The organism is Algoriphagus oliviformis, assembly GCF_017254915.1.
GTDB classification, from domain to species: Bacteria; Bacteroidota; Bacteroidia; order Cytophagales; family Cyclobacteriaceae; genus Algoriphagus; species Algoriphagus oliviformis.
Window position 1 is genome coordinate 172,542 of record NZ_JAFKCT010000005.1, and the last position, 57,389, is coordinate 229,930.

The following is a 57,389-nucleotide window of genomic DNA, read 5'->3' on the forward strand; positions in this document are numbered from 1 at the left end:
ATGAGCAGGGCTGGCATGCCAACCCCTACATTGGCCGGGAGTTTTACGGCATTTGGGGGGATTTTGACGTGAAGATCACCATCGACAAGTCCTATGTGCTAGGCGGTACCGGCTATGTGAAAAATGGCGCAGAAGTCGGCTATGGCTATGAGGGAGAAGGGGACAAGGTCGCCTCGCCAAAGGGAAATACGCTCACTTGGCATTTTGTAGCCCCCAAAGTCCATGACTTCATGTGGGCTGCCGATCCCAAGTACAAGCATGACAAGATCGAGATGGCCAATGGCATCACGGTTCATCATCTCTACATTCCCGGAGAGAAGACTTCGGAAAACTGGGAGAAGCTGAAGGCGATCACGCCCAAGGCGATCGAATACCTTTCCAAGCATTTCGGCCAATATCCCTACAAGCAGTTTTCTGTGATCCAAGGAGGTGACGGCGGCATGGAGTACGCGATGTCCACCCTGATTACCGGCGAGCGCTCCCTTCCGAGCTTGGCAGGTGTGATGGTGCACGAGTTGGCCCACAGCTGGTTTCACGGCGTGCTGGCAAGCAATGAGTCGCTTTACTCCTGGATGGATGAAGGCTTCACCAGCTACGCGAGCAGCCTGGCGATGTCCGAGATTTTCCAGCCAAGTGCCAACCCCCTCCGTTCATCCTACGGCGGCTATTACAAGCTTGCCAAGTCCGGTGCGGAAGAGCCGCTTTCCACACACGCCGACCACTACAACCTCAACTCCGCGTACAGCACTTCCGCCTATTCCAAAGGGGCGGTATTCCTGGAGCAGCTGGGGTATGTGATCGGAGCCGAGACCAGAGATAGGGGCATGTTGCGCTATTTTGACACCTGGAAGTTTCGCCATCCCAATGTCAACGATCTGATCCGTGTCATGGAAAAAGAGAGCGGACTGGAACTGGATTGGTACAAAGAGTACTTTGTGTACACGACCAAAACGATCAATTACGGAATCAAGGAAGTGAGACCAAGCGCCGACAACACGGAAATCACGCTGGAAAGAATCGGACTGATGCCAATGCCTATCGACCTGGTAATCACCTACAAGGATGGTACTTCGGAGATGATCTACCTGCCGCTGGCAATCATGAGAGGAGAAAAGGAAGCGGAAAAAGGAATGCCAGAGCGCATTCATACCGAGGCTTGGCCTTGGACCAACACCACCAAGACGCTGGTGCTGACCAGGGACTTCAGGACGATCAAGTCTGTGGAGATAGACCCGAGCAAAAGGCTGGCTGACCTAGAGCAGGAAAATAATAAAGTGGAGTTTTAGGCTCCACTTTATTATATAATATCAAAAGAAAAAAGGTGGCAAAAGCCACCTTTTAATTTTTTATTGGATCAACCGGCGTTCTTCTTGTCCTGAACTTCGGTGCGGATTTCCTGCGCAAGGTTTTTCAATTCCTGCATACCCTTTCTCACTCTGGTACCAGCTGCCTGATTCCCCTTGTCATAGAACTTTTCGAAATCACCCTCAAGGCTCAATACAAGATTTTTTACTTCACTAAATCTGCTCATAGTAAAAGTTTATTTTATAGGTTGATGATAAGTTTATTTTGGTTCAATATAGCCCAAATACTTACCAATTCAATCCAGAGGCCTTTTTTTTTACCTTTTTTTTTATTCGCCAAATGAAAGAGCTAGTTCGGAATTTTTATAAACTCCGGAGACCAATTTGTCCTTTACAGCGGCGAAAGCGGTGACCGTTTCTTCCACGTCTTCGAGGCTGTGAACAGCCGTCGGAATTAATCTCAAGATAATCATTCCCTTAGGCACGACCGGATAGATGACCACGGAGCAGAAGATGCCATAGTTCTCTCTCAAGTCCATGGAAAGCGCCGCGGCCTCGCCCACGGTGCCGTTCAATACCACTGGAGTCACTGGCGAGTTGGACTTGCCTGTGCTGAATCCGTTGTCATGAAGTCCTTTGCGCAGGGCGTTGACGATTTTCCAAAGGTTGTCCTTGAGCTCTGGCTGGGATCTGAGCAGCTCCAGTCTTTTCAGCGCGCCCTCTACGAGCAGCATCGGCAGTGACTTGGCAAAGATCTGGGACCTCATGTTGTATCTCAGGTAGAGGATCACGTCGGCATCGCCGGCGACAAATGCCCCAATAGAAGCCATGGATTTGGCGAAGGTGGAGAAGTAGAGGTCGATCTGGTCCTGCACGCCCTGCTCTTCGTCAGTTCCGGCGCCGGTCGGGCCCATAGTGCCAAAGCCATGCGCGTCGTCCACTAGGATTCTGAACTCAAATTTCTTCTTCAGCTCGACGATTTCCTTGAGCTTGCCCTGGTCACCGGTCATACCGAATACGCCTTCGGTTATGACCAGAATCCCGCCGCCGGTTTCGGCAGCAAGCTTGGTGGCCCTCTCCAGCTGCTTTTCGCAGTTTTCTATATCGTTATGCGGAAATACGTAGCGCTTGCCAATGTGCATTCTCAAGGCATCGATGATGCAGGCATGACACTCGGAATCATATACCACTACGTCCTTGCGATCCAGGATCGCGTCGATCACCGACATGATGCCTTGGTAGCCGTAGTTTAGCAGGTAGGATTTTTCTTTGCCAACGAATGCCGCAAGCTCGTCTTCCAGTTGCTCGTGGAGATTGGTCTGACCGGACATCATGCGCGCGCCCATGGGATAGGCGGCTCCCCACTTGGCAGCGGCGTCCGCATCGGCCTTCCGTACTTCGGGATGGTTTGCAAGCCCCAGGTAGTTGTTTAGACTCCAGGTCAAAACTTCCTTGCCCTTGAATTTCATCCTAGGGGCAATTTCACCTTCGAGTTTTGGGAATGACCAATAGCCGTCGGCAAACTCAGAGTGTTTGCCCAGAGGGCCCATATTCGTTTTTAGTTTTGCAAATAGATCCAAAGCAGTTTGAATTTAGTGTTTATGCGAATGTTGATTTTTCAGTAAAATCCGCCAAAAATAAGACTATTATGCCTCCGAAGCAAAAAACTGTTTTTATCAAAAAGCCATCCCAAAAAGTTCGGATTATTTTCCTTACTTCGCTTTAGCCCCTTGGACAGTCCCGGGAAAATGTATTGACGATGCCGAAAATCAAGAAGCTGCTGGTAGCAAATCGGGGAGAGATAGCCCTGAGAATCATGAGAACAGCCCGGGAAATGGGCATTGCTACCGTTGCGGTCTATTCGGAGGCCGACCGCCTTTCTCCCCATGTGAAGTTTGCCGACGAGGCCGTGTGTCTGGGCCCTCCGCCCTCCAAAGAGTCCTATTTGCTGGGCGAGAAGATTGTTAAGGTTTGTCAAAGGCTGGGAGTGGATGCCGTGCATCCGGGCTACGGCTTTTTGTCGGAAAACGCGGATTTTGCCAGACAGGTCACCGAGGCCGGTGTGCTTTTCGTCGGCCCCTCGCCCCAGTCTATCGAGGTCATGGGCTCCAAGCTGGCGGCCAAGCAGGCCGTGGCGGCTTATGATATTCCGCTCGTTCCGGGCACGGAGGAGGCCATATCCGACATTGCCGCGGCGAAGGCCCGGGCAGGGGAAATCGGCTATCCCATCCTGATCAAGGCCTCTGCAGGAGGCGGGGGCAAGGGCATGCGGATCGTGGACTCGGAGGCGGACTTTGAGGAGCAGATGAACCGCGCAGTGTCCGAGGCGCAGTCTGCTTTTGGCGACGGCGCGGTGTTTATAGAAAAGTACATCGGCTCGCCGAGACACATTGAGATACAGGTGCTGGGAGACCAGCATGGAAATACGGTTTACCTTTTTGAGCGGGAGTGCTCTATCCAACGTCGCCACCAGAAGGTGATCGAGGAGGCTCCCTCCGCGGTAGTCTCTCCGGAGATGCGCAGGGCCATGGGAGAGGCTGCCGTAGGCGTGGCCAAAGCCTGCAACTACTACGGGGCAGGGACGGTGGAGTTCATCGTGGATGAAAACCTTGACTTTTACTTCCTGGAGATGAACACACGCCTGCAGGTGGAGCACCCGGTGACCGAGATGATCACGGGCAAAGACCTGGTGCGGGAGCAGCTCCTCATCGCCGAGGGCGAACCTTTGTCTTTTGCCCAAGAGGACTTGAGGATCAATGGCCACGCGATCGAAATCCGGGTGTATGCCGAGGATCCCAAAAACAATTTCCTGCCGGATATAGGCAGGCTGGAAACCTATAGAAGACCTCAGGGACCGGGAGTCCGTGTGGATGACGGCTTTGAGGAAGGGATGGACATCCCCATCTACTATGACCCCATGATTGCCAAGCTCATCACCCACGGGGAAAGCCGCCAGGACGCCATTGACAGGATGGTCCGGGCTATAGACGATTACCGGATCACGGGCATACAGACGACTTTGGACTTTTGCCGGTTTGCGCTGAAGCATGCGGCTTTTGTCTCCGGTGACTTCAATACCAAGTTTGTGCAGCTGCATTTTTCCCCTGAGATGCTGGATCCGGTGTTTACGCCGGAGGAAGAGGAACTGCTTGCCGCCCTGGCGGTGGAGTTTTTTGAAAGGGAAGAAAAGCGTGCGAATCCCACCCGTCCGCTGAGCCCGATTCCCTCTACCAAATGGAAAAACCGCTTGCTCTGATGGCCGAGATTTTACCCCTCAAAGCCTGGAGATACAGCGAGCAATTGAGTGAAAAACTGGAAGACCTCACGGCGCCGCTTTTTGACGTTGTGTCCTCCAAGCAGCGGGAACTGCTCTACCAAAACCCGCTGAACAGCATCCATCTTTCCGTACCCCAGGGCGAACACCCAGCGCAGAAGGCCCAGCAACTGCTGGAGCGCTGGAAGGCGGAGGGTACCATTGTCCAAGACGAGGTGCCCGGTATCTACGTGTACTACCAGTATTTCCGGCTGCCAGGCGACCATGAGGAGCGCTGCCGGAAGGGATTTATCGCACACATCAAGGCCTACGACTGGGAAGAAGAGCAGATCCTCCGCCACGAGAGTACGATCGTCTCCTCGGTCAACGACCGCATAGCGCTGCTCCGCAACACCCAGATCCAGCCTAGTCCTACGCACGGCCTGTACGAGGACGAATCCGGTGAACTGGAGGCCTACATGGACGCGGCAATCGCTTCGCCCTTGTACGAGCTGGAAGACTACCAAGGGGTGAGGGAGGTGTTGGCCCTGATTCAAGAGCCCGGCAAGATCGCACGTTTTTTGGCGGTGATGGCGGACAAAAAAATAATCCTTGCGGATGGACACCATAGGCTGGAGGCTGCGATCGCGTACCGCAAGGAACAGGCAGACGCCTTTCCCGACTCGGTATGGAAGGGCTCGGACTACCACCTCATGTACCTGACCAATGTCCACGGCAACCACCTGAAGATCCTGCCGACCCATCGGCTCTTCTATGGGTCCGTGCTTTCCAGGGAGGAGCTGCTGGAGCGGCTGGGAGAGTGGTTTGACCTCAGGGTATTTGGCGACGCGGAGGAGCTGGCGACCTATACTTTCCAGAGACGATGGTCTTTTGGGTTGATTTTTAGGAACCAAGCCTACGTAGCCAAGTTCAAGCCGGAGCGCTTTGCCGAGGTGAGGCCGGAGCTGCCGGAGGCTTTGCGCAGTTTGGATTTGGTCGTGCTGCACGACGTACTGTTTGGGAAAATCCTCGGAATGGATCCCGAGCAGCAGCGCAAATCGGACCTCTTGGCTTTCGAGCGCAACTTCTCCCGATGCCTGCGCGAGGTACGCAGCGGAGAGGCCAGCTTTGCGGTGATCACCCGTGAGATCGAGCTGGAGCAAGTTTTGGAGGTTTGCAAAACGGGCGCTTTGATGCCCCAAAAATCTACTTACTTTTACCCCAAAGCACTCGGTGGGTTGCTTTTTGGCAGCATAAAACAAGATGAATTTGAATACGACTATGGAGCCTTTTTTGAGCAAATTAAAAGATAAACGCATCATTCTGGCTTCGAACTCCCCAAGACGGCAGGAGCTGCTGAGGGGATTGGAACTGGCCTTTGAAGTAAAGGTCAACTCGGTGGACGAGACGATCCCGCCGGATCTTCCAGCCGAGTACGCGGCGGCATTTCTTTCCCGGCTCAAGGCTGACAGTTTTCCGGATGCGCTCGCCGAGCAGGACCTCCTGATCACGGCCGATACCGTGGTCATCGTGAAAGGCAAGATCCTGGGCAAGCCCAATTCCGACATGGAGGCCTTTGAGATGATCAAGAGCCTGTCCGGCACCACCCACACCGTGATGACGGCCGTGACCATCAAAGACCACAAGAGAAGCGTAACCCTCGAAGATGAGGCCAAGGTGACCCTGCGCTTTTTGGATGAGGAGGAGATTTGGCACTACGTCCGCAACTATGCGCCTTTTGACAAAGCGGGAGCCTACGGCATTCAGGAGTGGATTGGCTTTACCGGCGTGACCAGCATCGAGGGATCTTACTTCACGGTGATGGGCTTTCCACAGCATCTGGTCTATCAGCAGCTGAAAAAGTGGCAGTAAGGAATCTACGACTGTAGAGGCACGATTGACGGCGTCTCGGCTCGCAATTCTCCGAGTCTGGACAGTCGGGCTCGGGGTTCCCCAATTGCGGTTTCGGAATTTCAAGTTCCAAGCAATTGCATCTCGTTCAGACCTTTCGACTTGCAAACTTCCCAACGATTTACAAGACTGGTCAGAGACTTCCGAAGTTCTGCACGACCATGAAGTAGGGCATGTTGTAGGCGCTTTTTTCGAGGTACAGTCTGGCTCCGCAACCCAAACTGTTAAACTGCGGGTTGAGGATGTTTTGGCGGTGTCCGGGGGAATCCATCCAGAGCTTCACCACCGACTTGGCAAAAGTGAGGTAGGTATGGGGCGGGATTACTTCCCGCTTTGAGGTGCGCGCGTAGGTGAATACACCGGAGGGATAGGGCGGATTGACCTTTCTTCCGGTTTGGTACTGGAGGCCGTAGGTAGAGCAGATGTTTTCCGCATAGTATTGGGGATTGAGCCCCTCTAGATGGAATCGATCCTGGACGGTCCGCTTGATTCGGATTCTGCTGGTGTGGGAGTAGAAGCCATACTTGACCATGTCCTGGGCATGTCCCGAGGCGACGTTCTCGATCTCCGACCGAAATTTGAAGGGAGCTAGCTTCGCTTTCTTCCGTTCCTCATTGGTTGCATAGAAGATGGCCGCCTGGAGCAGGGGAAAATTGACGCTATTGAAGTCAATGGCCTCATGCAGCGCCGCGATGTTGTGGTAGGTGCTCTCATTGTAATTGGCGTAGGATTGGACTGTCCAGTCTTGGGCGCTGGCGCACAGAGAGATCAGGATAAAACTCAGGGTTAGCAGGCTTCTCATTGCTTCGTTTACTCGTCAGATAGGACGAATCCCCAGGGGAATTATTTTGGAGCAGCCGACTTTTTTCCAAACAAAAAATCCCGCTTTTGGACGGGATTTTAAGTTATCAGATTTCACTTTTATTCTTGGTTTTTACTTTCTGATGGTAAAGGTAAACCGGGAACCTACCCCGATCTCGGATTGCAGACTGATCTCTCCGCCGAGAAACTCCACGGACTTTTTGACGATGGCTAGGCCTATTCCCGTGCCGTCGTACTCACGCTGGTTGTGGAGACGCTGGAAGAGGACAAAGACCTTGTTGAAGTATTCTTCCTTTATCCCTATGCCATTGTCCTCCACGGAGAACTCCCATGCTTCGGGGAGCTCCCTTCCCCGCACGTTGATGCTTGGAGCTTTGTCGGGCTTGGAGTATTTGATGCCGTTTCCGATGAGGTTTTGGAAAATCTGGAAAAGCGGCGTCTTGTAGGAATAGACCTTGGGGAGGTTTTCGTAGCTGATCAGGGCGTTTTTCTCCTTCAGCGTTTTTTTCATATAGCTTTTCAGCTCTTCGATCAGTTCGTCCACGTCCACCTCGGCTTTGGTTTCTCCCACCTTTCCGACTCGGGAGAGCTCCAGAAGGTCCAGAATGACCCTCCGCATCTGTTTGGCTCCGTTGGTGGCAAAGCTGATGTATTCCATGGCCCTCTCGTCCAGGACGTGGCTGTATTTCCGCTCCAGCAGCCCCATGAAGCTGGAGATCATCCGCAGCGGCTCCTGCAGGTCATGGGAAGCGACGAAGGCAAACTGCTGGAGTTCCTGGTTGGAAATGGCCAGGTCCCGGACGTTCTTCTCCAGCTTTTGGTTGAGGGTTTGGAGGGATTTCTCGGTTTCCTTTTGCCCGGAGATATCCTGCATGGCACCCACGACACGGGTGACTGCGCCTTTTTCGTTTCGGATGAAGATGGCCTTGTCGAGCACAAAGGCGTAATTTCCGTCACTTTTGAGAAAGCGGTACTCTTCCAGCCAGTGGCTTTTGCTGGAGCTGGGATCGAGATAGCTCTGGATCAGTCGGAAGATCCGCTCCCGGTCGTCGGGATGGATCAGGCTGAGGAGAAATTCGAAATGGACATCCGTCGTCTTGGGGTCATAGCCAAACAGCGTGAGGAAGCCCTCTCCCCAGTAGAGTTTGTTTTTCTCTATTTCAAAATCCCAAATCGCGTCGCTGGTGGCGCGGGTCACGATCTGGAAGCGCTCGATGTGCTGGGCGGTGGATCGACGGCTCTCCATCAACTCGCTGATATCCTGTCCTGTACCAAAGATGCAGGTTTTGTCATGGTAGGTCAGGGCAGAGGCGGAGAAGAGAAAAGGGATCCGCTTTCCAGATTTGGTCCTGAGTTTTAAGTCAAAGTCAATTTGGGTGCCTTGGAGTACCTTTTGGGCATAGTCGTCAAAAATCCCCTTGTCCGACCCAGTGAAAAACTCCTCTGGACTCATGGAGGAAATCTCCTCCGAAGAGTACTCGGACATGCTCTCAAGCTGGTGGTTCCAGAGCAGGAATTTCCTGTCCATGTCAAAGAGGAAGAATACGCTGGGGAGCTGCTGGATCAGGGACTGGTTGAGGCCTATTTCTTCCTGCAAGGCCTGTGCGATTTCCCTTTCCCGCGTGATGTTCACCATCATGCCGCGCAGGGTCTTGGGCTTGCCATCCTCTGCTACCACGTTCACGCGGTCGTTGAGCCAGATGACTTTGCCGTCTTTGGCCAAAAAGCGGTAGTCAAAATTGTGGTCCTGTAGCCGCTGGGTTTCGAAGTGGCAGGTTTGGATGGCGCGATCCCGGTCGTCTGGATGGATGTGGGCTTGCCAAAAACCCCTTTCCTCCATCCACTCTCTGGGCGTATAGCCGGTGATCTTCTCCGCTTGTGGACTGATGTAGGTAAACTCAAAGGTCTGGGCATCTGCCTCCCAGAAGATGCCGTCCAGATTTTCGATGAGCGCACGGTTCTTTTCTCGTTCGCTTCTGAGCCTCTCTTTGGTACGGACCGACTCGTCGATGTTTTGGAGGGCACCGACTACCTTCTTTGTGCCATTGAGTTCACCTATCAGCTTGGCTTTGGACATTACCCAGATGGCCTTTCCCTCCTTGGTGAGCAGGCGATGGGTGATGTCCAGTTGCGAGCCGCTTTCCAAAAAGCGATAAAAATCAGCTCTTACCCGCTCCAAGTCATCGGCGTGGACCAGCAATTTGGCCTGCTCGGGTTTCAGCTCCAGTTCTCCCGGCTGATAGCCCAGCATCTTGAAAATCCCATCCGAAAAGGTCAGCTTTTTGGTTTCCAGGTCCATTTCCCAGACTCCCGAGTTGGTCATCGTTTCCAAGTGCTCCAGCAAAATGTCTTTGTAGGCGTTTGGGCTGCTAGGAGAGGCTAAGTTGGTCGTAGATTCAGTCGTGCTCATGGTATGTCATTCTGAATCGCCGGAAAAGGTGAAAGCTGTGCTGAAAAAATCCCGGGAACTAAGGGGCAATCCGAAAGATTCCGCGATTCAGGCGCAAGGTGTAGTTTGACGGCCTTGTTCGGAAAGTTTTGTCTCGAAATGTAAACCAACGCGATCGGCGAGCCGCGGCATGCTGGATCATGCAAAAAATGCCCTGCCTTTCCCCGCTCTTTCCAAATGGGAGCCTGGCGGAAAAAGAAAAAAGTGAAGAATTCCTTCGCTTTTCCGGTCAGTTGTCCTGTGGGATTTCCAGCAGAAGCTCGATGATCTCCCGCGGGGTAGAAGCCCGAGCCAGTTTTTCCTCCTGGATGATCACCTGCAGCTGGAACTCCAGCTCGAAGATGAGTCCATTGACGAAAATCGGATCCATGTGGAGCTGCTGGATGAGGTGGGCGTTTTTGGCGGGGCCGATCAGGTCGATTCCGTAGGAATGGAAGACTTCCGCGGCCTTCTTGAGCAGGGAGTAGTGTTGGTTCATGAGTTCAGATTCTAGGTGGCAATAGTTTATACATCACCGGGGTGACGATTCTTGAAAGCAAGGTGGAACTGATCAGACCTCCGATCAAAACTATGGCCAAAGGCGAAATCAGCGGATTGGTACTCAGGGCAATCGGAATCAAACCGCCAATCGCCGTGATGGTGGTCAGGACGATGGGAAGAAAGCGGATTTCTCCTGCTTCACGTATTGCCGCCTCCAAGGGTTTCCCTTCCAGCCTCAGCTGGTTGGTGAAATCCACCAGCAGGATGGAAGTTTTCACCTCTATCCCCGCTAACGCAATCAAGCCAATGATCGCTACAAAGGACAGGGAATTTCCTGTAATCCAGAGTGCTACCAGCGCTCCGACCATGCCCAATGGAATGACCGAAAGGACGATGATGGTGCTCTTGAAGGTCTTGAAGAGCAAAATTAGAACCGCGACGAATAAGAATACCGTGATAATAATCACCGTATTGAACCCCGCAAAAGACTCCTGCCTAGTCTCGTATTCTCCCGCCATCTTGAAGGAGTAGCCGTCGGGTAGCCGTACCTGTTCCATTTTTTGGAGCACCTCGGATATCACCCGGTCGGTCAGGAAGTTTTGGTCCACAAAGGCCGACACGGACACCGAGCGGATCTTGTTGTAGTGGTCGATGGTCAGCGTGCTGCTCTCCAGCTCCAGGCTGGCGATCTGCGAAATCGGAATCCCGGCGCCCTGCTGGTTGTTGATGTACAGCCCATCAAAGCTCGCAAGTGTGGCCTTTTCGGGTCGGGGCGAGGTGAGGAGTATGGAGCGTTCGTCGCCCCGCTGGTCGGTGAAGGAGCCCAGGTTTAGTCCCGCCAGGGCCAGTCTGACCGTGCGGTCCACGTCGGCGATGTTGACGCCGAGCTGTCGGGCTTTCTCCTTTTGGATCGCTACCCGGATGTCGGTTTTGAGGTTGGCGACGGGATTGTTGATGTAGATGGTGCCCTGGGTTTCCTTCAGGAGCTGCTCCACCTGGGAGGCCAGGCCGCGGAGCGTGTCCAGGTTTTCTCCCGAGATCCTCACTTCCACCGGTGCGGTCACGGGCGGGCCCTGCTCGAAGTTTTTGACCTCGACCTTCGCGCCCGCAAAGTCCGAAAACTTGGCCTTCAGCGCTTCGATGACCTCCATTTTGCGCGGTGGGGCCGTATGGGGATCCAGCTGTACAAAGATCTGGGAGTAGTCCGTCCGCTCATTTTCGGGGATTTCGTTGTAGTAGATCCGTGGATTTCCCTTGCCTACGTTGGTGGCGAAGTTCATCAGCTCGGGGATCTGGCTGAGTTCAGCCTCTACCTTTTTGGCCACTTCGTCGGTGGTGGTCAGGTTGGATTGGAGCGGCGTGGTGATGTTGACGAGAAATTGGGGCTTTTCCGAAGGAGGAAAAAGACTGAAACCAATCACGGGAAACAGGCCCAGTGAGACTGCGAAGATCGCTCCAGCCAATACGAGCGTGGCCAGGGGCCTTTGCAGGGCGCGCTCCAGCAGGGGAGCGTAGGTCTTGTGGATGCCTTTTTGGAACAGGTCAAAAAACCAGTTGGAGTGCTCGGCACCCTTGTCCTTGAGAAACCAGGTGGAGAGGAAGGGAATGATAGTCAGCGAGACCAGCATGGAAGCCAGCACGCTCATGATGACTGCGATGGGCAAGCTGCGGATGAAATCCCCCGATCCCTCTGGTAGGAAAACCAGGGGCAAAAAGGCAATGATCAGCGTGACGGTGCAGCCTACGACGGAAAGCGAGATCTGTTTGGTGGCTTTGAGCGCGGCATCTTTTTTTGAAAAACCATCCCTGATCCAGCGCTCGATGTTCTCGACGACCACAATACTGTCGTCCACCAAGAGCCCCAGCGCCACCACCAGACCCACTATGCTCAGCTGATTGAGGCTGTAGCCGAGGGCATTCAGCAGCACCAGGCCGATGGCGAGGGAGAGGGGGATGGAGATCATCACGATGAGAGAGGCCCGGTTGCCGAGCGGCAGCAGGGTGATAAAGACCAAAGCAATCGCGATCAGGAAATCTATACCCAGCCCGCTCAGGCGCTGGTTGACATAGTTGGCCTGGTCAAAGGCCAGGACCAGATCGATGTTTTCCGGGAGTTCGGTTTTGACCTTTTCTATCGCGCTGAGGTACTTTTCCTGGACGTTGGAGATGTTGTGGCCTTCCTTCAGGGCTGCGGTGACGAATACAGACCGATAGCCGTTGAGCCGGGTGATGTGTTTGCTTTCCTCAAAGTCGTTGCTGATCTCAGCCACGTCCCTGAGCTGTATGCTGTGTCCCTGGACAGAATAGACGATGGTTTCGCCGATCTCTTCCGCGGAGCTGTAATTGCCGCTGGTCTTGACGTTGAAGCTTTTGCTGCCGGCTTCCACCTGTCCCCCGGGGATGTTGCTCAGTTCGCTTTGGATGCTGCCGATGATCGCAAAGAGGGGGATGTTCATCTCGGCGATTTTGTCCAGCTTCAGATCCACGCGCACGATCTGCTCGGGTAGGCCAAAAAGCTCTACCTTTTTCAGTTCGGTGATCTTTTCCAGCTCATCCTGCAGCCGCTCGCTGTAGTCTTTCAGGTTGTCGCGGGAGGCGTTTTCGCTGATGAGGGCGATCTGGAGGATGTTGACGTCGGAGGGGCGGACCTTGTTGATCTTGATGGAGAAAATGTCCTCCGGAAGCTCGGGACGAAGGGTGTTGACCTCACGCACGAGCTCCTGGTATTTCTCGTTGACGTCTTCTTCGTAGTTGTACTCCACGAAAAGCACCGCTACGCCATCTTGGATCTCCGTTTTGACGCGTTTGATGTTTTCCAGGCCATAGATCACTTCCTCCAGGGGATCCACCACCAGCTCCTCCATGTCCTCGGGGCTGGCTCCAGGATAGATCACGATCACGGGAAACTGTGGCGCTTCGATCACGGGATCTTCGCTGCGCGGCATGGTGAAAAAGGTCGTCAGTCCCACCGCCACGGTCATCAGGAAGATCACCAGCGTAAACTGGTAGTTTTTTACGGCAAATTCCGAGATCCTCATCAGTTCCTGATTTGAATGGTGGAACCATCAGCAAGGTATGCGCTGCCGGAGACGATCAGAGTCTGGTAGTTTTCCAATCCAGAGAGCACCTGAATGGATTGGGGAGAGATCTTTCCCAGCTTCACTTGGACTTTCTTGGCACTTTGTCCTCCCTCGGTGACAAATACATAGCCCTCGCTGCCGTTGGCATCCAAGAGGGCCTCGTAGGGAATCTCCCAGCCCTCGGTCTGCTCGGAAGGATGGATCAGCACCTTGCCAAACATCCCCGAGGCGAGCTTCAAGTCCGTCGATTCCTCCGGGGAGATTTCCACCCAATAAGCCCCTGTGACCGGGTCGGCAGCCTGGCTCTTGCGGATGACTTTGCCTGGCACGCTGTCCGAATCTGACGGAAGCAGGGTCGCGCTGTCCCCGAGGAGGATCAGGGCCCAGTTGCTGTCGCTCACACTCGCCTTCAGCACCCAGTGTCCGCGGCCCGCGCCGTTGATCTGGAGAATGGGCGTACCCGAGGCGACGAGCTGGCCAGGGTTGACGAATTTGCGGAGGACAAATCCGTCCTGTGTGGCCCGGATCTGGGAGTAGGAGAGGTTGAACTCCGCCGTTTTCAGCTGTTGCTCGGCGATGTCCAGGGCGGTCTTGCTGTTTTGGAACTGCTCCAGCGTAGCGACGCTGTCGCGGTAGAGTCTGCCGGCACGCTCATGATCGCGGAGGACTTTTTCGTAGGCCAGCTTGGCTTGGCTCAGGCCGGCCTGAACCTCGGTCAGGTCCAGCGTCGCGAGGACTTGCCCTTTTCGGACCGGATCGCCCTCCTGTACTTGGATCTGGGAGACGATGCCGCCGACCTTGAAGGAGAGGACCGTCTCGTCGTTGGTCGAGAAATTGCCGCTGGCGGCGATGGAGGAGGAAAAAGTGCCCTGCTGGAGGGGAATGACTTTCACCGGGATGGCCTCGCCCTTGGTGACGAGCTGCTCGGCGCTTTCTGTTTTGCCGCAGGCAAAAAGCAAAACCGCGGCCGAGATGAGGGAAAAGTGGGCTAAATGTCTCATTGCTTAGTAGGTTTGGATTAGAAGTTGGCGCTCGAGCTGGGCCATGGACTTGAGCAGGTTGTAGGAATTGATGGTCTTCTGGAGTGAGGCCTGGGTCAGCTGGCTGCGCGCGTCCATGAACTCGATCAGGGAATTGGCGCCCTCGCGAAATCCCCGGTCTATCAGCCGGAAGTAGGCGGCAGACGATTCCAGTTTTTTCTCCGCGGAGCGAAGGGCTGCTTGGTTGGCGCGAACTTCGTTTTTGGTAAGGTTGAGGTCGAGCTGCAGCTTGTCGGAAAGGAGGTCTTTTTGCGTTTGGACACTTCTGAGGCCCAGTTCACTCCGGTAGATCTGGTTTCTGTTTCTCCCGCCTTGAAAAATGGGGACGCTCAGGCTAAAGCCCCAGAGCGCATACCTCGACTCTTGGTCAAAAGCCCAGTCGAAACTCTGGGAACCCAAATCCGCGTAGGTGCTGAACTTGGGGATCCAGTAGCTTTTGCCGGCTTTGATGGCTGTCTCTTGGATGCTCTCGGCCGTCTGCATTTGCAGGATCTCGGGGCGTGTGCTCAGGTCATTTTCCCCCATGAGCTCAGCCAAGGCGGCGATGTCGGCCTGCTGCTCTTCAAAGCGCACGGGGGAATCCTGCGGCTTGTTCAGCAGAAAGTTCACGTAGTGGGCCGCGTTGCGCTTGCGGCTTTCCGCGTCGATCAGCAGCGCGTTGATGTTTTCCACCTCGCTCTCGGCACGAAGTACCGAGGAGGGCAGACCCTTGCCGTTTTCCAGCAGGGAGCGGTTGTCCCGCAGGTTTCGCTCCACCAGCTCCCTGCTGCTCAGGATCACCTCGATGGCAGTATGCGCGGTGCAAAAGTTGTAATAGGCCAGCTTGATGTCCTGGACTAGGTTTGCCTGGTAGATCTGTACCTCATATTCGGAAAGCATGACCTGCTTTTCGCGGATCTGCCGCTGGTAGATCAAGTCGGTGTTGACGATGGGCATGGAGGCTCGGAAGCGGGCATCGTAGAAATTGTCCGGAAGGAGCTGCTCCGATACATTCTCCAGCTGGGGAAAGGCGTTGCTGCCGGTCAGCTGGTTTAGCGTGGAATAGACCGGGTTGAGCAGATCGCCGACGGGAAAGCCTATCGTCCGTCCGCCATTGGCCAGGGTGTAGCTGGCGCCGAAATCCAAGGAGGGAAGGAAGTAGCTCTTCGCGTCCTTCAGCGCAAGCAGGCTTCGCTCCAGCTCGATGCTTTTCTCCTTCAAAACCAGGTTGTTTTCCAGCCCCTCTTGGATGTACTGCTCCAGCGCGGTCTGTGCTTTGGCTAGGGAAAGCGGGCTGAAAAACAGGTAGGCCAGAAAAATTGGTATCGCTTTTTTCATAACATTGTTCGGTGTTAATAAATAAAACAGTGTTCAATAGTTGGTTAAAATTTTTTAAAGCCTGTCGAGGATTTTGAAAAATTCCTCCAAGCCTTCCCTTACGATGGTATTTTGTCTTTCGGGCAGGACTACCTCGCATCGCTTTCTGATGTGGAGAGAGACCAGGCCGTGGACCGCAGACCAAATGAGGTAGGTGAGGGGCTCCAAGTCATGTCCAGTGAAGTGGCCAGCGTCCGCACACTCCTTGATGGTCATCCTTAGGTTTTCAAACGTGCCCCCGCCTTCCTTCCAGCAGTCGTGTTCGGAGTTATAGACGTGGTCTATGGGAGCCTCTTTGATAAACATAAGGTCATACATATCAGGGTTTTCAATGGCGAATGTTATATAGATACTTCCCATTGCCTTAAGCCTTTCCATGGGGTTTCGGACGGAGCGGAGCACCTGCATCTTTTCCATGAGTTGCATAAAGCCTCCCTGGTGTAGCGCATGAAAGATCTCGTTTTTGTCTCGGAAATAGTGATAGATAATCCCCGGGCTGTATTCGATCTGATCGGCGATGTTTCGGATCGAGGTTTTTTCCACTCCCTTTTCAAGGAAAAGCGCCTTGGCTGCCACCAAGATCTTTTCCCTCAACTCTTCCTTGTCTCTTTCCTTGCGATCTGCGATTCCCATGATACCTTTTTGTAAACATCCAAAAGTAATTAAACAGTGTTTAATAAAGCAAGAGGTTTTAAAATAAATATTGATTTTGATCTAGGCTCTTTGCCAGTTGCTATTCGGAGCCATGCAGACAAAGGGTAAATTCCAGCATCGCCGTTACTTCTGTCTTCGGTCATCGGTCTTCCGTCCCGTCAAAGCAGGTAAGTCTGTTTGAAAACAGCAAATTCGATCATTAGCACAATTACGCACATAGAAAAAAATTGACTTCACCCCTCTTGATCCTTCAATTGCTCGCTGTCCCAGGCCTGGTCGTTCATGGAAAATTTGCGGGAGAGCTCGCCGGAGAGGAGCGTCTCTTGGATTTCGATCTGCTTTTTGACCTTGGAAATGTACTCGGCTTGGTTGCCGCGATACTTGACCAGAATCTTGAGCGATTCCTCGTCATATTTTCGAAACTGTGCTGCCAGCCTGTGGACGGTATGCGCGCGAAACCCTAGCCTTTGCAAGGCTTCCTGCCCCATGCGGATGGAGGTGTCGAGGTGCTCGCGGTAGATGCTCTCCACGCCCATCTCCATGAGCTCAAAGGCCTCGTAGCGGTTTTTGGCTCGGATCATGATTTCCAAGCTTGGAAAATGCTCCCGGCAGAGTTCCACCAGCTTCTTGTTCGTTTCTGTGGAGTTGATGGCTGAGATCAGGATCTTGGCGTCTTCGGCTCCTGCGGCATGCAGGAGGTCCAGGCGGGTGGCATCGCCAAAGTACACCTTGAAGCCCATCTTTCGCAGGAAATCCACCTGATCGGGGTTGTAGTCCAGGACAGTTGCCTCCACGCCATTGGCTCGGAGGAAGCGGCCCAGCGTGGTGCCAAAGTGCGAGAACCCCACCAAAATGACCTTGTTCGTTTCCCCGATTTCGTCGGCATCCCGGCTCGGATTGGCACTTTTCCGCTCCAGCCTGGGCAGAATCATCTTTTCCAATACCAAGCTGAAAATCGGCGTGAAAGTCATGCTGAGGGCCGTGATGGCCATGAGGATGCCGGAAGTCGTCGTCGCCAGGATGCCCAGCTGCAGCGCGAAAGCATAGGTGACGAAGGAAAACTCCGAAACCTGCGCCAGACCGAAGGAAAAGCGAAGGTTTTCAGGAAGGCTTAGCTTTTTGGTTTTCCCGATGACGGCCAGCACGAGGGTTTTGATCAGGATGACGCCAAACGTGAGGGAGAAGACACCCAGCGCGTCGGAAAAGATCAGGTTGAAGTTGATCGTCGCTCCCACAGCCATGAAAAACAAGCCCAGCAGCAAGCCTTTGAAGGGATCCAAGTCCGACTCCAGCGCGTGCTTGTAGGGTGAATTGGCCAAAATCACGCCTGCGAGGAAGGTGCCCAAGGCGGGGCTCAGTCCTACCAGTTCCATGAGAAAGGCGATTCCTACCACGATCAGCAGCGCGGAGGCCGTGAAGAGCTCCCTGAGCTTGGTTTTGGAGACCCAGTTGAGCAAGGGTCCAAAGCCAAAACGACCCAACAGCACCACCAAGCCGATGGCCGCGAAGATCATCAAGGTCTGCACCCAGCCGGGCTGATGCTCCAAAAAGCCGCCGTGTCCGTCCCTCACTTCGGCTCCAGCCACGGCCAAAAGAGGCAGCACGGCGAGGATGGGAATGACCGCAATATCTTGCAGCAGCAGCACGCCAAAAGAAAACTTGCCCGTGGGGGTGTCCATCTGGTTTTTCTCCTTGAGCGATTGCAGAACGATGGCGGTGGACGACAGGGCCATGGACAGCGCGGCGGTCAAGCTGATTCTCCAGTCAACCCCCAGCGCCATGCCCAAGCCGAAGATCAGCGCAGATGTCGCCAAAACCTGGGAAAGTCCCACCTTCAGGATCATGTCGCGCATCTTCCAGAGGTTTTTGGGCTCCAGCTCCAGCCCGATCAGGAAGAGCATCATCACCACGCCAAACTCCGTGCTGTGCATGATGTCCTGTCCCTGGGATTCGTCCTGGATAAACTCGAAACCGTAAGGCCCGATCAGAATGCCGGCGATCAGATAGCCCAAAACCGAGCCCATGCCCAAGCGCTTGGCAATCGGGACGCAGATGACCGCGGCCAGGGTATAGATGATGGCGTTGAAAAGAAATCCTTCCATGGGTTTAGGTTTTTTGGATGTAGGGAAGCGTGATTTCCTCCGAATCCCGCAGGCTAAGGACCAGTTCTTGGTATTCCTTGGCTTTCTGCCGAAGCTCCACCTCCGTGATACTATGGGTGCCGCTCAGGTGAAAAGGCGGCAGGTAGCGCATGTGGCAGAGGTAGGCCGTCTGTTCAAAAGGGCGAAGATACTCCTCGACCGTGTAGCGATTGCGGCCCTGGGGAGAATAGACTTCCTTTGATCCGCCGGTGGTGAAGGCGTTGAAGACGTATTTGTTTTTTAGAAAAATGCCGCCCGTCCCGTAGGCCCAACCGTGCTCCAGCACCAGATCGATCCACTGCTTGAGCAGGGGAGGGCAGGAATACCAGTAGAAGGGATGCTGCCAGATGATGACCTCATGCTCAAAGAGCGCTTCCTGCTCGGCCTGTATGTTGACGTTGAAGTCCGGATAGAGCTCGTAGAGATCCCTGACCTGCACGTTTTCCAAGCCTTGGATGGAATCGACCAGGGCTTGGTTGGCGTCGGAATGCTCAAACTTCGGGTGGGCAAACAAAACCAGAATCTTACGCATGCTTCTTTTGACTCTGGGTTAGCGGCCTTCTTTTTCCAAAAAGTAGTACCCCAACGCAGCGGATGGGCAGGCCTTGACCTGGGCGACCAGCTGCTCGGAGCTGGCTTGCTCGATGGCTATCCAGGGCCTCTTTTTGGGGTTGAAGACTTGGGGAAGTCCCCGTACGCATCGGCCGGAATGCGTGCATTTCTCCGGCTGCCAAGTGACGACGACTTCGCCATTGCTGTATTCTTTGGGAGGGGTATCGCTCATGGGAAAGTGGATTTTGGAATAGCTAATAATACCAAAATCATCCCATTTGTTCCTTTTCTCCCTTGGAAAAAGCTTGTGCTTTCAGCGCTGGCATTGAGGTGGCGCATCGCGCAGTTCGGAGGGTCTTGTTTTTTTATACAAAAAAGTCTCCAGCGCTATCGGTTTGAAGCGCTGGAGACGGGGACTTGGGTTTAGATTCTGTTGCTATTTCTCTGGGTTGGGTTTTTTCAGCACCAGATAAAAGCAATAGGCGGTCGCGGCGAGGATCAGGATCTGTGTCGCGAGCGAAAGGATCAATGCGGACGTATTCATAGGGTTTGGGATTGGCGTTTTTGGTGGGAATACCAGACGATGCCTGCGATCATGACAAAGAGCAATACCAGCTGCATACGGGCCAGGGTGGAATAGAAGATTTTCTTTTCCACCAACTCACTTTCCGCAGGATTCGAAAGGAGCTGGGCCTTGAGATCCGCATGGGAGATTTTGGAGATCAGGGAAGCCGGATCCAGCTCGTAGCCCTGTCCAGCCATCAGGCTGTCTAGGGCGGCGTTCCAGTCGTTGCCCAAAGGGGTGAAAAGCGCGCCGACCAAGACCAGCAGCAGCAGCGCTGGAGTGACGTATTTCATGATGCCGCGGTAGAAGCGCGGGACGCGGATATCTGCACCCCGGGTGATTTCCTCCCAGCCTCGGTCCATCCCGAAGATCCAGGCAAAAAGGATGGTCTCCAGCAGCGCAAAGATCACCAAGCTGACCGTGCCTCCCCAATAGTCGTATTCCTCAAAATAGCCATATTGGTAAAACAAAACGGTGGGCAGTCCCATGGCGAGCGCGACGATGCCAAAAGAGATGGCGCCTTTCACCTTGCCCCAGCCAAACTCGTCCTGCATGAATCCCATCCAGGGTGTGCCCATCGCAAGGGAGGAGGTGATGCCAGCGAAGAAGAGCAAGCCAAACCAACACACCCCCGCGACCATGCTGAAGACAGGCCCCCACTGCTGAAAGAGGTAGGGCATAGTCTGGAAGGCCATGCCAAATCCGGCATTTTCCAGCACCCAGTCCAAGCCAAGGAATCCCGCTGCTATAGGGATCACGATCGCGCTGCCCAGTACGATCTCCACCATCTCGTTGGTAAAGCCTGCGGTGATGGAATTGAGCGCGATGTCCTCGTTTTCCCGCACATAGGAGGCATAGCACTGGATGGATCCCATGCCTACAGAGAGGGTGAAAAAGATCTGTCCCGCAGCCGCCAGCCAAACTTTGGGGTCTGCCAGCGAGGAGTACTGTGGAGTCCAGAGGAAGTTGATGCCGTCCCAGGCATTGGCATCGGGAAACTCCGCTGAAGCGTAGTCTGTGCCCATGGTCCATCCCCTAAAAGCCAGGATCGCCCCAAAGAGAATCAGCAGTGGCATCCCGATTTTGGCGACTTTTTCTATGCCTCCGAGCCCGGAGGAAAGGATATAGATGTTGAGCCCCATCACGAGGACATAGACCAGCACTGGCAGCATGGGAATGCCGAAATCCGACCCGCTGAGCCCCACATATTGGTCAAAGAAACCGCTGATCTCCTCTTTTCCCATGCCGGTAAAGGTGCCCACGATGCTGTGGAAGACATAGATGAAAGTCCAGGATTCGATGTAGGTGTAGTACGCCACCACGGCGATATTGGTGAAGATGCCAAATACCCCGATGTACTTCCATATCGGCTTTTTGCTCACGGAGTCCAGGATATAGGGCGTGCTGTGGTTGCCGAGCTTTCCGCCGAATCTCCCCAAGGACCACTCCACAAAAAGGAGGGGGATTCCCATCAGCACAAAGCAGATGAGATAGGGCAGGATGAAGGCCCCCCCGCCGTTTTGTACTGCCTGTACGGGAAAGCGGAGAAAGTTGCCGAGGCCGACGGCATTGCCAGCCATGGCGAGGATCAGGCCTACCCTGGAGCCCCAGGATTCGTTGGTTGTGCTCATAGTTTGGTTGGTGAAGCTTGGAAAAGAGGCTGTCTCATCCGGGTCGTCTGTCGCCGGGGGCAAAGTCCGAGGGGCAGTTGGCTTGCGGTAAAAGGCCTTTGGCGATGCAGTGGCCTTCGACTCCGCTCAGGCTGACCACTTTCGATCAGGCTTTCGGTTCCGCTTAGGCCGTCGACTCCGCTCAAGCTGACAGATGAGTGCTTTGGAGACAGCCTCATGGGGTTTAGTTGGAAAGGGACTGGTTGATCAGCTCAGCCCATTTGGCCGCCATTACGGATTCCCCGAGTTGGTCGGAGTAGTTTTCGTGGCGGTAGATCTCCAGGCTGAGGCTTTTCTTTGTCGGGCTTTTGAAATACAGCTGGAGGTCTAGCTGATCCAGGGTTTTCGGCTTGCCAGGCTGGTCGGCATTGAGGTGGGACTGGTAGATGACGGCCCGAGATACTTCGCTGAGCGGGATGTGGAGCCTCTCGGGTTTTTCACCGTTTTGGAAGTAGAGGAGCGTGTTTTTTCCCTTGTCCAGGCCGAGTACGTAGCGCTGTCTCCAGTCTTCCTGGATATCGGACTGGAGGTCTAGGCTAGCGGCAAACTGGCCAAACTCGCCGAGAAATTTCTTTTTGGCCTGTTTGCTTTTGAGGGTGTAGGACACAAAAGGGGCGGCCACGCCCAACAGCAATACACTTGACACAGCAAGTGTGGGAAAATCGATGTCGATCATTTTTTTGGTAGATAAAGTTTACAATGTGTTTGTTGCCGGAGGCTCGGAAAAACACAAGTACTACCAGGTGTGGAAAAAGTAGAAAAAGGTGGTCAGGACGTCAAACAGTGCCTTTGACTTCGCAAAAAAGGAAGGGGAAAGGTACTGTGTGAGGGGAGGGACGAAGTCCGCGCTCCAGGCGTTTCCGACAAAGTCTGCCAGGCTCAAGCTGGCTTTGAAAGCCGGCACCTCGGGGGACTGGTCGACCAGGTTGAAGACGAGGTTCGGTGACGAAATCGCCTTCAGTTCCGACGTTTGGGAGGCTGCCTTATCGGAATTGTTGAGAGCGGGAGGAAATGAAAAAACAGCCACAACCCCGACGAACCAGGCAAGGCTGAGAAAGAAGGCTATCTTTTGTTTTTTCATTTTTTCGGACTGCAAATCAACCTCAAATGTATGAGATAAATAGTAATTCTGTATATACGCTTTTCTGCCAGTAGACGAATTTTCATTAACAATCGCGCTGGAAGACCCCGACACGTCGGGCAGGCGATGACCCCGACCCGTCGGGCAGGCGAAGTCCGATGTAGCGTTTTTGACATGGTTTCCCGCTCATAATACTAGTGTTGCGTTAAGTTGTCGTCTCCACCTGGGTAACGGGAGCTACAAAGTCGAAAGGTTATTTGCAGGGGCGTAGCCCTTCGATCTTCGTAGTACCGGAGTATCAAGGAATCTCAAGGTAGGAGCGTAGCTCTGTCATCTCTACTTGTACCTGAGGCCCAACAGCGGATATCAGGGCTACGCCCCTTTTTTCTCGAACGGCAGATTTTCTGGAAAACGGATTTTTTTCTGCTCCGGCGGTAAACACTTTCGGCTTTGATGCTACAGGCGGTAGAGTGTTCCTCCATTGATGCCATGATGAAACTCCACGGTCTTCCAGGGTGAATTGGGGAAAAGCAGAGAGGTCATCACGAGCTCGCCTTCGTTGACAAACAACTCGATGGAGCTCGCGTCGAGAAATATTCTCAGCTGGTCGGCTTTCCAGCTCATGGGGGCGGAGTGGATCGCGGCAAAATCCTCCTGAAAGTCGGACTTGCCCGCCTGTGATCGGTCTATGGATACCAACCCTGCTTCCTTGCTGATCACGACGTTTTCGCCCAGCTCGTTGCTCAGCGTAATGGAGAAGGCGTCCGATCCGTCTAGTTCGACGCCGATCTCAGCAGCTTGGGAGGGCAGCTTGGAACTTTCCTCGACGGTGTAGGTGTCTTTTCGCAGCTTTTCCAGCTCCTTCGCCGGAGCGGACTTCAGCAGCAGGACGCCGTTCACGTCGATCAGACTCAATTCCCTCGGTACCGTCATCGCCGATCTCCAAGAGGCAGTCGGCACCACCTGGCCATAGAGCCAGTTGCTCATCCAGCCAATGAAGAGCGTGCGGCTGTCCGTGTCGGGAAGGTTGGCCCATGTCACGCCAGCGTAGTTGTCAGGGCCATAGTCTATCCAGCGGATCATCGTGTCGTCCGGAGTGAAAACGCCATCTTGAAAGTCTCCTATAAAGTATTGGGTAGCAGACCCTTTTTGTGGCCCACCTGGATTGATGCTTAGGAGAAGCACCCACTTTTCCTGTCCGTCTGGAGTCTGCATTTTCAGCAAGTCGGGGCATTCCCACACGCCTCCATGCGCTCCGGTATTTTGGCCAAACTCCCCGGTTTTGCTCCAACTCTTCAAGTCCGGAGAAGCGTAGAACTGCACCCTGTCCTGCACAGCCAGCGTCATCACCCACTCCTTGGTACCATCTGCTTGGACGATTTGGGTGACCTTGGGATCACGAAAGTCCCGGATGCCGGGATTGGCCAAGACCGGATTTTGGTCATACTTGATCCAGGTCCTTCCCTTGTCCGTGGAGTAGGCAATGCCCTGGGTTTGGAAATCACTGGCGCCAGTCCGCTCTCCGGCCGCATCATGGTAGGTGTAGATCGCTACCACGGGAGGGTTTTCCGCGGTGCCCAAGCCCGAGCTGTTTTCCCGATCCACTACCGCGCTGCCGGAGAAGATGTAGCCGAGGCTGTCTGGATAGATCGCGATGGGGAGCTCCTCCCAAGTCACCAGATCCTTGGATACCGCGTGTCCCCAATGCATGGGTCCCCAGACGGTCGTGTCGGGATAGTACTGGAAAAAGAGATGGTACTCTCCATCCAGGTAAAACATGCCGTTGGGATCGTTCATCCAGCCTTTGGCTGGGGTGAAATGGTAGTCTGGTCGGTAGGTTTCCTTTTCAGAAGCGGTGAAGGTGATTTCCGGACTGGTGCCGCAGGCGGCTAAAAGGACAAGGCTGGCCATTGTGGCCGAACGAAAGAGCGTAGTCATGCTAGTCAGTGATAAGGTGGATGAGTGCCTGAGGGTCGGCCTCGTGTGTCATTTTTTCGGCTGTGGCCTTGGCCGCAGCCTTGTATTCGGGATTGTTCCAAAACTCCAACAAGGCCTGCTCAAACTGGTCTGCGTCAAAGTTATGGATGCTGGTCCCCAGCGGGCCTAGCCCGTTGTCGCGAACGAGCCGATTCCAGAAGTATTGGTCCATGATGTGGGGCACGATCAGCTGCACCGCGGCGGACTTGGCGGCAGAGTGGGTTGTGCCGGAGCCGCCGTGGTGGATGATGCCGTAGAGCTGGGGCAGGATCCAGTCGTAGGGAACTTGGTTCACATAGTAGATCGACTCGCCGCTGGACTCGATTTTTTGCAAGCCGCCCCAGGACAGGTTGACCACGGCGGGGATGCCGTGCTTCTCCAGCAGGCCGATGAGCTGGGTGGAGATCTCCAAAGGCTTGGGGTTGGACATGGAGCCAAAGGTAAGCAGGATGGCTTTGGGATGCTTGGCCAGCCAGGCGGATAGCTCGGGGTCAGGCAGGAAATCCCGGTTTTGGTCCCGGGCAAAAAATCCCGTGATGTATGCGCATTCCGGCCAGTTGGCGGGTTTTGGGTACAGCGTCGGAGAGATTTGGTACAGGACCTGCAGCTGATGGAGCTCAAAGTTTTTGATGGCTTTGGTGGAAAAGGCAATTCCCGGAAAGTCCTTGAAATAAGGTTTTACAAACTTGTTGAAGGCGATGTAGCGGGAGCCGTTGACCCAGTCGTAGGTTTTGAGGTTCCATTTTTCCGAGAAGGGCTTCCACTTCGAAAGACTCAGATGCTGGTAGCTGGGATGCGGGTGGATGAGGTTGGGGATGGGGGAGAGCTGGAAGTATTTCCTTGGCTCGGCCATCGCGGGAAGCGTACAGTAGAGGGCCTTGGGGTGAAAGACCACCCGGTCAGGTTGGGTCGCGTCGATGGCGTCCTTTTGCTGGTGGATGAGGGTCTTTTGCAGTCCCAGGGAGTTTTTCATCAGGCGGAAAAAGTTGCGGATCGTGGCAAAGGCATTGCCTCCGCCGCCCATCACGGACTTGCCCACGCTTGAATCCAACATCTCCAGAAATCGCCGGTCCAATCCCAAAAACTCCATGCCCATCTTTTCGACCGTCTCCCTAAACTGCTCCGGGAAAAGGCAGACCACCTCGTGGTCGGCTTTCCTCAGAAGCTCGGCTTGAGCCAAAAACGGCTCAATGTCACCTCGGGTGCCTATGGAAACCAGCAGGACTTTCATGCAGTCAGGTCTTGGGATTGGGTTGGTTTTTTTGTCCTTAGGCTAAACTTACACAGTTCCGGCCAGTTTCAGAACCAGTTCCAAACCTATTCCGCTGATAAAGGACCGCAATTTCCGGTTTCCCGTGAGCGAGGCCACCCAGTCCACTGGCCCTCCATCCGCAAAGTCGACCAGGTTTTCCCCGATTTTCACATAGATCTTAAACTGAAACAGGCGGTAGTATTCCTGGCTGGTATCGGTGACGAAGGCCGTGGGGAACCCTGTCCAGCAGTTTTCGGAGTCCTCCAGACGCTTTTTCAGGGTGGGATTTTCCTCTCGGAGAAAAAAGGTGAAGGAAAGCCGCTCCTTAGGGAAAAACAGCATCAGCCGGTCTAGCAGCAAAGCCGCATGCCGATTGGCTTCTTCCAGCTCAAAGCCGAAGCTGCCCGGATCTTTGCCTGCGGAGGCCAGGCAAAACGCGGCAAAATGGGCAGTGAAGCTGGGGTTGTCGTAGTGCTGTGTGCGGAGATGGCGATGGACGGCGGCGTAGCGTAAGCTGCTATGGCTAGGTGCCCGCTTCAGGTCTTGCGCAAGCTTTAGGGCAAGGACATTCGTCGCGTCCGACACCACCTCGGTTCCCCGCAGGGCGCTGAGCACATTGTTTTGGTTTACTTTGGCGACCCTGGAGCAGGTGCCCAAAGGGGCCACAGGAGAGAGGGTGACGGGGCTAAATCCCGCTTCACGCGCTCTTTTTAGCCAGGCAGCCTCAGTCTCCAGCAGCAAAACCGGATCGATGGTGGAGGCTTGGGCAAAGCGGTTTTGGCCAAAATCCCGAAGCAGATCCGTCGGCGAAATCCGCTCCGATCGCCTCCGGTACACCTCCAGCATTAGGCTGCCAAACTCGGAGGCAGAAAGCCCCTCTATCAAAAAGTCTATCGTGGACGGGTCGGGAAGCTTGGACTTCAGCTTTTCGAAACTTGGATTTTGGGACATGGGCTCATCCGTAAAAGGTGTCGCAGCCAAATTACGAATATTGGGCTGTAGGCAGGCATAGCTGCGTGCCTATCGAAGGATGGAAAACATTTTGGTCTTTTTTTCAAAAGTCAAAGCAACCCCCTGTCAGGATTTCCAATCTGCTGGGTGTTTCAATTTTTAAAGACTAAACCAATGACAAAAATGAAAACCTTCAAATCACTCGGACTCATCCTGCTTCTTTTTGCAGGCTTGTTCTCGGGCTGCGAGGACAAAACCGAGGACCCCAAAAACCCGCTCCTGGCCGATGCCGGCGCCGAGCAGGAGCTGGTGGCCAATTCCCTCACGCTGCTCGACGGGAGCCAGTCCGTCAATGCGACCGGCAAGCCACTGTCCTACAAATGGGAGCTCGTTCAAAAGCCCGACGGGGCTGTGGTTCAGACCTCTTCTCTCGAGAAAGTCGCCGTGGAATTTGCCACCAACAAGGTCGGCGAGTACGTCTTCAAGCTCACCGTGAGCTACCTCAACTGGACCGCGACGGATACCGTCAAGCTCAAGGTGGTGGAGGGAGCTCCCTCCAAGATCGAAGCCAAAGCCGGTGAGGATAGGGAAGTGGCGCTGGGCACCCTGGTAGAGCTGGACGGCTCCGGCTCGGTCAATGAGACCGGCGGGGTGCTGCAATTCACCTGGGCCATCATGGAAAAGCCCGAGGGAAGCGTCGCCCAACTCCAGACTCCAAATGCGGCCCAGGCGAAATTCCAGCCAGACAAGGCCGGGAAATACCTGCTCAAGCTCTCCGTTAAACATCAGTCAAGTGTCTCTTTTGACCTGCTGGAAATCGTAGTAAACGGCGCCGTCGGTGGCAACGAAGCTCCTGTGCTGATCTCGGCTGACATCCTCCAAGACAGGGTTTTGGAAAACATCCATGTGGACAAGGAGCAGCTGTTTGACTACCTGATCACCAAAGACGTGAAAGTCGCCGCCAAACTTACCGTGATGCCGGGTGTGAGGATCGCCTTTGAGGCGGACACCAAGCTGACCATCTCGACCAACGGCACGCTGATCGCGGACAACAAGCTGCCGCAGACAACGATCTATTTCCAAGGCAAAAGCGCTGGCAAGGGATACTGGGGAGGAATACAGGTGGAGTCCGGCAGTGAGCAAAACCTGCTTTGGGGTACCGAGCTCAGGGATGCCGGCAAGCTGGGCGCCGCGCTCAAGCTGGTCTCCAACGCAAAAATGAAGGTGTTTGACACCAAGATCCACAACAATGCCAAGCTGGGGGTAATCCTCCAGGACAACGCAAACTTCGTCGAGTTTAAGCAAAACGAAGTCTATGACAACGCCGACGGCCCGCTGTCCATCCCGGCGAAGAAGATGGTGAGCATCTCCTCGATCAACACCCTGAAAGACGGCAACATCAAGGTGTCTCCAGGACGTATCGACGATGGGCAAGAGCACATCTGGCCCAACTTCAGCTCCCAATATGACGTGCTGGATGAGTTGCTGATCACGGCTGCATCGACTTGGGCTATCTCCGACGGTGCCCAGGTCAACATGGGGGGCGACAAGGCCATCCGGGTGATCCAAGGTTCAAAGATTGTCCTGTTTGGACTGGATGGCAAGCCGGTGAAAATCGAGGGCATGACCAAGGAAAAAGGCGCCTGGAGAGGAATCTACATCGACAACTCCCAAGGAAAGCAAAGCACCATCACCAAGGCTGAAATCCGCCATGCGGGCAGTAATGCCATCAGCGGACAGGAGCCTGCCACCCTGAAGATCGGTACCAACGGCAAGCTGGCCGTGTCCAAGACCATCTTTGACCAAGGCAAGGGCAATGGCCTGGATGCGACATCCAACGGTGTCAGCCTGGAATTTCAGCTCAACTCGATCAATAACCACGCTGGCCATCCCATCGTGGTGTCCACCAGCCTGGTGGAGAGCCTCGACTACCATACGACCATGGAAAACAACACCAAGCCCGAAGTCGCCGTGGACGGCCTGATTCCCATTGCCGTGGACAACAGGGAGGTGATTTGGAGGGGCTTTTACGGTGGTACAGGCTATGTGATCAAAGGCCTCGGCAAAAACCTCCTGATCCAGTCCGGAATGAGGCTCAAGGAAGGCGTGAAGATCAAGATGCAGCCGGGCACCCGCATCGACGTGCAGGACGCAAACGGCCGATTGGGCTACCTGCACCTAGACGGGGGCAATGGCGAACCTATCGTGATCCAAGGCACGGACGAGACAGCCGGCTCTTGGTATGGCATTACCTATTCCACCAACCACGCCCAAAACCAGATCCGCAACTCCAAGATTCTCCATGCTGGCAAGGTGATGGCCAACAACTTCTCGGCGGCAATCACAGTGGACAACGTGCCGCTGGGAAGCCTCATCATCACCAATGCCTTGATCGGAAAGTCCGGGCAGCACGGCATCGCGGTGGCCAAGTCTTCTGGGGATGTGCTCAAAGCCAGTGACCTGACCTTTGAGGAAGTGCCTGGCAACAAGATCCATGTCTGGTAAATTGGTCTAATTGAAAAGTAAAATCCCCCGTTGTTTCGACGGGGGATTTTTTGTTTGCTAGACTCGCGGTATGGCTGAAAGTCCTTTTGTGGTTCTTTAGTCTTGGTAGAGGCTGTGCTTGGTGAGAAAGTCGCTGAGGTGTTTGGCGGAAAGAGGTTTGGTGATGTAGTCCACCACATCCGCGTAGGAGAAGGCCCTGATCTTGTCGTTGGTGTCAATAGAGCTGGTGATGATGGCGATCAAAAAGTTGTTTCTGACCGCTGGGGGCAGCTCGCTAAACTCATCCAGAAAACCCCAGGCATCGAGTATCGGCATGTTGATATCCAGCAGAAGCAGGATGGGCTCATCTTCCCCAAAAATATAGCCTTCCGAGAGGCGTGACTTGATGGCATCTAGGGCCAGCTGTCCGTTTTCAAAGGAGGAAACAGTGTGGTTGAAATCTATGCTTTTGAGGATCTTGATGGCGACCATCCTTACGATAGGATCATCATCAACCAAAAATATTTCACGGATTTTAAAATTGCCCATCGATAATTTATAAGGCCTATAGTATACAACAGTATGAACAAATATATACCCCTTGGTGGTTTTTTAGGTATGATTAATCAAAAAATAGTTAAGTGATTTAATATTTAGAAACTACCTTCAATAAACTGTATATAATCGAACTTTAATATAATGTAAGTGATGAAAAAACGAGCTGTATTGTTGCTTTTTTCTTAGCGCTTGGATCAGACAGGTGTTCCTTTTTTCCCAATTGGGGCACGTAGGCTTTGGTCGGTTGCCTCGAAAAAATCCCGTTAGGAATCACGCCAAAAAGCATCCAGTCCTTTGGATGCTTTGCTAGTCAGGCGCAGAGATAAAATCGCTTTTGGACCTGAGCCCGGGCACGGCTGAGTTGGGATTTGGAGGTGTTTTCCGAGATCTCCAGCTTTTTGGCGATTTCCTCGTGGCTGAGACCCTCCAGCACAAAGAGCTCAAACACCTTGCGGTAGCCTCTGGGGAGGGAGCGGAGGATTTTTCCGAGATCTTCCCAGTCCAGTGAATCGCTGGGGCCAGCCTGGTTGGCTTGGGGATAGACGCTGTCCAGACCCGTATTCTTGTAGATGTTTCGCTCTTTTTCCAGATACATCAGGCACTCGTTGACCACGATACGCCGTATCCAGCCTTCAAAGCTTCCCTGCCGTCTAAACTGCGCTATGCGGTCGAATATCTTGCGGAAAGCGATGATCAGCACGTCTTCGGCTGCGGTAGTTTCCTTGACGTACTTCAGGCATATCGAGAGCATCTTTGCCGATAGACGGTCAAACAATTCACGCTGGATTTTTGGGTTTTGATCCAGGCAGCCAAAAAACAAATGTTCTATACTTTTGGACGGGGGAAGTGTCACATTTTCCGGATTCACCATGGGACTTTTCATGTACTGTAAAAGAGGTTTTGTTGCTAGGTTTCATTGTAAAAAAGGGCCATTGGTTGATACTATCTGTTACGCATGGGAGAGGCTGGGAGCTACTGCCTTGGCACCACATGTTTGTGTGGTTTTTTGTGTAAGGCGTACTTCATTTCGCTTGCTTGGTGAGGCAGGTTTCTCTGGGAAATAGTTGGTAGAAAAGGTAATTCCCCACAGAATCAATATAAATTTTGCCGTTGTTTTCATGGGTTTGTCAGTAAGAAACAATACCCAAAGTTGGGCAGCCTGGGTGACTTTTGAAATCACATAAACAGGTGAAAATGAGTAGAAAAGGAAGGGTGTTGGATAGCGGACGCGGCAGCTTTTCCGGAAGGAAAACAACAAAAAAACAGCACCCGGCGAGGCTTGCCACCAGCCGGTAAGTGAAAAATGGAAGGAGAGCGACTACACCAGCTTGTCGCGGAAGGCCTTGGCGACGGCTTCGCTCTTGGAGTTGACGTGGAGCTTTTCGTAGATCTTCTTGATGTGGCTCCGTACGGTATCCATGGCGATGAACATCTCCGCGGCGATCATCTTGTAGGAATAGCCCTTCACCAGATATTGCAGGACTTCCTTTTCCCGCTCGGAGAGGTTGTAGTCCTTGTCTGCGGGGAGGTTCATCTGCGAAAACATCCTCAGTACCTGCGCCGCCACGGAAGCGGTCATGGGAGCTCCCCCGGTGGAGGCTTCCTGGATATATTCCAGCAACTTGGCCGGCGGGGTTTTCTTCAGGATATACCCGTTAGCCCCGCTGAGCAGGGCTTGGAAGATGTTTTGGTGATCGTCGAAAACCGTCAGCATCAGCACGCTCACATCCGGCTTGGTAGCCTTGATGAGCTTGAGGCCGTCCAGACCGTTGACATCGGGCATGTCTATGTCCATGAGCACCACGTCTGGCTGATAGGTGGTGACCTCCTGGACCACATTGCTGCAGTTGCGGAAAGCGGCCTGCACGCTGAATCCCTCGCTGCCGTCTATCAGCATGGTCAGACCTTCGCGCAGTTGGGGGTTGTCTTCGTAGATCAGGAGCTTTATCATGGTATTTTCCAAAAATCTAAACTAGCGCAATATTCCCAAGGACTCAATCACATATTGATGTGGAATCAATGGGGGATCTGCAGATGCAGCGTCGTGCCTTCTCCAGGCGTGGAGTGGATATCCAGGCTTCCCTTGAGGTTTCTCGCTCTTTTTTTCATGTTTTCCAGTCCATTGCCCCGATCCAGGTCTTCCGGGTCAAAACCCACCCCGTAGTCCTTGATCTTCAGCACAAAGGTCTGCCGCTCCAGTGCGAAAGAGACAAAGACACGGGTAGCCTTGGAGTACTTCGCGGCATTGTTGATCCCCTCTTTGAAAATCAAGAAGAGGTCCCGGCGTGCGTCCATGCTCAGCTTCATGTCCAGCACCCGCTCGCTGATCTCCATGCTGAGCAGGATGTCCTTGCTCTCCAGCACCTCGTTGGCAAATTCCCGCATTCGGGCGATGAGCCTTTCCATGGTGTCGTTTTGCGGCTTGATACTCCACACGATGTCATCCATCGCGTCCATCATCCGCTGGCTGTTTTCGGAGATCTTGGAAATGTATTCGCTGGACTTGGCCGGGTCGGTGCCGATCTTGGTCTTTGCCATGGAGCTCAGGATGTTGATCGTGCTGAGGGTGGAGCCCATGTCGTCGTGGAGGTCACGGGCCAGCTGGTTTCGGATTTTGACCACGGCCAGGATACGGTTGAGCCGCAGGCGGTAGATCAGGTAGAGAAGGGCCAGCAGGGCCAGGGCCAGGAGCGACTTAAACCACCAAGTCTGCATCAGCGCCGGCTGTATGGTAAAGCGGTACACGGCAGCCTCGGAGAAGTCCCCGGACTCGTTGGCGCTTTTTACCTCAAAGGCGTAGTCTCCGGGAGGCAGGAGGGAATAGACGGCTTCAAAGTCACCCTTGGCCTCCCGCCAGACCGGATCCGCCCCCAGCAGTCGGTAGTGGTAGGTGAAGCGGTCTTGGATGGTAAAATCAAGGATGTTGAAGTCGAATTTCAGGCTGTTTTCGTGGGAGGAAAACTTTGTCCGCGTGGCCGGCACCGAGCCGTCGCCGATGTAGCTTCCGAAAAGCTCGATGTTGGTGATCGAGGGTACGGCCGGGGCGAGGTTGCGCTTAAACTGCCCGGGGTCGAAGACCATGATGGAGTTGCTGCTCACAAAAGCCAGCTCCCCCGATGCCAGGCGCGTGCCGCCGCGTCCATCGCTGGGGATCTTGGAGAAGAAATGGTTTTTGCCGAAAGAATAAAATGTGTTGCTGCTGGCGTCAAATCGGCCCATTCCGTCCGGCGTGTAGACCCAGACCAAACCCTTGGCTTCGGAGAGAAGGTGCTGGATTTTGTTGCTTACCAGCCCATCCGAAAAGGAAAAGACCTCGTTGGCCCCGCTCTTGGAGTTGTACTTGTTGAGCAGCTCGTGGCCAAAGACGAAGATGCTGTCGTTGACTTGGAGGAGCTTTTGGATGTCGTTGGAGGAGAGGAGGGGTGCGTCGAGCTGCTTGAGGGTTTTGCCGTCCTCCAGGTCGAGGATATAGATTCCCTCGTTGTTGGTGGCTACCCATAGCTTTTGGTCCCGGCTGACCAGCAGCTGGGGAATCCGCCCTGGAAACTTCCTGATGCGCTGGAAGCCCGCCCCGTCAAGGCCCTGCCCCTGATACCGTATGACACTGCCATTTTGGGTGCCAAACCAAAGATTGCCCCGTCCATCTTGGGCGATGCTCCGGATGGTGGATCCGCCGATGGCTTCGGGATAGAGGAATTGGACGGATTTGGAGCGGAGGTCGATCACTTGCAGGAGGCCATTTTGTAGTCCCACCCAGACCAGCTGCCGGGATTTGTCGTGATGGATATCCCATACTTGGAGCGACTCGCTGGAGGTTGGCGCAGCTTGATAAGCCCAGGAGACGTCTTTTTTTCCGGTCTTGAGACTGAGCAGCTGCAGGCCTTTGCCCCAGCTCCCCAGCCAGAGCGTCGTATCGCCGTCATGGATGACTTCCTCCACCGCCTGGTACTCGTAGTTGCCGTCCTGGAGCTGCTCCTCCAGAAAGTAGATGCTCGGCGTATCAAAATGCAGGAAGTAGAGGCCATCGTCTGTCGCCAGCCAAAGTCCCCCAGCCTCATCCCAGATCATCTTCGAGATCTTGTCGTAGCGTAGGTCAGATTGCACCAGGGGTCTGAACTGCCCCGACTCGCGGTCAAAGTCCGCCAAGGTCTGGATGCCGTAGCGCCATATGGCACCGTCAGGCAGCTCCAGATGTCCAAATGCCTCCTGGTAGTTGTGGTTTGGGGGACTGAGCTGGGTTTTGTGGTTTTTCCAGGATTTGTTTCGGGGGTCGTAAGAGACCAGGCGCTCATCCGGTGCCCAGTAGTTGATCCACGAGACTCCCTGGGCATCCTGGTGGTAGTTGAATACGTAGCCGAAGTCTGGATTTTTCAGCACCTCCAGCCCGAGGGGATTGTGGTCGCGGGTGTAGATTTCCTTTCTCGCAGGATCATAGACGCTGATCCCTTCCACATGGCTGATCCAATACAGTCCTGCTTTGTCTTCAAAGATGGCCCTAGGCCTCCAGCCTTCGGGGATTTTGATGGGAAGGTTTTGGTCGGTGACGAGTCCCTTCTGCTGGTCGATCCAGAGGAGCTTGTTGTTGTTGAGGATCACAAAGAGGCTGCCCTTGCTGTCCATCCAGAGCGACTCGCCCTGGGAGCGGTCTTCCTTTTTCTCAAAAGGCACCGGGGAGAAAAGCTGGTTTTCGGCGCTGTAGCTGCCATACTCGTCGCCCACCCGCAGCCACATCCTGCCCTCGCTGTCGGCCAGGATCTCCGACACGGGCTTGCTTGGCTGCACTTCCGGGCTGCGGATGCCATAGCTCATAAACTTCCGCCCGTCGAAGCGCTGCAGGCCGTTGGAGCTGCCGATCCAGAGGAAGCCATGGCGGTCTTTGTAGAGGGTGAGGATTTGGTTGGTCGCCAGTCCCTCGGCAGTGCCAAAGCGGTTGACAAAGAAGCGCTTGGTCTCCGCGGTGACGAACAGACACTGAAAAAGAAGCAAAGAGAAGAGCAGAAGTTTTTTCATGTAGTTCGACGGATCTCTCAAGGGCTCTTTTGGAATGCTTGCCAGACGTACTAAAATTAAGTCTTTGGCCCATATTTCGGATTTTTTGGGAGATGAAAATCACATGTTTATGTGATGGGATTTGGAGGTAGCCGGTGCAACCCAGGCCCTGCTATGGACATCTTTGGGATAAAATCTTGACCATGAAAAAGACAACTTTGGCATTACTGAGCGCCTTGGTGCTATGGATTCCCGGCCTCTCGGCCCAAGAGCTCAGCCTTGACCAGATGCGGGAGGACCTGGGTATTTTCCGCGACGCGCTGGAGACATTTCATCCGGAAATGTACCGCTACACCGACCAGAAGCGGTTTTCAAACCTCTTTGATTCTCTGGAAGCCCAGCTGGGCAGTCCCCTGAGCCAGCGGGAGTTTTACAAGTTGCTGCGGCCGGCATTGGTGGCGCTGAAGGACGGGCACGTCAAGTGGATCGTCCAGGGCCAAGATCAGCACTACGGCTTTTTCACCGAGGGGCTGTTCCCGCTACAGCTCTATTTCCAAGGCGAGTCCGTGAAGGTGCTGGGCCACTTCGGCGGGGAGTCGGTGCCTGTTTTGGCGGAAGTCAAAGCGATCAACGGGCAAGCCATCGCCACGCTTCGTCAGCAGCTGCTTTCCGGCCTCACCTATGGAGACGGGGAGAGCCTAGGCGGCAAATATTTCGAGCTCAACCGCTACTTTTCCGCCTTTTACTCCACCGAATACGGGATCGCCGATACCTATCACGTCTTGCTCTCCCAAGACGGAAAGGAATGGGAGTGGAAGGGAGCGGGCGTGGGAAAAGCGCAGATCGAGCAGGCCTTTGCTGCCGAGGAGGAGCCTTTTTCCTTTCGCCTGCTCAATGGCTGGACTGGACTACTGGACATCAACCGGTTCTATACTTTCAAGGAGGAGCCGGATTACGGGGATTTCCTGAAAAACTCCTTTGAATCCCTGCAACGCGAGGGCATTTCCAACCTGATCCTTGACCTGCGTGGCAACGAAGGGGGAAGTGAGAAATACGGCATAGCGCTGTACAGGTACCTGGCTGCGGGCAAGTTTGACTACTACGACTTCCTGAGCACCCGCCCCAACCAAAAAGTAGACTTTCCCCACTATACCTCCAAGCTCTTCCGCTTGGCCAACAATTTCCATAAAAAGAAGGATGGCGTGTACCGCCTGAGCCTTGCCCCGGACAAGACCCAAAAGCCCTACAAGAATGCCTTCTCGGGTAAAGTGATCGTCCTGCTGGATGGGCAGAGCTTCTCGGTCACGACCGAGTTTGCCTCCAGGGCGCAGTCCGACGGCAGGGCTGTTTTCGTAGGGGAGGAGACGGCCGGCGGCGCGGCGGTGAACAGCAGCGGATTTTTCACCATCCTCACACTGCCAAACTCAAAGATCGATCTGGGCGTGCCGAGGCTGGGCTTCCACATGGCCAACGTCAGCCCGAGAATAGACCAGAACCGCGGAATCGTCCCCGACGTGGCCGTGATCACCACGGCAGAGGACATGCTTTCCGGCAGGGATGCCGTGATGGAGCAGGCCCTGCAGCTGGTGGAAAAGCCCTAGGTAAGGCAATGGGTTTTGATTTGGGAAGCCGAAAGGCCTATCCGGCGGCAGATTTTGACAATTCCCTGTCTGGCAATTAAAGTGGCCTGGCAGGGGATTTTGATGACTACCTCACCGCCGCATCGGCCAAGAAGTCCACTCGGAAGGTGGTGCCCTCGTCCACCTGGCTTTCCAGACTGATCCGCGCTCCGAGGGATTCCAGCTGGGTTTTGACGAGGTAGAGTCCCACACCTTTGGAATCGGGGTTTTTGTGGAAGGTCTTGTTCATCCCAAAGACCTTTCCTCCGTGCTTTTTCAGGTCTATGCCGAGCCCGTTGTCCGAGAAGAGCAGAAAAGGATTGCCCTGGTCTATACCCGAGCGGATGGAAAGCAGGGGAGGACGGTCGGGGTGCCGGTACTTGAGCGCGTTGGACATCAGGTTGAGGAAGACGCTTTCGAGATAGGATTTGGAAAAATGGAGCGTGGGCATGTCACCAAAGTCCACCTGTACCTCCGCCGCATATTCCCTGATCTTGCCGATCAGGGCGGTTTTGGTCTTCTCATAGACCTCCGCCAGCGAGACGGCCTCGATTTTTTGGTCGGTGTCCTCCTGGACCTTCAGGATATCGATGGTCTCTTCCATCGAGGAGAGGAGGTTTTTGATCACCTGCTCCACCAGCCCAAAGAGTTCCTCTTTTTGCCCTTCTTCCTCCTCGGTTTTGTAAAACTTGACCAAAGCATCCAGGGTGATGACCGGAGAGCGGAGGTTGTGCGAGATGATATGGGCAAAGTTGAGCAGCTGCTTGTTTTTGGATTCCAGCTTATCGAGGAGGTCTTTCAGCTCTTTTCTCGAGCTGCTCAGCTGGGTGATGTCCGTGGCGATGCCGATGAAGCCCAGGTGTTTTCCATTGTCTGATCTGATCTGGGAGACATTGAGCTGCACGGGGAAGGTACTTCCGTCCTTTCGCAGGTAGTTCCACTCGTCGGAGTGCACTTTGCCTTGCAGGGGATAGAGCGTAAAGACGTCATGCCACTGCACGGGCCTTCCGAGCTCCCTACTCATCTGGGCGGCCTTCGCCTGGACCTCGATGGGTAGGTGGAACTGCTCCGGCTTCGCTTTGCCCACCACCTCGTCGGCGGCGTAGCCCAGCATGCGCTCGGCCCCCTTGGAGAAGTGGCGGATCAGGCCGTTTTTGTCCGTGGCGATGATGGACACTGCCGCGGAGTCCAGGATACCCTTGAGCTCCTGGTTACGGATCTCGACCATCTTTTCCAGGTTTTGCTTCGCCAGGAGGAGTTCGTGCTCGGCTTTTACCCGCTTTTCGTCGGATCTGTTGAGCCAGGCCGCTGCATCCCAGACCAGAAACAGACCGACCACCAGGATGCTCAAGGCAAAGAGCGCGATGCCAAAGTCCACCTGGATGAGGTCCAGGCGCTGCACCTGCATCCAGGCAAAGCTGATCGCCACCAAAGCCAGGATAATCCTAGGCGTTAGCCTTCGGGCGAGGATGCTGCCTTTTTTGTCACCTATGAGCAATCCCGTCACCCCGAGATGGGCGTGCTGCAGCGTGAGCAGCAGGGAAAAGACAAACCAGATCAGCGCGATACTGGGCGAGATACCCGTGAGAAAGGAAAGGGTATAGAAGTCCGGCACCTTCATCAGGTAGCCCATCAGGGCGATGAAGGTCAGCAAGCTGATGCCATGGAGAAGGATTTGTCCGAGGAAAGGCCGGGGACGGGAAGCGGTGAACAAGAGGAGGGAAGAGCCAAAGAGGAGGTAGATGATCGCCGTCATTCCGGGAATCCGTCCCGGAGTGGGGCTCCCCTCAGCCCTTCCTATCCCGTCTTCCACGATCAGCTCATCCAGGCCCAAGTTGACCTGTAGAAAGTCCTGGGCAAGGGAGAGCGATGCCGTGGCCAAGATCAGCGCGGCCAAGATCCGGGCGACAGCGACAGCCTTGTCACTCAGCCAAGACCAACAGCAGATTCCGGTGAGCGCCAGCAAAACGGCCGAGTTGAACTTGATACCCGGCAGGTCTGGAAAGAGCTGAAGCAGTGCGCGGATGTCCAAAAACCAGCTGACAACAAAGACCAAACCCAAGAAAGCCAGGATTTGGGCTGCCAGTGGCAGTCTATTCTTGATAAGGGAAGTGGTACTCAATCAGGGTAAGGGTGTGGATTGGCAATGCTGAAATATCCACAAAGTCCGCGAAAAAAACCATTTTCAGAGGCTGCTCTTTGATTTATTCTGGATGGGTGCCTCGACAGGCTCGGCAACCGGGTACGTCGACAAGCTCGGCAGCCTGGGTGGGTTTTGAAAAGCACACTACCCAAGGTGGGCGGCATCGGGGTTTGGGATTTGATATCCGCCAAGCCAATGGGCAGCCCGCGGCAGAAGCCACGGGCTAAAAATCATTGGAATGGGCAGGCAGCCGAGTAGAGGGCGATGTGCTGTCCCAGGTCTTGAAGGCGTGGCTTTCTCGTACCGGCGAGCTGGGAACAGTCGCCAAAGAGCTGGCCAAAGGTCTTTTTATAGTTTCCCTTCTTCACCTTGACCAGCGGACCGCCGTTTTTGGACACGAAGTAGGCCCGGTGCTTGTCACCCGTCCAGGTGATGTACTGCCCTTCCAGCGCGGTGGTCTTGCGGGCAAAAGGATCGTAAAAGACCTCAAACTGCTCGTCAAAGCCGGGGTTGAGCAGCTGGAGCAGGAGTTCCTTTTCACCGTTGATGCTGGTGTTGCGGAAGATCAGGTAGTCGGTGGGCTTTGCTGTGGGCTGGTTTTTGGACAGGAGCTTTTTCACCGAGGAGCCCCGCTCGTTGGCAAACTGGAGTCGGACGGCGGCGTTCATGGCGACGGCAAATTCATGCATGTTTTCGGCGCTGATGGTGTGGCTCTTGCCAAATTCGTCTTCGAGCTTCACCCGGGTGATGCCGCGGGTGCTGCTGGTGGTGAGGATTCTCCCCTCTACGATCTCGCCCGTTTTGAGCAGGGCATAGCCGCGGTTGGACATGGGCACTTCCTCCAGGGGCTGCTGCAGCTCCTGGGCAGAGAGGGATAGGCAGGCTGCGAAAAGCGCAACGAGCGTGGTTTTTAGCTTTTTCATTGGTTTAGGTTTGAGTCAGAGATGGGAAAAAGCAGGGGTGGGTTGCTTGGACTGGAGGATTTTTTTTGGGGGGGTTGCTCCCGATGGGTATCGCGCCGCCTACCGGGTGCGGCGGGCGTGTTGTGTTCTTTCGTCCCTACGGGACTTGCCAGTTGTTTGTGGATATGGAAACTACCGAGCTGTCGCCCCGCAGGGGCTGGTGACTAAGTCACCGAAGCAGCAGAAAAGCTCCGACTGAGGACAGTGCCGCTAGGCACGAAAGCTCGGTAGGTATTGGTGTGTGGGGCACGAGACTGCCGTAGGCAGGATACGGTAAATGAAAACCGATGTGGAACGACCGTCACAAATTCGAAGAGATAGGAAGGCGGCGTTGCTCCCGATGCCAATCGCGGACTACGCCTACCGGGGGAAAGGACAAATTCAATGCGTATCGTCCAGAAATACCCAGCAGGGGTCACCTGTTTATAGCATGGTTAGGCCCTTGGACAGATGCGACTCCGTGGGAGTCGGATGGCCTCGGCGATTGTGATTTTTTCTATAGACATGCCATCCCTTCGGGATAGACCGTCGCTCCCCTCGGTTTGGCGTTTTCGTAGGCAGGTTTTTTGGATTGCAAATCCTGGGTTGTGGAGCCGCTGTATAGCCCCCGGCTTAAGTCGGGGGCTATAGAATGGCGTCACTGACCGTTCAATGGCTTTAGCCATTTGCCTGTTCTTCATCGCGGATTAGAAATCCTAAGGGATAGGAAGGCGGGGTTTCTCTCGATGGCTATAGCGGATTCTGACTACCGGGTGCGGCGGGCAGGTTGTGCTCTTTCGTCCCTACGGGACTTGCCAGTTGTTTGTGGATATGGAAACTACCGAGCTGTCGCCCCGCAGGGGCTGGCGGCTAAGTCACCGAAGCAGCGGAAAAGCTCCGACTGAGGACAGTGCCGCTAGGCACGAGAGCTCGGTAGGATGTTGGTGTGTGAGGCACGAGACTGCCGTAGGCAGGATACGGCAAATGAATACCGATGTGGGACGACCGTCACAAATTCGAAGAGATAGGAAGGTGGTTTACTCCCGATGGGTTTCGCGGACTACGCCTACCGGGGGAAAGGACAAATTCAATGCGTATCGTCCAGAAAGACCCAGCAGGGGTCACCTGTTGATAGAATGGTTAGGCCTTGGGGAGATGCGACTCCATAGGAGTCGGATGGCTCGGCGATTGTGATTTTTCTATAGACATGCCATCCCTTCGGGATAGACCGCCCTTCCCCTCGGTTTGGCGCTTTTGTGGGCAGGTTTTTCGGATTGCAAATCTTGGGGTGTGGAGCCGCTGCATAGCCCACGGTTTAAACCGTGGGCTATGGGTTGGCGTCACCGAACGGTCAATGGCTTTAGCCATTTGCCTGTTCTTCATCGCGGATTAGAAATCCTAAGGGATAGGAAGGCGGGGATTCTCCCGATGGGGATCGAGTCGCTTATCGGGTGCGGCGGGCAGGTTGTGCTCTTTCGTCCCTACGGGACTTGCCAGTTGTTTGTGGATATGGAGACTACCGAGCTGTCGCCCCGCAGGGGCTGGTGGCTAAGTCACCGAAGCAGCAGTAGGGAAAAGCTCCGAGTGAGGACAGTGCCGCTAGGCACGAAAGCTCGGTAGGGTGTTGCTGTGTGTGGCACGAGACTGCCGTAGGCAGGATACGGCAAATGAAAACCGATGTGGAAAGACCATCACAAATTCTAAGGGATAAGAAGGCGAGGTTTCTCCCGATGGGGATCGCGCCGCTTAACTGGGGCGGTGGGCAGGTTGTGTTCTTTCGTCCCTACGGGACTTGCCAGTTGTTTGTGGATATGGAAACTACCGAGCTGTCGCCCCGCGGGGGCTGGTGGCTAAGTCACCGAAGCAGCAGAAAAGCTCCGAGTGAGGACAGTGCCGCTAGGCACGAAAGCTCGGTAGGATGTTGGTGTGTGGGGCACGAGACTGCCGTAGGCAGGATACGGCAAATGAAAACCGATGTGGAACGACCGTCACAAATTCGAAGAGATAGGAAGGCGGCGTTGCTCCCGATGCCAATCGCGGACTACGCCTACCGGGGGAAAGGACAAATTCAATGCGTATCGTCCAGAAAGACCCAGCAGGGGTCATATGTTTATAACATGGTTAGGCCTTGGACAGATGCGACTCCTTGGGAGTCGGATGGCCTCGGCGGTGGGGATTTTTCTATAGACATGCCATCCCTTCGGGATAGACCGCCGTTCCCCTCGGTTTGGCGCTTTCGTGGGCAGGTTTTTCGGATTGCAAATCCTGGGTTACTGCTTCGGAATTCCGAAGAGCGGTGAGAGACTGCTTCGTGCCTCGCAGTAACGGGAATCAAGCTTTCTCCAAAAAATACACCCGCATCTCCCGTCGGAGCTTGAAACCCAAGCGCTCGTAGAGGCGGATGGCGCCGTAGTTGTCGGGATACACATGGAGAAAAGGCGTCTTGCCCTCTTCCAGGATGTACTGGATCTGGTTGCGCACCAGCTCGGCGCCATAGCCCCTGCCGAGGAAGTCGGGATGGGTACATACGGCGCTCACCTCTACAAAGGGGCTGGGATTGAGGCGCTGCCCGGTCATGGCGGCCAGTCGGCCGTCCTCAAAGATGCCTTCGTACCTGCCCAGCTCGATGGTCTTGGTAAAGAAAGGGCCGGGGTTGGTCAGCTGGGTCAGAGCGATCATCTCGGTGACGTGTGCCTCCGTGAGCGGCAGGGCGCGGGCAGGACCGCTGGCCTCGGGGGCGACCTTGCCCTCGAAGACCATCTGCCAGATGGGCCTCTGGAAGCGCAGCGTCCAGGCCGGTGGGATGGCGACTTCGCCCGGGGTGAAGAGGATGATGGGACCCCCTTGGGCAAACCAGCCCCCCAAGTCCTCCCATTCGTCGGCGGAGTAGGTTCGGAAGCCGACAAACTGCCCCTTGTCCCGCTGCATGTACCGGACGCAGTCGTTGCCTTCGGCGTGGATTTTACTGCCTGTGGTCAGGGCGTTCCAGATGGGATTGTCGAGGATAGCACTCATGGTTTTGATAGGGCTTGGGTAAAAAGGGGAATAAAAGGGGACGGCTCAGACAAACTTCTTTCGCTTAAACCATAAAAATATCACCACGGAGATGGAGATCATCACCCCCCAGGTGACGTAGTAGCCCCACCGCCAGTGCAGCTCGGGGATGTTGGTGAAGTTCATGCCATAGACGCCCACGATGAAGGTGAGCGGCAGGAAGAAGGCCGAAAAGACGGTCAGGAGCTTCATCACGTCGTTGCTCTTTTGGGCGGTGAGGGAGAGGTGGGTGTTGAGGATGGACTGGGCGTCCTCGATCACCTCTTCGAGCTGGAGCATGTAGTTGATGATCGACTCGCGGATGTCCTGGAGGTTGGAGACGTTTTCCTGCTTGACGACGAGCTGATTGAGCACGTTGTGGGAAAACTGCAGGAGCTTTCGGCAGATCCTGGCCTTGGACTTTTGATAGTACAGCTGCTCGATGGAGACCTTGCCGTGTTTTTTGAGAAAGATTTCCTTTTCATTTTCGTCCATCTTGTCGCTGAGCCAGTTGACCGGCGCCTCGAAGGACAGCAGCATCTCAAAGACTATCGCCAGCATAAGTGCCTCAGGATCCCCAAACTCCCTGTCCTTGAACTTGTCCAGAAAGGGGAAGGGCTTCTGGTGGATGGTGATCAGGTTGTCATCGTTGATGAGAAAGGCCACCTTGTTGCTGAGCTTGGCCACGGTGGTGTGGTTCAGGTGGGGCTCGACGGTGAAGGCCCGGAAGATCAAAAAGGTGAAGACGCCATGCTTCTCCAGCTTGGGGAGGTGTCCGTGTTCCAGGGCGTCGTCCAGCAGGTTGATGTCAATGTAGAAGGGGTGCGTCAGGTCTATGAGTTCGGTTTGCTTTGGCTTTTCGATGTCCAGCCATTCGAATTTTCCAAAGTCTTTTTTGAATTGCGCCATGAAGGGAAAACCAGTTTGTGCCGGTGCGCCGTCGCCAGTGGTCCAGAACCGCGCCCTCCGTCAATTTTCAGATAGAAAACATCGTTGAATATAGCCGTTTTTTGCTCGCAGAAGTAGTCGGCGCGTCCAAAAGTACCCCAAGTCTGCTCACTTCACCAGCTGGGTGAGGCTGAGGCGGAGGATCTCGCCCATGTTTTTGCAGGTGAGAAAGGCGGTGTTTTTGTAGTGCCGGGCCAGTTCGCTTTTGAGGCTGTCCACGTTTTCCTCGGGGGCAAGGTGATCGTGCTCCATGCAGCGGAGGATGTCCTCGATCTCCTTGTGGGAGGACTTGAGCCGGGTGGAGATGAGCGCCCGCTCCTCGCGCTGGTATTGGCGCATGGACTCCGGGGTGATGTACTTCATGCCGAGCTGGATCAGGACGTTGTTTTCCTTGAAATACTGGGGCAGGTAGATGGATTTTTTGCCCTCATAGCTCTGCTGGTCAAAGTCTATGGCCCGGATGCGGTAGTGGGTCTCCTCAAAGTCCGGGGTGACGTCGATCACGAAGTTGGACGAGTGCATGTCCCCCAACAGCCTGGCAAAGCAGCGTTCGTTGAACTTGACAAACTCCTTGGCCAGACGGATGGGATTCAGGTGGGGATCCTCCATGTGCAGCTTCATGAATTTTTCCCCGGGAATGCCCGCAATGTGCTCCTCGATGAGGGTGTTTTGGTGGACGAGGTAGCTGATGCGGTTGGGCGAAAGGAGGTCCTCCAGCTCAAGGCCATAGACCCGGGAGGCGTCCGCGTTTTTGATGTAGAAGTAGTCGAAGTTGTCGTTGATCCGGTTGACGATGCGCACCCGAAACGGCTGCGTGTTGCCATATACGCAGAGGTCGATGCGGTCCACGAAGAGGTGCTCCATCACGCTCATGTCCCCGCCGGCCTTCAGGAGGGCGTAGATCTTTTTGACGTTTTGGTGGATTTCCTCGCGGTCGCTTTCGGCATAGAAGACCGTCTCCCAGAGGGTATCCTGGTCCTTGGTGTCGTAGAGCGCGATCGAGCCGTTGTAGCGGAGCAGCTCGTGGTAGTGGATGGGGATGTCCACCTCCCGGGAATACTTGATCAGGTAGCGCCTCAGAACCGGACTGATGGGGTAAATGAGCTTTTTCTTACTGATCAATGCCATGGTCTAGAAGTGCACTTGTTGGTCTTTTTTCAGATATCTATGAAAGATAAAAGGCCCAAAGGGCAAAACCGAGGCAATCAGCGCAAAAAGCGTCCGTCCAAAGTCCCACTTGAGCCTGTGGGCGGTGGGAAAAACGGTGTAGACGTACAGGATAAAAAGCAGTCCATGGGCCCAGCCTACGTAGGTCACCGCCAGCGGCAGGTCAAAGACGTACTTGAGCGGCATGGCTATGCCCAGGAGGATCAAAAATGAGAGGCCTTCGATCAGGCTGATCCACTTAAATCGCCTGGCCCATTTGGTTTGTTCGGTATTCATTCGTTTGATCAGGTAAGGTTAAAGAGGACTTGCAGGGAGGTCCAGAGTTTCTTTTTCAGGGCGACGTTTTCGGAGATTGCCGTGAGGGAGTCGGCAAAGAGGTATTCGGTCTCCCGCTCGGCGTGGACCTCGTAGGGGCGTGCCTGGACAGCATTGATGGGGTGGTTTACCCTGCCAAACTTCAGGATGGTGTGGGCGTTGAGGGCTTTGAATTCCTCCATGCTGCGGCCTTCCAGGTCTTTGGCAGGCAGCAGGCCGATCTCGGCCATGGAGTGGCCACAGGCGTTGATCATCTTCACCAGCATCTCCATCAGGTCTTCCCGCAGCGAGGCTTCCTCGTGCAGGATCAGGACTCCCTTGGAGAAGTTGCCCTTGACCGGAATAGGCTCAGGCACAAGCTCCTCTACCGGGGCAGGAGGGGCTTTTGGCGCCGGGGAGGGCGCAGCTGCGGCAGCGTCGCTGGACTGGACCGGGGGCTTGGGCGACTCGGTGCGGGTGTCCGGGGCGGAGTCCAAACTGGCAAGTATCGCCTCCCGATCTTCTGGGATGAGGTAGATTTCCTCTTCTATGAGTGATTTGAGCTCCTCAAGGCTGTGGTTTTCCATGGCTGGAAATTGGGCAAAAAAAGCCGCTTGGCAAAGTTTGAATGGGATTTAAAGGGGAGTGGGAGGTAGGAGGTCGGGAAGTAGGAAGTGGAAGGTCGGGAGGCAAGGAAGTTGGGAAGTGGGCAAAATGGCGGTCAGAGAGTTGCTCGCTACAAATCCTCGGAGTGGGAAATCACGGCTGGGTTTCGCCATCTAGTCGGCGTTCGGCCTTGTGCGGTAGGAGCGCCGATGACTATCGGGGGCAAATCTGCTCCCAATAGCTAGCAGGATCGGTTCTGTTGGGTCAAGCCAACAGAAGGAAAAGAACTCGCGGCGCGAAAAGCAGATCCACCTAAATGGGCCTACTTCTCGGTAATGTTGAAGATGGACTTGAGCTCCACGGCGTCTTCGGGCTTCATGCGCTTGGCCAAGACGAGCCTCAGCTGACGTCGTCTCAGGGCTCCGTCGAAGTGCTCGATTTCTTCCTCGGTCTCCGGGACGAGCTCAGGTACCTCGATGGGTCTTCCGTTTTGATCCACCGCCACAAAGGTAAAGTAGGCCCGGTGTGTGATGAGCTTCTTTCTGGCGGGAATGTCCTCTGCCGTGACTTCGATGAAAACCTCCATGGAGGAGTTGAAGGCCCGGGTGACTTGGGAGCGGAGGGTGACCACATTCCCCAAGTTGATGGGCTGCTTAAAAGATATGCTGTCCGCGGAGGCGGTGACGACGATGCGGTTGGAGTGTTTTTGGGCTGCTATGGCGGCTACGATGTCCATCCAGTGCATCAGACGTCCGCCCATGAGGTTGTTCAGCGCGTTGGTGTCGTTGGGAAATACCATTTCCGTCATGATGGTGACGGATTCTTTTGCAAACTTCTGCTTAGCCATAAAACCGATTTTGAACAAAAATAGAAATAATATTCTGTTTTGGGTAGTCCGATTATACCAATCAGAATATTATTCTGTGGAAAAATCAATGCTTCCAGCCGTCCTTGCCTAATAGGGGGACAAAGGCAAAGCCCTCAAATTCTTCCCTTTCTATGTTTTTGGCGGACTTCTTGGTGATTTTCACCATGGTCTGCCGCCTTCTATCGCCTACGGGGATCACGAGTATGCCGCCGACTTTCAGCTGCGCGATCAGAGCCTCCGGTACGATGGGCGCTCCGGCCGTGACGATGATCTTGTCGTAGGGCGCATGCTGGGGCAGGCCGCCCGTGCCATCGCCGTAAAACAGGTTCATCTCGATTCCCAGTCTTTTCAAAAAGCGCTGGGTGCCTTCGAAGAGCTTCTTTTGGTACTCGATGGTGTACACTTCGGCGCCCAGAAGATGGAGGATGCTGCCCTGATAGCCGGATCCGGTGCCGATCTCGAGTACCTTTTCGCCCGACTTCACGTCCAGCAGCTCGGTCTGAAACGCCACCGTATAGGGCTGGGAGATGGTCTGACCCTCTCCGATGGGGAAGGCCTTGTCCTCATAGGCATGGGAGATGAGCGCGGTGTCAAAGAAAAAATGGCGGGGCAGCGTGTTGATCGCATCGAGCACTTTCTCGCTTTGGATACCCTTTGCACGAAGTTCGGCGACAAGTGCGCGACGTTTCCCTTTGTGTAGGTAGGTATCTTCGAGTTTTAGCATGCCGGAGGGGTTTGGGTGCTCGAAGATAAACGAATATTTACCTTACTTTGAACCCGGAAAGGCATTTTTTGCTTATCCGTTTGATTCATCGAAGTTTAACTTTCAGGCATGTTTACAGGAATAATCGAGTCTTTTGGCACCCTCGAAAAAATCACCACCGAGGGCAGCAACGTACATTTTGACCTGAGTTCGGAGATAGCTCCCGAGCTCAAGATAGACCAATCCCTAGCCCATGACGGCGTCTGCCTGACGGTGGTCGCGGTGGACGCCAACGGCTATCGCGTGACGGCCATAGACGAGACCATCCAGAAGACCAACCTCTCGGGCTGGAAGGTGGGAAAAAAAGTCAACCTGGAGCGCTGCATGCCGGCCAATGGACGCTTTGACGGACATATCGTGCAGGGGCACGTGGACCAGACCGGCGTGGTGAAGCGGATCAGCGATGAGGATGGCTCTTGGCTGTTTGACCTTGAGTACGATGCCGCCACCGGCAATGTCACCGTGGAAAAGGGCTCCATCACCATCAATGGCACCAGCCTGACCTGCTTCAATTCCAAGCAGGGGGGCTTTTCTGTAGCGATCATTCCCTATACCTACGAGCATACCAATTTTCACCAGCTGCAAGTAGGCGACCGCGTCAACCTCGAATTTGACATCGTCGGTAAGTACATCGCCCGTATGATCAAAGGGTATTGATTCAGTGGGCAGTTAGCAGTGGACAGTTTGCAGTTCGCAGACTGCCTACTGCCCACTGAAAACTGCCTACTGAATACTGGCGACCGTGGGAGCATCTTTGACCAGGCGGAAGCCTACGTTGGACGAGCCGGAGTCGTAGGAAGTGCCTTGTCTTGCAGAAGGGCGATAATTGACGCAGTAGTTGGGCGCGCAGAGGAAGGAGCCGCCTTTCATCACCCGCTCCATTGCGTAGGGGTTGTCCGGGTTGTAGCAGGGGTTCATATTGGCATCCAGCTTGGGGGCCTGTCCGGCGAGTCTGGCGAGTTTCAGGGCGTCGTACCAGTCGGAGGTCAGCTCCCACACGTTCCCGATCATGTCATAGAGGCCAAAGGAGTTTGGGGCGAAAGAGCCCACTGGCGAGGCGCCGATGTAGCCGTCTGTGCCCTCGTTGTTGTGCGGAAAAATGCCCTGAAAGGTATTGGCCAAGTATTGTCCGCTGGGATTGAGCTCGTCACCCCAAGCGAAGCGCTTACCGTTGACCCCACCCCGGGAGGCAAATTCCCACTCGAATTCCGTAGGCAGTCTTTTTCCCACCCACTCCGCATAGGCCTGCGCATCTTCGTAGCAAACCTGTACGACGGGGTATTTTTCCTTTCCTTCAATAGAACTTCCGGGGCCTTCCGGATGCCTCCAGCTGGCACCGTTTACCCAGCTCCACCAGCGTGAAATATCATCCGTAGGCACGGCGTAGGGAGGCGGCGTGAAGACCATCGCACCCGGGACGAGCACGGATTCGTCAGGTTTGGGCGTGCCTGGGGGAAGCTGCTTTTTGAGCTCCTCCCATTCCGGCTTGCGCTCGGCCACGGTGATATAGCCTGTCGCCTCCACAAACTTCGCAAACTCCTCGTTGGTGACTTCGTGGGTGTCCATCCAGAATCCGGCGACTTCCACATCCACAGCGGGCTTTTCAGCGGCATAGGCGTCCGCCTCATTGGTGCCCATGGTGAACTTTCCGCCGGGAATCCAAGCCATGCCTGCTTCCTTTTTGGGTGGCTCGGGCTGGGAAAAAATGACTCGGTTGTCGGTGGATGCGACGGCCTCCCCGGTGTTTTTGGGAGAGTCACAGGCTGTGATCATTCCCAGGGAAAGCGTCGCTAAGCATAAAAACTGAATAGAGAAGGCGTATTTCATGGGGGAAATTTAACCCAAAAAAGTACTTTCAGCCCAATCCTGAGTTCGATTTCTGTCAAACTTCCATCACGTGCATCTTGGATTCCACCTTTTTGCGCAGCTTGTTGAAAAACTGCCGACGCTCCTTTTCCCCCGTACCGCTGATCAGGGTAGACCGCTTCATGAGGTTGTCCAGATTTTTGAACATCGAGTCGTTGAACTTTTTGTCCATGGAGCCGATGAAGTACATCACACTGTGGTTTAGATAGGTGATCTTGGAGTCGCCCAGCTCCGCCATGAAGGTATTGTCGCCCAGCACGATCTCATTGAGGTACATTTTGTATTCGGCGCAGTCTTCGGTGGGAGCTTGGCCAAGGATGGATTTTCGGCCTGAGTCGGCCATTTTTTCCAGGTGGTCGATGACTTCCATCACGCATCGGTAGAGGGTGATGGTGTCTTCGGGGTTTTTGATCAGGCCCATTTCGTGGTAGACCTCGATCTGTCTCAGGGTGGTGTTCAGCCCCTCTTCGTTCCAGATTTCCGAAGTGGGGACGCGGTTGTAGACCTTGATGGTCTTTTGCGTGACCTCCCGAAAGCGCTCGAAATGGTTGTCCGAGATGGAAAACTTGGCGTTTTTGAGATTTTCGAAGAGCAGGATGGACTTCATCCAAAAGAAAAACTTAAACCCTGCCAAGGCGGGATGATAGTAGTGGTGAAAGGGGGGCATGTCCTTGACCAGGAAGTAGACGTGCTTATTGCTGAAACTGTTGACCAAGTTGAGTTGGGAGAGTACGTCCTCCATCCACTCGACCATGCTTTCCTCCTGGTAGGTGTTGGTCTTGCCCTGAAAGATGATGGAGTCCGATTCCATACTGAAAAACTTGTCCAGAGAGACGTTGAAGCGTTTGCAAAGTACCCTCAGTTCGTCAAAATCGAGGAGTTTTTCTCCCCGGATTCTCCTATAGGCGCTATCCATGCTCACATTTAGTGTTTCGGCTACCTCATCTACCAGCGAAGCGTAGGAGGGGATGGAGGACTTGAGACTGAGGAAAAACTGTGCCTGAATCGAGGAGGAAATCGCCATATCACATGTGAATATCAGTGGTTTGTACTAATAAAAATGTAACTAAATGTATGAAATGTGATAAATAATTTCAACACCAAAAAAGAACATAATTTTGAATGTTTCTTTTAAAAATTAAATATATTTTGAAAATAACTAACAATCCAAAATAATACGATTCCTAGATAGAATTGCCTTTAAGTTGGGTTGAATTTTTCCAATTTTGATTATTTCACTTCTCGATGTCAAGAATAGATCTGCTGGAACTTGTGTTTCGCCAGAGGCTATGCCGGTGATCGCACTTTTAAAATGGAAAAAAAATCGGGATAAAAATGCTGGCAATGATCCAAAAGAGGATGTTGAGCGGAGTCCCCACCTTCATGTAATCCGAAAACCGGTAGTTGCCGGGATTGTAGATCATGGTGTTGGTCTGATAGCCCATGGGGGTCATGAAGCTAAGGCTGGCGGCAAAGGTCACTGCCATCAGGAATGGCCTTGCCTCCACGTCCATGGACGCGGCAATGCTGATCGCGATGGGAGCGAGCAGGGCCGCGGTGGCGTTGTTGGACATGACATTGGTGAGGAGGAAGGTCAGTGCAAAGATGGCGCTCAGTACGATCCTCGGCCCATAGGAACCAAAGAGGTCCAAGACGCCCTGTCCGATGAGCTGAGCGCCGCCGGTCTTCTCCAGCGCGGCACCCATGGACAGTACACCCGCGAGCATGAATATCACCTTCCAGTCAATGGCTTTGTAAGCTTCGTCAGGCGTGATGGCCCGGAGCATCACCATCGCCAAAGCCCCGGCAGTCGCGGATAGCGTGATCGGGAAGATGCCAAGAGCGGCCGAGCCGATTACCAGACCCAAAATCCCGAGCGTGAGAACCACCTGGAGTTTGTTGAGGATTTCGGTTTTTCTGCCCGATACTAAGAGTAGGTCTTCGGAGCGGTCTATCGACTGGATCGTCTCTTCGGTCGCGCGGAGCAAGAGGACGTCTCCCGACTTCAAGGTGGAGCCTGCGATCAGTTTGTCCAGCAAGCCCTTGCGGTGCCTGATCCCTATGACGGTCACCTGCTCAAAGAGGCTCCGGAACCTGACGGACTTGATGCTTTCGTTGACCAAAAAAGAGTTGGGCGTGACGATGGCCTCGAAAAGCTTTTCGTCCTGCCCGCTGGCAGTCTCAGAGCTCCAGTCCAGATCGGCCTTGATTTCCACCCCCTTGGTTTTTTTGAGGCGCTCCAGGTGTTTTTGGTCCACGGTCACCCGGATCACGTCACCGGACAGCACCACGGTATTGGGATAGACCTTCACTTGCTTGCCGTCCTCCCGCACGATCTGCAGGGGCTTGGTGTCCCCGTCTTTGAAGATCTTTTGTTTCAAGATCGGTTCCTGCAGCTGTTCGTAGGCTTCGGTGATGGTGATCTCGATGAGGTAGTTGCCGAGATCATAGCTGTCGGATTGGCCGGTATTGGGGTTGCGGCTCGGTAGGAGCCACTTGCCCAGGGTCACCATGTAGAGTGTGCCTGCGGCCAAAAAAACCAGGCCCATGGCGCTCATTTCAAACACGCCGAAGCTGGGAAGTCCGGCCTTTTCGGCGATGCCGCTGACCAGGATGTTGGTACTTGTCCCCAAGAGTGTGCAAATTCCCCCCATCAGCGCCCCAAAGGAAAGCGGCATCAGGAGCTTGGACGGAGGGATTTGGTTTTTGTCGCTGATCTGCATGACCGCGGGCATGAGGAGCGCGACCACCGCAGTATCGTTGATAAAAGCCGACAGCAGACCCGAGGTGAGCATGAGACTGAAGATCAGGGCGGTCTCGCTTTTGGCCGCCTGACTGCCCAGATAGACGCTCACTTGATCCAGAATTCCTGTCTTGAAGATAGCCTGCGAAATGACGAACATGGCTGCAACCGTGATAGTTGCGGAATTGGCGAAGCCAGCCATGCCCTCTTTCAGATCCAGAATGCCCAGCAGCATGAACAGCACCATGACTCCTATGGCGACTGTGTCTACGGTGAATTTTTCCGTAAAGAATAAGACGACCGCCAGGGAGATGATGCCGAGGACAAGTCCGGTTTCGAAGGTCATAGCTTACATGGTGAAGTAGTTTCCTTTCTTCAATTTTTGCTTCACTTTGAAGTAATTGAAGATTCCTACTCCCAAAAAGGCAAAACTCAAACCAAACGCGAGGTAGCCCAGCTCACGCACATGCGCAAGCTTGTTGACTTCAAAAAGGGCGGTGCCCGATACCAAAAAGTAGAGCGATGTCCGGATGTAAGAAAGGAGCGTACGCTCATTGGCCAAAGTGGTGCGCTGCCGCGCGAGATAGTCCCTGACGATTAGTTCTTGCTCAAAGTCTTTTTCCATACTGCTATTTCATTATTTTAGGCCTATTATTCTAAATGAAAACGATATGAAAAAGTTATTTACAATTTTTCTATTTTTTGTCACATTGGGAATCGCTGCGGCTCAGGACATGGATTCCACAGCAAAAATCCCCGTTGACACCACCTATTGGCTGAAAGAAATCGGGGGCGGTCTGAATATCAACCAGGCATCCTTCAGCAGCAACTGGACGGGTGGGGGCGTGAACTCGGTCGCTTTCAGCGCGACGCTTCTCGGAAGAGCCAACTACGCCAAGGACAAGTGGTCGTGGGACAACACTCTGGATCTGATCTACGGTGTGGTCAAAAACGAGGATGAAGACGGCCGCAAGTCCAACGACCGGATCTTCATCGATTCCAAGCTGGGCTATGCGATCGGGAAAAACTGGAATGTCTATTTTGGGGTAAACTTCCTCAGCCAATTCGCACCGGGCTATGATTTTGACGAAGATCCGAGGCTCTTGATTTCGAAGTTTCTCAATCCTGCCTACCTGACCACCTCACTGGGTTTTGAATACAAGCCCAATTCGGAGTTTAGTCTCCGACTGTCTCCGTTTGCCCCGCGGTTTACCTTCGTCACCGATACCGACCTGTATCTGAATGTAGAAGACAACTACGGCGTGGAAATCGGAGAGACGGTGCGGCAGGAGTGGCTTGCCTTCAACATACAGGCAGACTGGAACAAGAAAATTTCCGAGAATCTGGCTTTGACGATGCGATATATGATGTACGCTAACCTGGAGACTTTGGCATTTGACACGGTAGATCACAGATTGGACTTCGGGCTCACTGCAAAAATCACCAATGCGGTAAACGTCAGCTTGACCTCGCTGACGATCTACGATATCGACCAGGATGAAAAAATACAATTTAGCCAGGGACTCGCGCTTGGTTTGGCGTTCAAAAGGGGAAACTTTCCTGAGAAGAAATAAAAAAAATACAAATTATTCTTTGGGATTTTGATTTATATAGAATTGTATTATTTTTGAATTCATTGTGGTAGTTAAATAATAGTTGGTTTAGTTTTCAAATAAAGGGCAGGAGATCTTCTCCTGCTTTTTTATTTTCCCACCATGGAATAATTCAATTTTTTTGGAAAACGAGGCGACTCCGTGCAAAAGTATAGTGCCTGGGGTAAAAATTCCCAACTCCCTACCTTGTTCCCCCCGTTCAAGCCCGGTAGAGGAGGAGACTGGAAATGAAAAAAGCCCAGACTTGCGTCTGGGCTCTGTACACTCGGAAGGATTCGAACCCTCAACCCTCGGAGCCGAAATCCGATATTCTATCCAGTTGAACTACGAGTGCGTCTATTTTATCTTATGCTTCGAGTACAGCCTGTACTTTTTCAGCAGCTTCTTTCAGCGTGATGGCAGAAGAGACCTTCAAGCCAGACTCATCGATGATTTTTGCGCCTTCCTCAGCGTTGGTTCCTTGCAGACGAACGATGATAGGAACTCTGATGTCACCGATGGACTTGTAGGCTTCCACGACACCGTTTGCGATTCTGTCGCAGCGAACGATACCGCCGAATACGTTGATCAAGATCGCCTTGACGTTTGGATCCTGAAGGATGATACGGAAACCAGCCTCTACGGTAGTGGCGTTAGCTCCTCCTCCCACGTCCAGGAAGTTGGCAGGCTCACCGCCGGAAAGCTTGATCATGTCCATAGTTGCCATCGCAAGACCGGCACCGTTTACCATACAGCCCACGTTGCCGTCGAGCTTCACATAGTTCAGGCCAGATTTGCCAGCTTCTACTTCCAAAGGATCTTCTTCGGCCAAGTCTCTCAGCTCAGCCAGTTTCGGCTGACGGTATAGCGCATTGTCATCGAGGTTGACTTTGGCGTCCACGGCCAAGATCTTGTCGTCAGAAGTCTTCAACACTGGGTTGATCTCAAACTGGGAAGAGTCGGTAGACACATACGCCTTATAAAGCGCGGCGATGAATTTCACCATTTCTTTGTGGGCGGTACCGGTAAGGCCCAATTTGAAAGCAACCTTTCTAGCCTGGAAGCCTTGAAGACCAACCTTGGGATCGATCCACTCTTTGATGATTTTTTCTGGGTGGTTTTCGGCTACCTCTTCGATATCCATGCCCCCTTCGGTAGAAGCCATGATCACGTTGGATCCGGTAGCTCTGTCCAGGAGGATGGACATGTAATATTCTTTTGGCTCAGAAGCACCAGGATAGTACACATCCTCGGCTACCAAGACCTTGCTTACTTTTTTGCCTTCAGCACCAGTCTGGATGGTCACCAGGGTACCGCCCAAGATGGCAGAAGCCTTCTCCTTGACGTCGTCCAATTTTTTGGCAAGAACCACACCTCTGGAGCCGGTTTCCTTCACTTCGCCTTTGCCGCGTCCACCTGCGTGGATCTGGGCTTTGATCACATACCAGGAAGTACCGGTTTGAGCGTTTAGTTTGACTGCAGCTTCGTGAGCGGCCTCAGGGGAATCGGCTACAATGCCTTCCTGGATCCTCACGCCGTAACCTTTCAATACTTCTTTTGCCTGATATTCGTGAATATTCATGTGATTGTGTTTTTTTCAGCGGCCATCCAGACAGCTATCTCGCATGACTGGCTGCTTCCCCAGTATTTTGGCGGTAGCGGCCATGCTCGATTACCTTCTCTGGAATTTTTGCCGAAGATAAGGCGATGAGGTTGATAAATCAAACCGCATTTTTCCATTTTTATCTAAGAAAAGGCTTTAATTCCTGTATTTGAGGGATTTGTTTTACTTTTAAAAACTCAAAAAAATCTACCATGCTGATAGCCAAAGGGATCCACAAATCCTATGGAAGCCTACACGTGTTGAAGGGCGTTGATCTTGAAATTTCCGAGTCTGAAATAGTGTCGATCGTGGGCTCCTCGGGGGCGGGGAAAAGCACGCTGCTGCATATCCTGGGAACCCTGGACCAACCCGAACGAGGGGAGCTTCGCATGCAGGACAAAGACCTACTCAAGCTGAAGGGGGATAGACTGGCGGATTTCAGAAACCAGCAGATCGGTTTTATTTTTCAGTTTCACAATCTCCTGCCCGAATTCACCGCCCAGGAAAACATCCAGATTCCGGGCTATATCAGCGGGAGTTCCGCTTCCGACCTGAAAAAAAGGTCTGGAGAACTCGCCGAGATCCTCGGCATCAGCCACCGGCTGGACCACAAGCCGGCGACCCTCTCCGGGGGGGAGCAGCAGCGCGTTGCCGTGGCGAGGGCTTTGATCAACAATCCCTCGGTGGTCTTTGCCGATGAACCCAGCGGCAATCTCGACACCACCAACGCAAGAAGCCTGCATGAGCTTTTTTTCAAATTAAGAGATGAACTCAGGCAGGCTTTCGTGATCGTCACCCACAACGAGGAGCTTGCCGGGATGGCCGACCGTCAGGTGGTGATGCAGGATGGGTTGATCGTGGCCAACTAGGACTTGCCCAATTGCGCGATCATCGCACTCACGTGTTTTTTGTTTTCGAAGAGTCCCTCAAACACCCCTGCAATGTGGTGTTGTGCATCGAGGAGATAGGTGACGCGCTTGGGCATTTTGATCAGGGGGACCAGCGCGTCGTAGGCCTTGCAGACCTTGCCGTCGGAATCGGAGAGGAGGTCAAAAGGCAGCTTGTAGGCTTCCTTAAACCGCTCATGCGTAGGAATGTCGTCCCTGCTGATCCCGAAAACGGGGACTTCCATGTCGCGAAATTCGGTGAACTGATCGCGGAATTCACAGGCCTCAGCCGTGCATCCCTTGGTAAAGTCCTTGGGATAGAAGAAAAGAATCAAGGGTTTGCCGAGGTAGTCTTCCAGTCGGAAGAGCCTATCCGAGGTGGATGGTAGCTGGATGGTTGGGGCTTTGGAGCCGATAGATAGTGCCATAGATAGGTATAAAGCCCAGATCCGGGCATAAAGTTTCGGCCAAATAATATTTTGAGGCCTGAACTTATCCGGCACTGATTTACTTTGCAGAGGTATACCACCTCAAAACCTTCGTTTCAGTTGAAGATCAGTAGCGTCCAGTCCATGCTTTTGGCGGGGATTTTTTTTGCAATGATGAACGTGTCTGTCAAGTTCATCCCACATATTCCGGCGATTGAGATCGTCTGGTTTCGCTCGGTGTTCAGTCTGGTCTTCACTTTCATCGTACTCGGGCAAAAAGGCATTTCCCCCTTTGGCAACCGCAAGGGCAGCTTGGTGATTCGCGGGATCGTGGGTTCGATCAGCCTGATCTTGTTTTTCTACACCCTGCAGCGGATTCCTCTTGCCAGCGCGGTGACCATGCAGTACCTGTCGCCGATATTCACGACTATCCTGGGTGTGTTCATCATCAAGGAAAAAGTCCGGCCCATTCAGTTTCTCTATTTCGCGATGGCATTTGCGGGGGTGCTGATCATTCAGGGCGTAGACCCGAGGGTAGATCCGCTCAGCGCCCTGATGGGCATCACTTCCGGACTAGCGGCTGGAGTCGCCTATAATATGATCCGAAAGCTGAAAACCTCCGAGCATCCCCTGGTGATCGTCTTTTACTTTCCGCTAGTCACACTTCCCATTGCCTCGATCATCATGTATTTTGACTGGGTGACTCCGGTAGGTTGGGATTGGGTGATGCTGCTCTGGATTGGCTTTTGCACGCAAAGTGCCCAGTATTTTATGACGGTGGCCTACCAAACCGGCAATCTTGCCCGGGTATCCAGCCTCAGCTACATGGGGGTACTCTACGCGCTGATCTTTGGGTTTTTCCTCTTTGGCGAGACCTTCCCGCTCGCATCTTACATCGGTATGGGCTTGGTGCTTGTGGGTATTTTGTTAAACCTGAGGGTGAAAAGCTAGAGTGGAGAGAGGAGACCCAAGATGCCCCTGGCAAAAGAAACTGGGGTTGGGAAAAGTCCGAGCGGTCTTCCACTGAGCTATAGTGCCGCATGATTGGCGGTTCGTATTTCTCTTCCCAAGCACTTACCTTTAAGCAACAATTTGCTGGCGTTAATGAAAATCACCAAAGACCTCTATCAAAGCAACCTGGTTTTGCTCACCGATTTTTACCAACTCACGATGGCCTATGCCTATTGGAAATCGGGCAAGGGAGAGCAGGAGGCCGTTTTCAACCTGTTTTTTAGAAAACACCCTTTTCAGGGAGGTTTTACCCTGGCGGCGGGATTGGACTACGTGGTCGATTTTTGCAACAATTTCAAGTTTGAAAA

At 53.9% G+C, this 57,389-nt stretch carries 49 protein-coding genes and 1 tRNA gene (2 of these 50 cut by a window edge); 11 read left to right on the plus strand and 39 right to left on the minus strand.

Annotated features, from left to right (window positions below; translation table 11 throughout):
- Positions 1-1,286, plus strand: partial view of a M1 family metallopeptidase gene (locus J0A68_RS13445; RefSeq protein ID WP_236025592.1) — the 3' portion only. The gene continues 553 nt to the left of window position 1, outside the view; 1,286 of the gene's 1,839 nt are visible here — the last part of the coding sequence; its start codon lies off the left edge, out of view; the stop codon is at positions 1,284-1,286.
- Positions 1,287-1,354: 68 nt separating this feature from the next.
- Here the strand turns inward: J0A68_RS13445 and J0A68_RS13450 are convergent, their stop codons facing one another.
- Both J0A68_RS13450 and J0A68_RS13455 read right to left on the minus strand, forming a co-directional pair.
- On the minus strand, positions 1,355-1,531 hold the full coding sequence (locus J0A68_RS13450; RefSeq protein ID WP_206578729.1) for a BF3379 family histone-like protein: 177 nt from the start codon (positions 1,529-1,531) through the stop codon (positions 1,355-1,357).
- Positions 1,532-1,633: 102 nt separating this feature from the next.
- Positions 1,634-2,884: an aminotransferase class I/II-fold pyridoxal phosphate-dependent enzyme gene (locus J0A68_RS13455; protein ID WP_206578730.1), complete on the minus strand. Its 1,251-nt coding sequence runs from the start codon at positions 2,882-2,884 to the stop codon at positions 1,634-1,636.
- Positions 2,885-3,063: 179 nt separating this feature from the next.
- Here J0A68_RS13455 and J0A68_RS13460 point away from each other — a divergent pair, with 179 nt between their 5' ends.
- From J0A68_RS13460 to J0A68_RS13470, 3 genes are read left to right on the plus strand one after another with little or no spacing between them, the layout of a single operon-like run.
- On the plus strand, positions 3,064-4,560 hold the full coding sequence (locus J0A68_RS13460; protein WP_206578731.1) for an acetyl-CoA carboxylase biotin carboxylase subunit: 1,497 nt from the start codon (positions 3,064-3,066) through the stop codon (positions 4,558-4,560).
- Positions 4,560-5,870 carry a DUF1015 domain-containing protein gene (locus J0A68_RS13465; RefSeq protein WP_206578732.1) on the plus strand — a complete coding sequence of 437 codons (1,311 nt, stop codon included), beginning with the start codon at positions 4,560-4,562 and terminating at the stop codon, positions 5,868-5,870. Before J0A68_RS13460 ends, J0A68_RS13465 begins: the two co-directional genes overlap by 1 nt.
- Entirely contained in the window at positions 5,851-6,429 is a 579-nt protein-coding gene (locus J0A68_RS13470; protein ID WP_236025593.1) for a Maf family nucleotide pyrophosphatase, read from the plus strand. Before J0A68_RS13465 ends, J0A68_RS13470 begins: the two co-directional genes overlap by 20 nt.
- A 172-nt stretch (positions 6,430-6,601) precedes the next feature.
- On the opposite strand, the gene J0A68_RS13475 is transcribed toward J0A68_RS13470, so the two are convergent.
- The 16 genes from J0A68_RS13475 to J0A68_RS13550 form a co-directional block, all read right to left on the minus strand.
- Positions 6,602-7,270 carry a CAP domain-containing protein gene (locus J0A68_RS13475; RefSeq protein ID WP_206578733.1) on the minus strand — a complete coding sequence of 223 codons (669 nt, stop codon included), beginning with the start codon at positions 7,268-7,270 and terminating at the stop codon, positions 6,602-6,604.
- A gap of 132 nt (positions 7,271-7,402) precedes the next feature.
- Positions 7,403-9,700, minus strand: coding sequence for a PAS domain-containing sensor histidine kinase (locus J0A68_RS13480; RefSeq protein WP_206578734.1), 2,298 nt, complete (start codon positions 9,698-9,700; stop codon positions 7,403-7,405).
- 268 nt (positions 9,701-9,968) lie between these two features.
- Positions 9,969-10,217, minus strand: a complete 249-nt coding sequence (locus J0A68_RS13485; protein ID WP_206578735.1) for an acyl carrier protein — start codon at positions 10,215-10,217, stop codon at positions 9,969-9,971.
- Positions 10,218-10,221: 4 nt separating this feature from the next.
- Positions 10,222-13,257, minus strand: a complete 3,036-nt coding sequence (locus J0A68_RS13490) for an efflux RND transporter permease subunit (protein WP_206578736.1) — start codon at positions 13,255-13,257, stop codon at positions 10,222-10,224.
- On the minus strand, positions 13,257-14,300 hold the full coding sequence (locus J0A68_RS13495; RefSeq protein ID WP_206578737.1) for an efflux RND transporter periplasmic adaptor subunit: 1,044 nt from the start codon (positions 14,298-14,300) through the stop codon (positions 13,257-13,259). Before J0A68_RS13495 ends, J0A68_RS13490 begins: the two co-directional genes overlap by 1 nt.
- Before the next feature lie 3 nt (positions 14,301-14,303).
- Complete coding sequence (locus J0A68_RS13500; protein WP_206578738.1) at positions 14,304-15,656, minus strand: TolC family protein; 1,353 nt, start codon at positions 15,654-15,656, stop codon at positions 14,304-14,306.
- A 54-nt stretch (positions 15,657-15,710) separates the two neighbouring features.
- On the minus strand, positions 15,711-16,328 hold the full coding sequence (locus J0A68_RS13505) for a TetR/AcrR family transcriptional regulator (protein WP_206578739.1): 618 nt from the start codon (positions 16,326-16,328) through the stop codon (positions 15,711-15,713).
- Positions 16,329-16,582: 254 nt separating this feature from the next.
- The gene (locus tag J0A68_RS13510; RefSeq protein ID WP_206578740.1) at positions 16,583-18,451 is read right to left on the minus strand and encodes a monovalent cation:proton antiporter-2 (CPA2) family protein; all 1,869 of its coding nucleotides are present in this window, start codon (positions 18,449-18,451) and stop codon (positions 16,583-16,585) included.
- Between the two features lie 4 nt (positions 18,452-18,455).
- The gene (kefF, locus tag J0A68_RS13515; RefSeq protein ID WP_206578741.1) at positions 18,456-19,022 is read right to left on the minus strand and encodes a glutathione-regulated potassium-efflux system oxidoreductase KefF; all 567 of its coding nucleotides are present in this window, start codon (positions 19,020-19,022) and stop codon (positions 18,456-18,458) included.
- Positions 19,023-19,040: 18 nt separating this feature from the next.
- Positions 19,041-19,274, minus strand: coding sequence for a (4Fe-4S)-binding protein (locus tag J0A68_RS13520; RefSeq protein ID WP_206578742.1), 234 nt, complete (start codon positions 19,272-19,274; stop codon positions 19,041-19,043).
- 308 nt (positions 19,275-19,582) lie between these two features.
- Positions 19,583-21,238 (minus strand): sodium-dependent transporter, encoded by a 1,656-nt coding sequence (locus tag J0A68_RS13525; RefSeq protein WP_206578743.1) that lies wholly within the window; start codon positions 21,236-21,238, stop codon positions 19,583-19,585.
- Positions 21,239-21,461: 223 nt separating this feature from the next.
- On the minus strand, positions 21,462-21,953 hold the full coding sequence (locus tag J0A68_RS13530; RefSeq protein WP_206578744.1) for a hypothetical protein: 492 nt from the start codon (positions 21,951-21,953) through the stop codon (positions 21,462-21,464).
- Positions 21,954-22,013: 60 nt separating this feature from the next.
- Positions 22,014-22,358: a hypothetical protein gene (locus J0A68_RS13535; protein WP_206578745.1), complete on the minus strand. Its 345-nt coding sequence runs from the start codon at positions 22,356-22,358 to the stop codon at positions 22,014-22,016.
- Positions 22,359-22,814: 456 nt separating this feature from the next.
- Positions 22,815-24,296 (minus strand): glycoside hydrolase family 32 protein, encoded by a 1,482-nt coding sequence (locus tag J0A68_RS13540; protein ID WP_206578746.1) that lies wholly within the window; start codon positions 24,294-24,296, stop codon positions 22,815-22,817.
- A 1-nt stretch (position 24,297) separates the two neighbouring features.
- Complete coding sequence (locus tag J0A68_RS13545) at positions 24,298-25,566, minus strand: glycosyltransferase (protein ID WP_206578747.1); 1,269 nt, start codon at positions 25,564-25,566, stop codon at positions 24,298-24,300.
- Positions 25,567-25,614: 48 nt separating this feature from the next.
- Positions 25,615-26,538, minus strand: a complete 924-nt coding sequence (locus J0A68_RS13550) for a hypothetical protein (protein WP_206578748.1) — start codon at positions 26,536-26,538, stop codon at positions 25,615-25,617.
- 183 nt (positions 26,539-26,721) lie between these two features.
- Between J0A68_RS13550 and J0A68_RS13555 the strand changes: the two genes are divergently transcribed.
- Entirely contained in the window at positions 26,722-29,043 is a 2,322-nt protein-coding gene (locus J0A68_RS13555) for a PKD domain-containing protein (protein ID WP_206578749.1), read from the plus strand.
- Between the two features lie 96 nt (positions 29,044-29,139).
- On the opposite strand, the gene J0A68_RS13560 is transcribed toward J0A68_RS13555, so the two are convergent.
- The 5 genes from J0A68_RS13560 to J0A68_RS13580 form a co-directional block, all read right to left on the minus strand.
- Entirely contained in the window at positions 29,140-29,571 is a 432-nt protein-coding gene (locus J0A68_RS13560; RefSeq protein WP_206578750.1) for a response regulator, read from the minus strand.
- 319 nt (positions 29,572-29,890) lie between these two features.
- Positions 29,891-30,463 carry an RNA polymerase sigma factor gene (locus tag J0A68_RS13565; protein ID WP_206578751.1) on the minus strand — a complete coding sequence of 191 codons (573 nt, stop codon included), beginning with the start codon at positions 30,461-30,463 and terminating at the stop codon, positions 29,891-29,893.
- 66 nt (positions 30,464-30,529) lie between these two features.
- Positions 30,530-30,700 carry a hypothetical protein gene (locus J0A68_RS13570; RefSeq protein WP_206578752.1) on the minus strand — a complete coding sequence of 57 codons (171 nt, stop codon included), beginning with the start codon at positions 30,698-30,700 and terminating at the stop codon, positions 30,530-30,532.
- Positions 30,701-30,898: 198 nt separating this feature from the next.
- Positions 30,899-31,531 (minus strand): response regulator, encoded by a 633-nt coding sequence (locus tag J0A68_RS13575; protein WP_206578753.1) that lies wholly within the window; start codon positions 31,529-31,531, stop codon positions 30,899-30,901.
- A gap of 65 nt (positions 31,532-31,596) precedes the next feature.
- Positions 31,597-34,590 carry a sensor histidine kinase gene (locus J0A68_RS13580; RefSeq protein WP_206578754.1) on the minus strand — a complete coding sequence of 998 codons (2,994 nt, stop codon included), beginning with the start codon at positions 34,588-34,590 and terminating at the stop codon, positions 31,597-31,599.
- Between the two features lie 182 nt (positions 34,591-34,772).
- On the opposite strand from J0A68_RS13580, the gene J0A68_RS13585 reads away from it, so the two are divergent.
- Positions 34,773-36,170 carry a S41 family peptidase gene (locus J0A68_RS13585; RefSeq protein ID WP_206578755.1) on the plus strand — a complete coding sequence of 466 codons (1,398 nt, stop codon included), beginning with the start codon at positions 34,773-34,775 and terminating at the stop codon, positions 36,168-36,170.
- A 106-nt stretch (positions 36,171-36,276) separates the two neighbouring features.
- Here J0A68_RS13585 and J0A68_RS13590 read toward each other — a convergent pair whose 3' ends face one another.
- The 9 genes from J0A68_RS13590 to J0A68_RS13630 form a co-directional block, all read right to left on the minus strand.
- Positions 36,277-38,310, minus strand: coding sequence for a sensor histidine kinase (locus tag J0A68_RS13590; RefSeq protein ID WP_206578756.1), 2,034 nt, complete (start codon positions 38,308-38,310; stop codon positions 36,277-36,279).
- Positions 38,311-38,561: 251 nt separating this feature from the next.
- A complete protein-coding gene (locus J0A68_RS13595; RefSeq protein WP_206578757.1) occupies positions 38,562-39,254 on the minus strand; it encodes a hypothetical protein in 693 nt (230 codons plus the stop codon).
- Between the two features lie 2,349 nt (positions 39,255-41,603).
- Positions 41,604-42,287 carry a GNAT family N-acetyltransferase gene (locus tag J0A68_RS13600; protein ID WP_206578758.1) on the minus strand — a complete coding sequence of 228 codons (684 nt, stop codon included), beginning with the start codon at positions 42,285-42,287 and terminating at the stop codon, positions 41,604-41,606.
- A 45-nt stretch (positions 42,288-42,332) separates the two neighbouring features.
- A complete protein-coding gene (locus J0A68_RS13605; protein WP_206578759.1) occupies positions 42,333-43,214 on the minus strand; it encodes a CorA family divalent cation transporter in 882 nt (293 codons plus the stop codon).
- A gap of 147 nt (positions 43,215-43,361) precedes the next feature.
- A complete protein-coding gene (locus J0A68_RS13610) occupies positions 43,362-44,381 on the minus strand; it encodes a hypothetical protein (RefSeq protein WP_206578760.1) in 1,020 nt (339 codons plus the stop codon).
- A 3-nt stretch (positions 44,382-44,384) separates the two neighbouring features.
- Complete coding sequence (locus tag J0A68_RS13615; protein WP_206578761.1) at positions 44,385-44,696, minus strand: DUF3817 domain-containing protein; 312 nt, start codon at positions 44,694-44,696, stop codon at positions 44,385-44,387.
- Between the two features lie 8 nt (positions 44,697-44,704).
- Positions 44,705-45,301: a hypothetical protein gene (locus J0A68_RS13620; RefSeq protein WP_206578762.1), complete on the minus strand. Its 597-nt coding sequence runs from the start codon at positions 45,299-45,301 to the stop codon at positions 44,705-44,707.
- A 341-nt stretch (positions 45,302-45,642) separates the two neighbouring features.
- Entirely contained in the window at positions 45,643-46,167 is a 525-nt protein-coding gene (locus J0A68_RS13625) for an acyl-CoA thioesterase (RefSeq protein WP_206578763.1), read from the minus strand.
- 85 nt (positions 46,168-46,252) lie between these two features.
- Positions 46,253-46,912 (minus strand): protein-L-isoaspartate(D-aspartate) O-methyltransferase, encoded by a 660-nt coding sequence (locus J0A68_RS13630; RefSeq protein ID WP_206578764.1) that lies wholly within the window; start codon positions 46,910-46,912, stop codon positions 46,253-46,255.
- Positions 46,913-47,020: 108 nt separating this feature from the next.
- Between J0A68_RS13630 and J0A68_RS13635 the strand changes: the two genes are divergently transcribed.
- Positions 47,021-47,608: a riboflavin synthase gene (locus tag J0A68_RS13635; RefSeq protein ID WP_206578765.1), complete on the plus strand. Its 588-nt coding sequence runs from the start codon at positions 47,021-47,023 to the stop codon at positions 47,606-47,608.
- Between the two features lie 66 nt (positions 47,609-47,674).
- Here the strand turns inward: J0A68_RS13635 and J0A68_RS13640 are convergent, their stop codons facing one another.
- The 4 genes from J0A68_RS13640 to J0A68_RS13655 all read right to left on the minus strand — a co-directional run bounded on the left by J0A68_RS13640 (position 47,675) and on the right by J0A68_RS13655 (position 52,185).
- A complete protein-coding gene (locus J0A68_RS13640) occupies positions 47,675-48,778 on the minus strand; it encodes a formylglycine-generating enzyme family protein (protein WP_236025594.1) in 1,104 nt (367 codons plus the stop codon).
- Positions 48,779-48,833: 55 nt separating this feature from the next.
- Positions 48,834-49,841, minus strand: coding sequence for a hypothetical protein (locus tag J0A68_RS13645; RefSeq protein WP_206578766.1), 1,008 nt, complete (start codon positions 49,839-49,841; stop codon positions 48,834-48,836).
- Positions 49,842-50,124: 283 nt separating this feature from the next.
- Entirely contained in the window at positions 50,125-51,906 is a 1,782-nt protein-coding gene (locus J0A68_RS13650) for an SLC13 family permease (protein WP_206578767.1), read from the minus strand.
- 3 nt (positions 51,907-51,909) lie between these two features.
- Entirely contained in the window at positions 51,910-52,185 is a 276-nt protein-coding gene (locus J0A68_RS13655) for a YidH family protein (RefSeq protein ID WP_206578768.1), read from the minus strand.
- A gap of 46 nt (positions 52,186-52,231) precedes the next feature.
- Between J0A68_RS13655 and J0A68_RS13660 the strand changes: the two genes are divergently transcribed.
- A complete protein-coding gene (locus J0A68_RS13660) occupies positions 52,232-53,134 on the plus strand; it encodes a DUF3078 domain-containing protein (protein WP_206578769.1) in 903 nt (300 codons plus the stop codon).
- Positions 53,135-53,433: 299 nt separating this feature from the next.
- On the opposite strand, the gene J0A68_RS13665 is transcribed toward J0A68_RS13660, so the two are convergent.
- Together J0A68_RS13665 and sucC are read right to left on the minus strand one after the other, a co-directional pair.
- A tRNA-Arg gene (locus J0A68_RS13665) sits at positions 53,434-53,507 on the minus strand.
- A gap of 12 nt (positions 53,508-53,519) precedes the next feature.
- Positions 53,520-54,734 carry an ADP-forming succinate--CoA ligase subunit beta gene (sucC, locus tag J0A68_RS13670; RefSeq protein ID WP_206578770.1) on the minus strand — a complete coding sequence of 405 codons (1,215 nt, stop codon included), beginning with the start codon at positions 54,732-54,734 and terminating at the stop codon, positions 53,520-53,522.
- A 233-nt stretch (positions 54,735-54,967) separates the two neighbouring features.
- Here sucC and J0A68_RS13675 point away from each other — a divergent pair, with 233 nt between their 5' ends.
- Positions 54,968-55,624, plus strand: coding sequence for an ABC transporter ATP-binding protein (locus tag J0A68_RS13675; RefSeq protein WP_206578771.1), 657 nt, complete (start codon positions 54,968-54,970; stop codon positions 55,622-55,624).
- Here the strand turns inward: J0A68_RS13675 and J0A68_RS13680 are convergent.
- Positions 55,621-56,070, minus strand: coding sequence for a peroxiredoxin (locus tag J0A68_RS13680; protein WP_206578772.1), 450 nt, complete (start codon positions 56,068-56,070; stop codon positions 55,621-55,623). The genes J0A68_RS13675 and J0A68_RS13680 overlap by 4 nt on opposite strands.
- Positions 56,071-56,214: 144 nt before the next feature.
- On the opposite strand from J0A68_RS13680, the gene J0A68_RS13685 reads away from it, so the two are divergent.
- A complete protein-coding gene (locus J0A68_RS13685) occupies positions 56,215-57,021 on the plus strand; it encodes a DMT family transporter (protein WP_206578868.1) in 807 nt (268 codons plus the stop codon).
- 153 nt (positions 57,022-57,174) lie between these two features.
- Positions 57,175-57,389 carry the beginning of a nicotinate phosphoribosyltransferase gene (locus J0A68_RS13690; protein WP_206578773.1) on the plus strand. It continues 1,273 nt past the right edge of the window, so 215 of the gene's 1,488 nt are visible here — the first part of the coding sequence; the start codon lies at positions 57,175-57,177; its stop codon lies beyond the right edge, outside the window.

Excerpts from the sequence above, each read along its gene's own strand:
- J0A68_RS13465 (WP_206578732.1), top strand. The coding sequence starts at position 4,560 with ATGGCCGAGATTTTACCCCTCAAAGCCTGGAGATACAGCGAGCAATTG.
- J0A68_RS13485 (WP_206578735.1), bottom strand. The coding sequence starts at position 10,217 with ATGAACCAACACTACTCCCTGCTCAAGAAGGCCGCGGAAGTCTTCCAT.
- J0A68_RS13565 (WP_206578751.1), bottom strand. The coding sequence starts at position 30,463 with ATGAAAAGTCCCATGGTGAATCCGGAAAATGTGACACTTCCCCCGTCC.
- J0A68_RS13625 (WP_206578763.1), bottom strand. The coding sequence starts at position 46,167 with ATGGCTAAGCAGAAGTTTGCAAAAGAATCCGTCACCATCATGACGGAA.
- J0A68_RS13530 (WP_206578744.1), bottom strand. The coding sequence starts at position 21,953 with ATGATCGACATCGATTTTCCCACACTTGCTGTGTCAAGTGTATTGCTG.
- J0A68_RS13600 (WP_206578758.1), bottom strand. The coding sequence starts at position 42,287 with ATGAGTGCTATCCTCGACAATCCCATCTGGAACGCCCTGACCACAGGC.
- J0A68_RS13505 (WP_206578739.1), bottom strand. The coding sequence starts at position 16,328 with ATGGGAATCGCAGATCGCAAGGAAAGAGACAAGGAAGAGTTGAGGGAA.
- J0A68_RS13570 (WP_206578752.1), bottom strand. The coding sequence starts at position 30,700 with ATGAAAACAACGGCAAAATTTATATTGATTCTGTGGGGAATTACCTTT.
- J0A68_RS13680 (WP_206578772.1), bottom strand. The coding sequence starts at position 56,070 with ATGGCACTATCTATCGGCTCCAAAGCCCCAACCATCCAGCTACCATCC.
- J0A68_RS13520 (WP_206578742.1), bottom strand. The coding sequence starts at position 19,274 with ATGAGCGATACCCCTCCCAAAGAATACAGCAATGGCGAAGTCGTCGTC.
- J0A68_RS13535 (WP_206578745.1), bottom strand. The coding sequence starts at position 22,358 with ATGAAAAAACAAAAGATAGCCTTCTTTCTCAGCCTTGCCTGGTTCGTC.
- J0A68_RS13460 (WP_206578731.1), top strand. The coding sequence starts at position 3,064 with ATGCCGAAAATCAAGAAGCTGCTGGTAGCAAATCGGGGAGAGATAGCC.
- J0A68_RS13495 (WP_206578737.1), bottom strand. The coding sequence starts at position 14,300 with ATGAGACATTTAGCCCACTTTTCCCTCATCTCGGCCGCGGTTTTGCTT.
- J0A68_RS13500 (WP_206578738.1), bottom strand. The coding sequence starts at position 15,656 with ATGAAAAAAGCGATACCAATTTTTCTGGCCTACCTGTTTTTCAGCCCG.
- J0A68_RS13585 (WP_206578755.1), top strand. The coding sequence starts at position 34,773 with ATGAAAAAGACAACTTTGGCATTACTGAGCGCCTTGGTGCTATGGATT.
- J0A68_RS13685 (WP_206578868.1), top strand. The coding sequence starts at position 56,215 with ATGCTTTTGGCGGGGATTTTTTTTGCAATGATGAACGTGTCTGTCAAG.
- J0A68_RS13555 (WP_206578749.1), top strand. The coding sequence starts at position 26,722 with ATGAAAACCTTCAAATCACTCGGACTCATCCTGCTTCTTTTTGCAGGC.
- kefF (WP_206578741.1), bottom strand. The coding sequence starts at position 19,022 with ATGCGTAAGATTCTGGTTTTGTTTGCCCACCCGAAGTTTGAGCATTCC.
- J0A68_RS13675 (WP_206578771.1), top strand. The coding sequence starts at position 54,968 with ATGCTGATAGCCAAAGGGATCCACAAATCCTATGGAAGCCTACACGTG.
- J0A68_RS13510 (WP_206578740.1), bottom strand. The coding sequence starts at position 18,451 with ATGGAAGGATTTCTTTTCAACGCCATCATCTATACCCTGGCCGCGGTC.
- J0A68_RS13660 (WP_206578769.1), top strand. The coding sequence starts at position 52,232 with ATGAAAAAGTTATTTACAATTTTTCTATTTTTTGTCACATTGGGAATC.
- J0A68_RS13580 (WP_206578754.1), bottom strand. The coding sequence starts at position 34,590 with ATGAAAAAACTTCTGCTCTTCTCTTTGCTTCTTTTTCAGTGTCTGTTC.
- sucC (WP_206578770.1), bottom strand. The coding sequence starts at position 54,734 with ATGAATATTCACGAATATCAGGCAAAAGAAGTATTGAAAGGTTACGGC.
- J0A68_RS13545 (WP_206578747.1), bottom strand. The coding sequence starts at position 25,566 with ATGAAAGTCCTGCTGGTTTCCATAGGCACCCGAGGTGACATTGAGCCG.
- J0A68_RS13630 (WP_206578764.1), bottom strand. The coding sequence starts at position 46,912 with ATGCTAAAACTCGAAGATACCTACCTACACAAAGGGAAACGTCGCGCA.
- J0A68_RS13595 (WP_206578757.1), bottom strand. The coding sequence starts at position 39,254 with ATGAAAAAGCTAAAAACCACGCTCGTTGCGCTTTTCGCAGCCTGCCTA.
- J0A68_RS13540 (WP_206578746.1), bottom strand. The coding sequence starts at position 24,296 with ATGACTACGCTCTTTCGTTCGGCCACAATGGCCAGCCTTGTCCTTTTA.
- J0A68_RS13640 (WP_236025594.1), bottom strand. The coding sequence starts at position 48,778 with ATGAAATACGCCTTCTCTATTCAGTTTTTATGCTTAGCGACGCTTTCC.
- J0A68_RS13480 (WP_206578734.1), bottom strand. The coding sequence starts at position 9,700 with ATGAGCACGACTGAATCTACGACCAACTTAGCCTCTCCTAGCAGCCCA.
- J0A68_RS13575 (WP_206578753.1), bottom strand. The coding sequence starts at position 31,531 with ATGATAAAGCTCCTGATCTACGAAGACAACCCCCAACTGCGCGAAGGT.
- J0A68_RS13610 (WP_206578760.1), bottom strand. The coding sequence starts at position 44,381 with ATGGCATTGATCAGTAAGAAAAAGCTCATTTACCCCATCAGTCCGGTT.
- J0A68_RS13650 (WP_206578767.1), bottom strand. The coding sequence starts at position 51,906 with ATGACCTTCGAAACCGGACTTGTCCTCGGCATCATCTCCCTGGCGGTC.
- J0A68_RS13615 (WP_206578761.1), bottom strand. The coding sequence starts at position 44,696 with ATGAATACCGAACAAACCAAATGGGCCAGGCGATTTAAGTGGATCAGC.
- J0A68_RS13475 (WP_206578733.1), bottom strand. The coding sequence starts at position 7,270 with ATGAGAAGCCTGCTAACCCTGAGTTTTATCCTGATCTCTCTGTGCGCC.
- J0A68_RS13550 (WP_206578748.1), bottom strand. The coding sequence starts at position 26,538 with ATGTCCCAAAATCCAAGTTTCGAAAAGCTGAAGTCCAAGCTTCCCGAC.
- J0A68_RS13525 (WP_206578743.1), bottom strand. The coding sequence starts at position 21,238 with ATGAGCACAACCAACGAATCCTGGGGCTCCAGGGTAGGCCTGATCCTC.
- J0A68_RS13450 (WP_206578729.1), bottom strand. The coding sequence starts at position 1,531 with ATGAGCAGATTTAGTGAAGTAAAAAATCTTGTATTGAGCCTTGAGGGT.
- J0A68_RS13605 (WP_206578759.1), bottom strand. The coding sequence starts at position 43,214 with ATGGCGCAATTCAAAAAAGACTTTGGAAAATTCGAATGGCTGGACATC.
- J0A68_RS13645 (WP_206578766.1), bottom strand. The coding sequence starts at position 49,841 with ATGGCGATTTCCTCCTCGATTCAGGCACAGTTTTTCCTCAGTCTCAAG.
- J0A68_RS13560 (WP_206578750.1), bottom strand. The coding sequence starts at position 29,571 with ATGGGCAATTTTAAAATCCGTGAAATATTTTTGGTTGATGATGATCCT.
- J0A68_RS13620 (WP_206578762.1), bottom strand. The coding sequence starts at position 45,301 with ATGGAAAACCACAGCCTTGAGGAGCTCAAATCACTCATAGAAGAGGAA.
- J0A68_RS13490 (WP_206578736.1), bottom strand. The coding sequence starts at position 13,257 with ATGAGGATCTCGGAATTTGCCGTAAAAAACTACCAGTTTACGCTGGTG.
- J0A68_RS13655 (WP_206578768.1), bottom strand. The coding sequence starts at position 52,185 with ATGGAAAAAGACTTTGAGCAAGAACTAATCGTCAGGGACTATCTCGCG.
- J0A68_RS13635 (WP_206578765.1), top strand. The coding sequence starts at position 47,021 with ATGTTTACAGGAATAATCGAGTCTTTTGGCACCCTCGAAAAAATCACC.